This is a genomic window from Clostridium sp. NkU-1, from assembly GCA_001312405.1.
Window position 1 is genome coordinate 1 of sequence record BBDR01000021.1, and the last position, 57,671, is coordinate 57,671.

At 42.5% G+C, this 57,671-nt stretch carries 58 protein-coding genes and 11 pseudogenes (1 of these 69 running past the window's edge); 16 read left to right on the forward strand and 53 right to left on the reverse strand.

The genetic code is table 11. The annotated features are described in order from the left end of the window. Positions 1 to 195, forward strand: a 195-nt coding sequence (locus tag JCM10519_RS32845) for a hypothetical protein (RefSeq protein WP_347845099.1), incomplete at its 5' end; no start/stop codon positions are given. A gap of 81 nt (positions 196 to 276) precedes the next feature. Here JCM10519_RS32845 and JCM10519_RS21715 read toward each other — a convergent pair. After that, positions 277 to 1,845, reverse strand: a complete 1,569-nt coding sequence (locus JCM10519_RS21715; RefSeq protein ID WP_054741799.1) for an SEC-C metal-binding domain-containing protein — start codon at positions 1,843 to 1,845, stop codon at positions 277 to 279. Positions 1,846 to 2,231: 386 nt separating this feature from the next. Between JCM10519_RS21715 and JCM10519_RS21720 the strand changes: the two genes are divergently transcribed. From JCM10519_RS21720 to JCM10519_RS32850, 6 genes and pseudogenes are all read left to right on the forward strand, one after another. Beyond that, positions 2,232 to 3,137: a phosphate ABC transporter substrate-binding protein PstS family protein gene (locus tag JCM10519_RS21720; RefSeq protein WP_054741801.1), complete on the forward strand. Its 906-nt coding sequence runs from the start codon at positions 2,232 to 2,234 to the stop codon at positions 3,135 to 3,137. A 98-nt stretch (positions 3,138 to 3,235) separates the two neighbouring features. Further along, a complete protein-coding gene (gene pstC / locus JCM10519_RS21725; protein WP_054741803.1) occupies positions 3,236 to 4,174 on the forward strand; it encodes a phosphate ABC transporter permease subunit PstC in 939 nt (312 codons plus the stop codon). Beyond that, entirely contained in the window at positions 4,164 to 5,072 is a 909-nt protein-coding gene (gene pstA, locus JCM10519_RS21730; protein ID WP_054741805.1) for a phosphate ABC transporter permease PstA, read from the forward strand. The genes pstC and pstA overlap by 11 nt, the downstream gene beginning before the upstream one ends. Next, positions 5,069 to 5,831 (forward strand): annotated as a pseudogene (pstB, locus tag JCM10519_RS21735) (phosphate ABC transporter ATP-binding protein PstB). Before pstA ends, pstB begins: the two are co-directional and overlap by 4 nt. Positions 5,832 to 5,869: 38 nt before the next feature. Beyond that, the gene (gene phoU, locus JCM10519_RS21740; RefSeq protein WP_347845100.1) at positions 5,870 to 6,370 is read left to right on the forward strand and encodes a phosphate signaling complex protein PhoU; all 501 of its coding nucleotides are present in this window, start codon (positions 5,870 to 5,872) and stop codon (positions 6,368 to 6,370) included. Between the two features lie 58 nt (positions 6,371 to 6,428). Beyond that, a complete protein-coding gene (locus tag JCM10519_RS32850) occupies positions 6,429 to 6,533 on the forward strand; it encodes a PhoU domain-containing protein (protein ID WP_347845136.1) in 105 nt (34 codons plus the stop codon). Between the two features lie 181 nt (positions 6,534 to 6,714). On the opposite strand, the gene nagA is transcribed toward JCM10519_RS32850, so the two are convergent. The 20 genes and pseudogenes from nagA to JCM10519_RS21830 form a co-directional block, all read right to left on the reverse strand. Then, on the reverse strand, positions 6,715 to 7,854 hold the full coding sequence (gene nagA / locus JCM10519_RS21745; RefSeq protein ID WP_054741883.1) for an N-acetylglucosamine-6-phosphate deacetylase: 1,140 nt from the start codon (positions 7,852 to 7,854) through the stop codon (positions 6,715 to 6,717). 285 nt (positions 7,855 to 8,139) lie between these two features. Further along, a complete protein-coding gene (locus tag JCM10519_RS32855) occupies positions 8,140 to 9,465 on the reverse strand; it encodes a HAMP domain-containing sensor histidine kinase (RefSeq protein ID WP_347845101.1) in 1,326 nt (441 codons plus the stop codon). Positions 9,466 to 9,505: 40 nt separating this feature from the next. After that, a complete protein-coding gene (locus JCM10519_RS32860) occupies positions 9,506 to 10,405 on the reverse strand; it encodes a hypothetical protein (RefSeq protein ID WP_347845102.1) in 900 nt (299 codons plus the stop codon). Continuing rightward, positions 10,377 to 11,089, reverse strand: a pseudogene (locus JCM10519_RS21755) (response regulator transcription factor). Before JCM10519_RS21755 ends, JCM10519_RS32860 begins: the two are co-directional and overlap by 29 nt. A 284-nt stretch (positions 11,090 to 11,373) precedes the next feature. Then, positions 11,374 to 12,317: pseudogene (locus tag JCM10519_RS21760) on the reverse strand (HD domain-containing protein). A 48-nt stretch (positions 12,318 to 12,365) separates the two neighbouring features. Next, positions 12,366 to 13,448: a S1C family serine protease gene (locus tag JCM10519_RS21765; RefSeq protein ID WP_347845103.1), complete on the reverse strand. Its 1,083-nt coding sequence runs from the start codon at positions 13,446 to 13,448 to the stop codon at positions 12,366 to 12,368. 10 nt (positions 13,449 to 13,458) lie between these two features. Next, positions 13,459 to 13,674, reverse strand: coding sequence for a hypothetical protein (locus JCM10519_RS32865; protein WP_347845104.1), 216 nt, complete (start codon positions 13,672 to 13,674; stop codon positions 13,459 to 13,461). A gap of 307 nt (positions 13,675 to 13,981) precedes the next feature. Beyond that, positions 13,982 to 14,461: a GNAT family N-acetyltransferase gene (locus tag JCM10519_RS21770; protein WP_054741807.1), complete on the reverse strand. Its 480-nt coding sequence runs from the start codon at positions 14,459 to 14,461 to the stop codon at positions 13,982 to 13,984. Between the two features lie 103 nt (positions 14,462 to 14,564). Further along, positions 14,565 to 14,918 carry a metallopeptidase TldD-related protein gene (locus JCM10519_RS21775; protein ID WP_054741809.1) on the reverse strand — a complete coding sequence of 118 codons (354 nt, stop codon included), beginning with the start codon at positions 14,916 to 14,918 and terminating at the stop codon, positions 14,565 to 14,567. After that, positions 14,854 to 15,636: a metallopeptidase TldD-related protein gene (locus JCM10519_RS21780; RefSeq protein WP_347845105.1), complete on the reverse strand. Its 783-nt coding sequence runs from the start codon at positions 15,634 to 15,636 to the stop codon at positions 14,854 to 14,856. The genes JCM10519_RS21775 and JCM10519_RS21780 overlap by 65 nt, the downstream gene beginning before the upstream one ends. 493 nt (positions 15,637 to 16,129) lie before the next feature. Continuing rightward, entirely contained in the window at positions 16,130 to 16,960 is an 831-nt protein-coding gene (locus JCM10519_RS21785) for a metallopeptidase TldD-related protein (protein WP_054741813.1), read from the reverse strand. Continuing rightward, positions 16,941 to 17,267: a DNA gyrase modulator gene (locus JCM10519_RS21790; RefSeq protein ID WP_054741815.1), complete on the reverse strand. Its 327-nt coding sequence runs from the start codon at positions 17,265 to 17,267 to the stop codon at positions 16,941 to 16,943. Before JCM10519_RS21790 ends, JCM10519_RS21785 begins: the two co-directional genes overlap by 20 nt. A gap of 197 nt (positions 17,268 to 17,464) precedes the next feature. Next, positions 17,465 to 18,145 (reverse strand): CapA family protein, encoded by a 681-nt coding sequence (locus JCM10519_RS21795; protein ID WP_347845106.1) that lies wholly within the window; start codon positions 18,143 to 18,145, stop codon positions 17,465 to 17,467. Next, entirely contained in the window at positions 18,075 to 18,467 is a 393-nt protein-coding gene (locus tag JCM10519_RS21800) for a CapA family protein (RefSeq protein WP_054741818.1), read from the reverse strand. The genes JCM10519_RS21795 and JCM10519_RS21800 overlap by 71 nt, the downstream gene beginning before the upstream one ends. A 99-nt stretch (positions 18,468 to 18,566) precedes the next feature. Continuing rightward, a complete protein-coding gene (locus tag JCM10519_RS21805; RefSeq protein ID WP_347845137.1) occupies positions 18,567 to 19,127 on the reverse strand; it encodes a class I SAM-dependent methyltransferase in 561 nt (186 codons plus the stop codon). Continuing rightward, complete coding sequence (locus JCM10519_RS21810) at positions 19,105 to 19,341, reverse strand: methyltransferase domain-containing protein (RefSeq protein WP_054741822.1); 237 nt, start codon at positions 19,339 to 19,341, stop codon at positions 19,105 to 19,107. The genes JCM10519_RS21805 and JCM10519_RS21810 overlap by 23 nt, the downstream gene beginning before the upstream one ends. A 26-nt stretch (positions 19,342 to 19,367) precedes the next feature. Continuing rightward, the gene (locus JCM10519_RS21815) at positions 19,368 to 19,844 is read right to left on the reverse strand and encodes a hypothetical protein (protein ID WP_347845107.1); all 477 of its coding nucleotides are present in this window, start codon (positions 19,842 to 19,844) and stop codon (positions 19,368 to 19,370) included. Between the two features lie 996 nt (positions 19,845 to 20,840). Beyond that, the gene (locus JCM10519_RS21820; RefSeq protein WP_054741826.1) at positions 20,841 to 21,419 is read right to left on the reverse strand and encodes a hypothetical protein; all 579 of its coding nucleotides are present in this window, start codon (positions 21,417 to 21,419) and stop codon (positions 20,841 to 20,843) included. After that, positions 21,412 to 22,959: a hypothetical protein gene (locus JCM10519_RS21825; RefSeq protein ID WP_054741828.1), complete on the reverse strand. Its 1,548-nt coding sequence runs from the start codon at positions 22,957 to 22,959 to the stop codon at positions 21,412 to 21,414. The genes JCM10519_RS21820 and JCM10519_RS21825 overlap by 8 nt, the downstream gene beginning before the upstream one ends. Positions 22,960 to 22,998: 39 nt before the next feature. Beyond that, positions 22,999 to 24,000 (reverse strand): radical SAM protein, encoded by a 1,002-nt coding sequence (locus tag JCM10519_RS21830; protein ID WP_347845108.1) that lies wholly within the window; start codon positions 23,998 to 24,000, stop codon positions 22,999 to 23,001. Positions 24,001 to 25,088: 1,088 nt separating this feature from the next. Here JCM10519_RS21830 and JCM10519_RS21835 point away from each other — a divergent pair. From JCM10519_RS21835 to JCM10519_RS32880, 5 genes and pseudogenes are all read left to right on the forward strand, one after another. Continuing rightward, positions 25,089 to 27,478, forward strand: a pseudogene (locus JCM10519_RS21835) (endonuclease MutS2). 109 nt (positions 27,479 to 27,587) lie between these two features. After that, a pseudogene (locus JCM10519_RS21840) lies at positions 27,588 to 28,297 on the forward strand (response regulator transcription factor). Continuing rightward, positions 28,298 to 28,948 carry a hypothetical protein gene (locus tag JCM10519_RS32870; RefSeq protein ID WP_347845109.1) on the forward strand — a complete coding sequence of 217 codons (651 nt, stop codon included), beginning with the start codon at positions 28,298 to 28,300 and terminating at the stop codon, positions 28,946 to 28,948. Continuing rightward, a complete protein-coding gene (locus JCM10519_RS32875) occupies positions 28,939 to 29,544 on the forward strand; it encodes a HAMP domain-containing sensor histidine kinase (RefSeq protein WP_347845138.1) in 606 nt (201 codons plus the stop codon). The genes JCM10519_RS32870 and JCM10519_RS32875 overlap by 10 nt, the downstream gene beginning before the upstream one ends. Continuing rightward, entirely contained in the window at positions 29,525 to 29,704 is a 180-nt protein-coding gene (locus JCM10519_RS32880) for a HAMP domain-containing sensor histidine kinase (protein WP_347845139.1), read from the forward strand. The genes JCM10519_RS32875 and JCM10519_RS32880 overlap by 20 nt, the downstream gene beginning before the upstream one ends. A gap of 97 nt (positions 29,705 to 29,801) precedes the next feature. Here JCM10519_RS32880 and JCM10519_RS21850 read toward each other — a convergent pair. The 12 genes and pseudogenes from JCM10519_RS21850 to JCM10519_RS21895 form a co-directional block, all read right to left on the reverse strand. Further along, positions 29,802 to 30,294: pseudogene (locus JCM10519_RS21850) on the reverse strand (tRNA (cytidine(34)-2'-O)-methyltransferase). Between the two features lie 4 nt (positions 30,295 to 30,298). Further along, positions 30,299 to 31,468, reverse strand: coding sequence for an aminotransferase class I/II-fold pyridoxal phosphate-dependent enzyme (locus JCM10519_RS21855; RefSeq protein ID WP_054741832.1), 1,170 nt, complete (start codon positions 31,466 to 31,468; stop codon positions 30,299 to 30,301). Beyond that, a complete protein-coding gene (locus JCM10519_RS21860) occupies positions 31,465 to 31,932 on the reverse strand; it encodes an Lrp/AsnC family transcriptional regulator (protein WP_347845110.1) in 468 nt (155 codons plus the stop codon). Before JCM10519_RS21860 ends, JCM10519_RS21855 begins: the two co-directional genes overlap by 4 nt. A 136-nt stretch (positions 31,933 to 32,068) precedes the next feature. Continuing rightward, positions 32,069 to 32,641: an AIR synthase-related protein gene (locus JCM10519_RS21865; protein WP_054741837.1), complete on the reverse strand. Its 573-nt coding sequence runs from the start codon at positions 32,639 to 32,641 to the stop codon at positions 32,069 to 32,071. An 18-nt stretch (positions 32,642 to 32,659) separates the two neighbouring features. Then, a complete protein-coding gene (locus JCM10519_RS21870; protein ID WP_054741885.1) occupies positions 32,660 to 34,150 on the reverse strand; it encodes a VanW family protein in 1,491 nt (496 codons plus the stop codon). 184 nt (positions 34,151 to 34,334) lie between these two features. Beyond that, on the reverse strand, positions 34,335 to 34,766 hold the full coding sequence (locus tag JCM10519_RS32885; RefSeq protein ID WP_347845111.1) for a hypothetical protein: 432 nt from the start codon (positions 34,764 to 34,766) through the stop codon (positions 34,335 to 34,337). Further along, complete coding sequence (locus tag JCM10519_RS32890; protein WP_347845112.1) at positions 34,729 to 35,043, reverse strand: 3'-5' exonuclease; 315 nt, start codon at positions 35,041 to 35,043, stop codon at positions 34,729 to 34,731. Before JCM10519_RS32890 ends, JCM10519_RS32885 begins: the two co-directional genes overlap by 38 nt. Position 35,044: 1 nt before the next feature. Continuing rightward, a pseudogene (gene nth / locus JCM10519_RS21880) lies at positions 35,045 to 35,721 on the reverse strand (endonuclease III). A gap of 182 nt (positions 35,722 to 35,903) precedes the next feature. Beyond that, positions 35,904 to 37,175, reverse strand: coding sequence for a DUF4080 domain-containing protein (locus JCM10519_RS21885; RefSeq protein ID WP_347845113.1), 1,272 nt, complete (start codon positions 37,173 to 37,175; stop codon positions 35,904 to 35,906). Beyond that, positions 37,118 to 37,480, reverse strand: a complete 363-nt coding sequence (locus JCM10519_RS32895) for a cobalamin B12-binding domain-containing protein (RefSeq protein ID WP_347845114.1) — start codon at positions 37,478 to 37,480, stop codon at positions 37,118 to 37,120. Before JCM10519_RS32895 ends, JCM10519_RS21885 begins: the two co-directional genes overlap by 58 nt. A gap of 1 nt (position 37,481) precedes the next feature. Beyond that, positions 37,482 to 37,975: pseudogene (locus tag JCM10519_RS21890) on the reverse strand (dCMP deaminase family protein). Between the two features lie 106 nt (positions 37,976 to 38,081). Next, positions 38,082 to 39,169: pseudogene (locus JCM10519_RS21895) on the reverse strand (L-threonylcarbamoyladenylate synthase). A gap of 205 nt (positions 39,170 to 39,374) precedes the next feature. Here JCM10519_RS21895 and asnA point away from each other — a divergent pair. Beyond that, positions 39,375 to 40,382 (forward strand): annotated as a pseudogene (gene asnA, locus JCM10519_RS21900) (aspartate--ammonia ligase). 88 nt (positions 40,383 to 40,470) lie between these two features. Here asnA and JCM10519_RS21905 read toward each other — a convergent pair. From JCM10519_RS21905 to JCM10519_RS21960, 15 genes and pseudogenes are all read right to left on the reverse strand, one after another. Next, positions 40,471 to 41,064 carry a methyl-accepting chemotaxis protein gene (locus JCM10519_RS21905; protein WP_054741839.1) on the reverse strand — a complete coding sequence of 198 codons (594 nt, stop codon included), beginning with the start codon at positions 41,062 to 41,064 and terminating at the stop codon, positions 40,471 to 40,473. Positions 41,065 to 41,081: 17 nt separating this feature from the next. Then, positions 41,082 to 41,432: pseudogene (locus JCM10519_RS21910) on the reverse strand (methyl-accepting chemotaxis protein); the annotation flags it as partial. A 681-nt stretch (positions 41,433 to 42,113) separates the two neighbouring features. Further along, a complete protein-coding gene (locus JCM10519_RS21915; RefSeq protein ID WP_054741843.1) occupies positions 42,114 to 42,908 on the reverse strand; it encodes a TSUP family transporter in 795 nt (264 codons plus the stop codon). A gap of 253 nt (positions 42,909 to 43,161) precedes the next feature. Then, on the reverse strand, positions 43,162 to 43,542 hold the full coding sequence (locus tag JCM10519_RS32900) for an N-acetylmuramoyl-L-alanine amidase (RefSeq protein ID WP_347845115.1): 381 nt from the start codon (positions 43,540 to 43,542) through the stop codon (positions 43,162 to 43,164). Then, positions 43,517 to 43,858, reverse strand: a complete 342-nt coding sequence (locus tag JCM10519_RS32905) for an N-acetylmuramoyl-L-alanine amidase (protein WP_347845116.1) — start codon at positions 43,856 to 43,858, stop codon at positions 43,517 to 43,519. Before JCM10519_RS32905 ends, JCM10519_RS32900 begins: the two co-directional genes overlap by 26 nt. Before the next feature lie 79 nt (positions 43,859 to 43,937). Next, positions 43,938 to 44,207 carry a hypothetical protein gene (locus JCM10519_RS32910; protein WP_347845117.1) on the reverse strand — a complete coding sequence of 90 codons (270 nt, stop codon included), beginning with the start codon at positions 44,205 to 44,207 and terminating at the stop codon, positions 43,938 to 43,940. A gap of 35 nt (positions 44,208 to 44,242) precedes the next feature. After that, positions 44,243 to 44,683 carry a metallophosphoesterase family protein gene (locus JCM10519_RS32915; RefSeq protein WP_347845118.1) on the reverse strand — a complete coding sequence of 147 codons (441 nt, stop codon included), beginning with the start codon at positions 44,681 to 44,683 and terminating at the stop codon, positions 44,243 to 44,245. A 38-nt stretch (positions 44,684 to 44,721) separates the two neighbouring features. After that, positions 44,722 to 45,363, reverse strand: coding sequence for a metallophosphoesterase (locus JCM10519_RS32920; RefSeq protein WP_347845119.1), 642 nt, complete (start codon positions 45,361 to 45,363; stop codon positions 44,722 to 44,724). Between the two features lie 33 nt (positions 45,364 to 45,396). Beyond that, positions 45,397 to 47,019: a glycosyl hydrolase family 18 protein gene (locus JCM10519_RS21935; RefSeq protein ID WP_347845120.1), complete on the reverse strand. Its 1,623-nt coding sequence runs from the start codon at positions 47,017 to 47,019 to the stop codon at positions 45,397 to 45,399. Between the two features lie 317 nt (positions 47,020 to 47,336). Further along, a complete protein-coding gene (locus tag JCM10519_RS21940; RefSeq protein WP_054741888.1) occupies positions 47,337 to 47,588 on the reverse strand; it encodes a hypothetical protein in 252 nt (83 codons plus the stop codon). An 85-nt stretch (positions 47,589 to 47,673) separates the two neighbouring features. Then, complete coding sequence (locus JCM10519_RS21945) at positions 47,674 to 48,189, reverse strand: hypothetical protein (protein WP_347845121.1); 516 nt, start codon at positions 48,187 to 48,189, stop codon at positions 47,674 to 47,676. Between the two features lie 109 nt (positions 48,190 to 48,298). Continuing rightward, positions 48,299 to 48,736 carry a hypothetical protein gene (locus JCM10519_RS21950; RefSeq protein WP_054741851.1) on the reverse strand — a complete coding sequence of 146 codons (438 nt, stop codon included), beginning with the start codon at positions 48,734 to 48,736 and terminating at the stop codon, positions 48,299 to 48,301. Further along, complete coding sequence (locus JCM10519_RS21955; protein ID WP_054741853.1) at positions 48,711 to 49,700, reverse strand: protein kinase; 990 nt, start codon at positions 49,698 to 49,700, stop codon at positions 48,711 to 48,713. Before JCM10519_RS21955 ends, JCM10519_RS21950 begins: the two co-directional genes overlap by 26 nt. Positions 49,701 to 49,865: 165 nt before the next feature. Then, positions 49,866 to 50,099 carry a MerR family transcriptional regulator gene (locus JCM10519_RS32925; protein WP_347845140.1) on the reverse strand — a complete coding sequence of 78 codons (234 nt, stop codon included), beginning with the start codon at positions 50,097 to 50,099 and terminating at the stop codon, positions 49,866 to 49,868. A 700-nt stretch (positions 50,100 to 50,799) separates the two neighbouring features. Continuing rightward, a complete protein-coding gene (locus JCM10519_RS21960) occupies positions 50,800 to 51,174 on the reverse strand; it encodes a winged helix-turn-helix transcriptional regulator (protein WP_054741855.1) in 375 nt (124 codons plus the stop codon). Between the two features lie 139 nt (positions 51,175 to 51,313). On the opposite strand from JCM10519_RS21960, the gene JCM10519_RS21965 reads away from it, so the two are divergent. The 3 genes from JCM10519_RS21965 to JCM10519_RS21970 all read left to right on the forward strand — a co-directional run bounded on the left by JCM10519_RS21965 (position 51,314) and on the right by JCM10519_RS21970 (position 53,333). Beyond that, entirely contained in the window at positions 51,314 to 51,658 is a 345-nt protein-coding gene (locus JCM10519_RS21965; protein WP_347845122.1) for a pyridoxamine 5'-phosphate oxidase family protein, read from the forward strand. Between the two features lie 277 nt (positions 51,659 to 51,935). Next, a complete protein-coding gene (locus tag JCM10519_RS32930) occupies positions 51,936 to 52,088 on the forward strand; it encodes a hypothetical protein (RefSeq protein ID WP_347845123.1) in 153 nt (50 codons plus the stop codon). A gap of 507 nt (positions 52,089 to 52,595) precedes the next feature. Continuing rightward, entirely contained in the window at positions 52,596 to 53,333 is a 738-nt protein-coding gene (locus JCM10519_RS21970) for an adaptor protein MecA (protein WP_054741856.1), read from the forward strand. Positions 53,334 to 53,485: 152 nt separating this feature from the next. Here JCM10519_RS21970 and JCM10519_RS21975 read toward each other — a convergent pair whose 3' ends face one another. The 5 genes from JCM10519_RS21975 to sdaAB all read right to left on the reverse strand — a co-directional run. Further along, positions 53,486 to 54,280 (reverse strand): alpha/beta hydrolase, encoded by a 795-nt coding sequence (locus JCM10519_RS21975; RefSeq protein WP_347845124.1) that lies wholly within the window; start codon positions 54,278 to 54,280, stop codon positions 53,486 to 53,488. 34 nt (positions 54,281 to 54,314) lie between these two features. Further along, on the reverse strand, positions 54,315 to 55,703 hold the full coding sequence (locus tag JCM10519_RS21980; RefSeq protein WP_054741858.1) for an MATE family efflux transporter: 1,389 nt from the start codon (positions 55,701 to 55,703) through the stop codon (positions 54,315 to 54,317). An 8-nt stretch (positions 55,704 to 55,711) separates the two neighbouring features. Next, positions 55,712 to 56,020: a MarR family transcriptional regulator gene (locus tag JCM10519_RS21985; protein ID WP_347845125.1), complete on the reverse strand. Its 309-nt coding sequence runs from the start codon at positions 56,018 to 56,020 to the stop codon at positions 55,712 to 55,714. Between the two features lie 292 nt (positions 56,021 to 56,312). Further along, positions 56,313 to 57,191: an L-serine ammonia-lyase, iron-sulfur-dependent, subunit alpha gene (gene sdaAA, locus JCM10519_RS21990; RefSeq protein WP_054741860.1), complete on the reverse strand. Its 879-nt coding sequence runs from the start codon at positions 57,189 to 57,191 to the stop codon at positions 56,313 to 56,315. 9 nt (positions 57,192 to 57,200) lie between these two features. Further along, positions 57,201 to 57,671, reverse strand: the 3' portion of a protein-coding gene (gene sdaAB / locus JCM10519_RS21995; protein WP_054741862.1) for an L-serine ammonia-lyase, iron-sulfur-dependent subunit beta. 198 nt of this gene lie beyond the right edge of the window; 471 of the gene's 669 nt are visible here — the last part of the coding sequence; the start codon falls outside the window, past its right edge; its stop codon occupies positions 57,201 to 57,203.

The following is a 57,671-nucleotide window of genomic DNA, read 5'->3' on the forward strand; positions in this document are numbered from 1 at the left end:
TCAGCAGCAACTTTTATAGGATATCATAACTGGTTGTTTTTGTCAACCATCTTTTTGTTTTTCTTCAAAACTTTTTTTCATCGTTCATCGATGTGTTTTGGAAGAAATGTGCCGCCGTTTTCAGCGGCGAGTTATATCATACCAAAGCATTTGACAAAAGTCAACAATAAATTTGATTTTTTTTATTTTTCTTGAAAAATAAAAATTTAAATATATTTAATACAATTTAAATGGGGTCCGGCCCTTAGAAAAGGGCGGAACCCCAGGTGTGAATATCTAGCTTCTTTTTCCGCAGCATTTCTTATATTTTTTTCCGCTTCCGCAGGTACAAGGATCGTTGGGATAGATTTTCGGAGGGTTTTTGCGCTGGGCAGATACTGTCTCCAGGCCCTTCATTACCATTTCATATGGCTTGTGGCCTCTGTTTAACACCATCCTTGTATGATTCCATACGTCGGTGATAATGCTTGTGAACTTCTCCAAATGTTCTTCTGATCCAAAAATGATTCCGGCAGCCTCGATTCCTTCCACAACTTCCTGAAGCTGTCCTCCCATGCTGATCTCCGCCTGAACCTGGCGCAGCAAATATGGAATCCTTTCATCTGGGACGTTCATTTCGTCCGTCAGGAATTTGCTCAGCCGGCTTAATTCTCCGGTCATTAAAAAGCCCTCATTGTCCGCCATGAAACGGATTTCCATCTGGGTAGGGATATAATAAGGAACTTTTTTTTGCATCTGCAGCAATTCTTCAACGCCCTTTTGCTCTGCCAGCGCCTCATCCACAAGGTTTCCATCAATATACCTGACCCCAGGACGGTATGAATGAAGAAGCTCATGGGCATGTAACAGTTCCTCCAGAGAAAGCTTCTTATCTTCATATTTATTAAAGGTTTCCAGCAGAACCGGCGGCGGAGTAACCGCATACAGGGAATTGGCCGCGCGGAGATAGTCACCGATAGTGCCGAACCGCTCACGTTCTTCCCTAAATTCCGGTGTGTTAACCTCTTCATATGCTTTTATAACTTCTTCAGCAATCATAAAATGATTATCGGCTCCTGCCGTTACATAGCCTCCGGCGTAAAGATAATCCATTTCTCCCGTTTCAAAGGATGGCACCTGGAAATCATCTGCTGCCAATTGCTCAAACAATTTTATTTCTGAATTACGGGCACAAAGGAAATAACGGCTCATTACCTTCTGATCCAGAATATGAGCTATGGTCCGTTCCGCCAGCTCTTCCTTTTTAAATTTAGAAAGCCCGCTCATGCCGTGTCTCTTAGCGATCTCAAGGATGCTGCTTTTATCATAGCAGTCATAAATATCTGCTATATGGACTTCTTCCGATGCTGCATCAGAACCCTGATTCAGAAGTTTATTGACGGCAGACATGTCGTACTCTTTCAGCTCTTTTGAACCAGACTCCAAAATTTCATAGTACCCGGCAATGCCTCCGCAGTTTTCCGGGATACAATCTCCTTTGAATTTTACAACCTGAGCCCAGGTTTCCTTATAATCAGCCACCACATCTTCTACCTGGATGGTTAATTCCCAGTTTTTGTCAAGGCCGTAGGTATATGTAAATTTGCCGGTACCGGATACCAGGCTGTCAATGGTTTCATCACTTAAATGATATTGAAATTTCTGGGACCAATTCTCTTTTCCCGGAACTACCCGAACCCCTTCAGAACGGAATTCAAATTCATACAGGTGCTCATCGGACCAGCAGAATGCTGTCTGAATCATCTGATGCAGCTTTCCAAAGGTTATCCCTTCCGGTACCAGAACCCTTCTCCAAATCGGCGGCTTGCTGCCTTTGATCGTGATTTTCAGTTGATATGCTCCCATGAAAACGCCCTCCTGTCTTGTATCCTTTGTATCCGTTCTTAAATCACGGAATGATTTTTATATTTCTACTATAAAATAAGCGCACGTTACAATTTACCATATTTCTTCCTGTTCTGTCCAGTCCATCCCGCTAATTTTTGCAAAGGAAAGGCTGTTTTTTGTAATTATAACAACTTTTCAGCGCTGAAACAGCTTCTCTTCTTAAAATAGAGGAATTTCGTTTCCCATTCTGCGAATACTAATAAGAAGAAAAAAAGGAAGCCGGCATGCTTTACACAACCTTTACATTTTCTATACTAAATCATGATATCAGAAATATTTCCCTGCTGATATACTCCATGATGTAAGCGAAAGCAATTTTAAAAAGAAAAGAGGAGAAAGTAAATATGAAAAAAAATTTTGTTAAGGCAATTGCATTAGCTGGTATGGCAGTTCTTACAATGGGAACTTTAGCCGGCTGCGGCAGCAAAAATGCTGAAACACAGGCTCCTGATACAAAAGCCGAGGCCGGCACTACAAGCGGGACAACCACAAAAGAAGATACGGCTGCTAATTTAAAAGGCTCTATCAGCATGGTTGGTTCTACCTCTATGGAGAAATTCGCAACCGCTTTAAGTGAAGTGTTTATGGAAAAATATCCGAGCGTTACCGTGCAGGCCGAATTTGTAGGATCCGGCGCAGGAATCGAGGCAGTCAGCAATGGTTCTGCAGATATCGGTAACTCTTCCCGTAATTTAAAAGATGAAGAAAAAGCAAAGGACGTTGTTGAAAACATCGTTGCAATCGACGGAATTGCCGTTGTCTCTGATCCGGCCAATACCGTTGAGAATTTAACAAAAGATCAGCTGATCAACATTTACAACGGCACAACTACTAACTGGAAGGACTTAGGCGGAGCAGATCAGCCGATCGTTGTTATTGGACGTGAGGCCGGTTCCGGTACAAGAACTGCTTTTGAAGAGCTGCTAAAGTTGGAAGATGCCTGTAAATACAGCAATGAGCTGGACAGCACCGGTGCAGTTATGGCAAAGGCCGCTTCCACTCCAGGCTCCATTGGCTATGTTTCTCTGGACGTTCTTGATGACACCGTAAAAACTCTGAAGCTGGAAGACAAAGAACCTACGCCGGAAAACATCAAGGCAGGTTCCTATATCTTAAGCCGTCCCTTTGTTATGGCTACCAAAGGAGAGATATCAGAGCAGAGCGATCTGGTAAAAGCATTGTTTGATTATATCCATTCTGATGAAGGAAAGGATTTAGTAAAAGCCGTTGGTTTAATCCCGGCAAACTAATTGAAAAGAAACTCTTCTAATACTGCATAACGATAATATTTACAGGGGACGCAGCCAGATGATTATGCTACGTCCCCGTTTTTGAAAGGAGCTGTTATATGAGACCAAAGTCTTATTCCATATTTGGTGGTCACGGAAGTAAATCAGGTGTTGAGCATGCTGCAGAGGTTATCTTTACTGTCTGCGGCTTCTTTGCCGTTTTGGCTGTGGCCTCTATCAGTCTGTACATGGTTATAAGTGGTACGCCGGCACTTTTTAAGGTGGGAATTCTGGATATTCTCTTCGGAACCATCTGGAGGCCGGAAGCCGCTTCCCCAAGCTTTGGCATTCTCTATGTTATTCTGACCTCCATCATGGGTACGGCACTGGCGATTCTGATCGGCGTTCCTATCGGCGTTATGACTGCCGTTTTCCTGGCTGAGGTGGCGCCTGTTAAGCTTACCAGGATCGTGCGCCCGGCAGTGGAGCTGTTAGCCGGCATTCCTTCTGTTATTTATGGTTTGCTTGGAATCCTGATTTTAAACCCTTTGATGTATAAACTGGAGTTAAAAATATTTGCAGGCTCTGACACCCACCAGTTTACCGGGGGCGCGAATCTGATTTCCGCTGTTTTGGTGCTGGCCTTAATGATTCTTCCTACAGTTATCAACATCAGTGAAACGGCGCTCCGCGCTGTTCCCCAGCACCTTAGAAGCGCTTCCCTGGCCCTTGGAGCCACTAAGATCCAGACGATTTTCAACGCGGTCCTTCCGGCAGCAAAGTCCGGTATTATTACCGCAATCGTCCTTGGAACAGGCCGTGCCATCGGTGAGGCAATGGCCATCAGCCTGGTGTCCGGAAGCTCAGTAAATATTCCTCTTCCTTTCAACTCAGTCCGTTTCCTTACCACTGCGATCGTATCGGAGATGTCTTATTCCGCCGGGCTTCACAAACAGGTGCTTTTTACCATAGGCCTTGTCCTGTTTGCTTTTATTATGCTCATTAACATTACTCTTAACAACCTGTTAAAGAAAGGAGATGAAAGCCATGACAAATGATATCGCTATTCCTGTTCAAAAGGATTCTGCAGTAATCCACAGCATTTATAACCGGAAAAACCGGATCTCCGATTCTGTCTTAACGGTTCTTATTTACTTATGCGCTTCCATCTCCATTCTGGTCCTGATCGGGATCATGGGCTATGTGTTTGTCCGCGGTGTTCCCCAGATCAGCCTGGAATTTCTGACAACTGTGCCAAGTACGATCAGGGGAACCTTTGGTATCGTGGGAAACATTGTAAACACCTTATATGTGGTGGTCATTACCCTGTTAATCGCCACTCCCCTGGGTGTTGGCGCAGCCATTTACTTAAACGAATATGCAAAGGGCGGAAAAGTGATCCGCATCATCGAGTTCACCACAGAGACCCTGGCAGGTATTCCCTCCATTATCTTCGGCCTATTTGGCTATGTATTTTTCGGCATCACCCTGGGCCTTGGCTATTCCATTCTCACCGGCGCCCTGACCTTATCCATCATGGTTCTTCCTCTTATTACCAGGACCACCCAGGAAGCCTTAAAAACCGTTCCTGAGAGTTACCGCTTTGGTGCCCTGGGCATTGGTGCTACCAAATGGTACATGATCCGGACTATCCTGCTTCCCAGCGCCATGCCAGGCATTGTGACCGGAATCATTCTGGCCATCGGACGTATCGTAGGAGAGTCCGCTGCCCTTCTCTTTACGGCAGGAAGCGGCTATCTTCTTCCCAAGGACTTTTTCGGAAAGATCTTTGAATCAGGCGGCACCCTGACGATTCAGCTTTACTTATGCATGCAGAAGGCCAAATATGATCAAGCCTTTGGAATTGCCGTTGTTCTTCTGGTCATCGTACTGGCAATAAACGGACTTGCAAAATATCTGTCTCATAAATTCAATACGGAGGTCAAGGAATCGTGAATACCAATACAGTAAAAATTTCAACCAACAATCTAAATCTATACTATGGCACGAACCATGCCCTAAAAGATGTAAACTTAAATCTCTATACAAATAAAATTACGGCCTTTATCGGCCCTTCCGGATGTGGAAAATCTACCTACTTAAAAACATTAAACCGAATGAATGACCTGGTTCCAAGCGTAAGAATAGAGGGAGAAGTTCTTTTAGACGGAGAAAACATCTACGATCCACGGGTCGACACCACCCTTTTACGCAAAAAAATCGGCATGGTATTCCAGCAGCCAAATCCGTTTCCAATGAGCATTTACGACAATGTTGCTTACGGCCCAAGAATTCATGGCATAAAGAATAAATCCGAACTTGACGATATCGTGGAAAGAAGCTTAAAAGGGGCGGCTCTTTGGGATGAGGTATCCGACCGTTTAAAGAAATCAGCTCGGCCTATCCGGCGGCCAGCAGCAGCGCCTTTGTATCGCCCGGGCCCTGGCAGTTGAACCTGAGGTACTGCTTATGGATGAACCCACCTCTGCCCTGGACCCAATCTCCACCCTGAAAATCGAAGACCTGATGGATGAATTAAAAGAAAAATACACAGTTGCAATCGTTACCCACAATATGCAGCAGGCAACCCGAATTGCCGATTATACCGCCTTTTTCCTTGTGGGAGAGGTGGTGGAATACGCTTCCACAACCGAGCTTTTCACTGCCCCTGAGGACAAAAGGACCGAAGACTACATCACAGGACGCTTCGGCTGATCCATTTTATTGATAGAACAAATAAGGAGAAGAAAAAAATGACAACAAGAGTTAATTATGAACACGAATTAAGCCTCTTAAACCATGACATAAAAGAAATGGGGCGTATGGTAGAAGACTCTATTGAACAATGCTTTGTAGCATTTGAGGACCAGGATTTTGAGAAGGCAGAGGATATCATTAAAGGAGACCGTACCATCAACGACTTAGAGCGTTCCATCGAGGCCCGCTGCCTCTCCATCATCTTACGCCAGCAGCCTGTTGCAGGAGATTTAAGAGTGGTTTCCAGCGCCTTAAAGGTGGTTACAGACTTAGAACGTATCGGCGACCACGCTTCCGACATCGCCGAGCTCATCCTGCGCATAAAGGGCGAACACGTTTACCATGTAGTCCGCCACATCCCCTCCATGGCCACAGCCGCCCGCGAAATGGTCCGGTGCTCCATCGAAGCCTTTATAAACCAGGATTTAGAAACTGCAAAGCAGATCGAAAAGCAGGATGATGTGGTTGATGAATTATTTGATAAGGTAAAAAAATGATGTAGTTGATTTATTAAAACAATCCACAGAGCATATTGACCAGTGTATTGATTTGTTAATGGTGGCAAAATATTTAGAGCGCATTGGCGACCATGCTGTAAATGTATGTGAGTGGACAGAGTTTTCCAAAACCGGAGCTTTGAAGAATGTCCGGATATTGTAAAGCTACGAGCAGTGCGTTCATAAAAGTGAAAGAACCCATAAGAATGCCAGCATTCTTATGGGTTCTTTTAATTTTATGGACATACGGCGACAGCCGTCAAGCGAGAAGGAGCGCAGCGGATTCGAGCTTGAACACTGCGGACTCCCGGGCAACACAATCAAACCCAACCCCATCTCCCACTCTACAACATCGCCCCACCTCTACAATAAGTCTGGACCACCTCATAATCATCCCGGAGAACCACAAAATCCGCATCATACCCTGCAACCAGTTTCCCCTTCCTATCATCAACCCCCAAACACTTAGCAGGATTAATAGTACAGGAATTCAGCGCCGAATCAAACGGCACCATAGCATCCTCCACCAAAATCTTCAGACCCTTATTCATCTTCAGCGTACTGCCCGAGATGGTATTCGTCCCTTTCAAATAAGCCAGGCCATTTTCCCGAATCTCAATGCTATGCCCACCCAGCTGAAAATCCGTTCCAACAGCGCAATGCTTTGGACAAAGAGAATCCGTAATCATAATCGCATGGTCCCTGCCCTTTATCGTATAATAATTATTAAGCGACGCCAAATGGGAATGGCATCCATCGCAGATAATCTCGCCAAATATATCCCTCACCCTGAAAGCAGTACCTACCAGCCCCGGATTCCGGTGATGATAAGGTGTCATGCCATTATACACATGAGTCATAGAAGTAGCCCCATTTGCGATCCCCATAAGGGCCTGCTCATAGGTTGCAGACGAGTGTCCCATACTCACTACCACACCATTATCCGTACAATACCTTGTCAAATCAAAATTCTTATCATGCTCGGGCGCAAGTGTAATATATTTAATCATGCCCTTTGCCGCTTCCTGATACTCCTTAAACTGCGCGATAGAAGCGGTCGCAATCGCCTCCGGCGGCTGAGCCCCCTTATATTCCATATCCAGATAAGGCCCTTCAAAATGAATTCCAAGGATCTCCGCGCCTTCGTATCCGCTTTCCGCCACAGCTGCCACGTTGGCAACCGCCTTAGTCAGCACATCCGGCATCTGGGTCACTGTGGTCGGTAAGATAGAGGTTACTCCCTCTTCCGGTATCCGCCTCATCCATTCCCGCAGCCCTTCCGGTTCACCGTCATTGGTATCATATCCATAAGCTCCATGGGTATGGATATCAATAAATCCCGGGACAATCCTGTCATCCCCATAATCCTGATCTGCCGCCATCTTACCATACTCATGGACTGCCTTAATCTTTTCATCTTCCACCTGTAGCTGTGCCGGGATGAACTGTCCTGCAATCCAGACCCGTCTGCTCTGTATTATCATAACCGTAACCCTCTCTTTCCTGATTTTCTTCCCATGCGTTTGGGCGTAAAGGGATACTCTCAAAGAATATTTCCCAGTCATAGCACCATCTGCCGGTACACTGTTGTGTTTACCTATAGTATAAACAGTTCCCTCTCCCTTTTCAAGATGATTAAGCACAGATTCCATTCTTTTTCCAGCCATAGACAAATACCCTCAGCAAGCTGCAGGGTATCTAACTCGTTCATCATTCGCCAGATGCAGAAGATCCATAGATTTCTGCGCCTGTCTCCTTCCATGCCAAAATCAATCCTGAGAAATAGGCCACCGGATAATCACCCGGAATAAGTCTGCCTCCACTTCTATCTGAAGCCTGCCGTTTTGCAGCTCCACAAAGCTTTTCGCAATTGCCATTCCAAGACCGGAGCCTTCCGTGTTCCGGGACTGGTCCCCTCTGACAAACCTTTCGGTTATTTCATTCGGATTAAAGGTTAGCTCTGCAGCCGAAACATTCTTTAGAGTGGTGACCACATAGTCTCCGTCCTTCTTCATATCAATATAAGCCCTGGTATAAGGCATTGCATATTTAATAATATTCGTCAGCAAATTATCAAATATCCGGTAGGTCTTCTGGCTGTCCAGAGGAAGAACGATCTTTTCATCCGGCAGATTCCATCTGAAATCAATGGTAGATTCCTCTATTTTGTCACTAAGCTCCAGGCTGACCTCCTTTAGCAGGCTGACAATATCCACATCCTCCAGATTCAGCGTCACATTATTGCTGTTAGCCTTACTGATTTCAAACAGGTCCTCAATAAGTGCCTTCAAACGCATTGATTTCTGTTCCAGTATATCAATATAAGCCTTCCTCTGCTCAGGCGTCGCCTGGTCATCCCTTAAAAGGCTTACATAAGTGATAATGGCTGTTAAGGGAGTTTTCAGATCATGGGACATATTGCTGATCAAATCCGTTTTAAGCTTCTGGCTTTTCACCTCTTCACCCACTGCCACCTTAAACCCGCTTTGTATCTTCTGAATCTCCTTCTTAAACGGCTCAAACACACTTAAGTCCTCTTCTATGGAAACCTCCAGATTTCCCTCTGCGATCTGGTTTGTGGCCCTTAAAAGGATCTGATATTTATCACTTAGATCCCTGTAATATTTTCTCATCACAATAAACAAAATGATAGAATAAATTATCAAAGCGCCGATTCCAAAAAACCACAGGCTGCAGAGAACAGACAGAATAATAAAGTTCACTCCCACGATCCGGAAAATAGTCCGGTCAGACCGTTCCTGAAGATTTATATTCCCCACAAAATTATAAACTTTGCTGCAAAGGTTTCTCACCCATTGCCAAAACCAACCGCACAGGGTCCGTTCATAAATATAACGTTTCAGACCGATATGAATGGCATCCCGCACGCATAAAACCGCCCAGTAGACGATTGCAAAGGGGATAGACCACCACATCAGGTTCCAGAGCTTTATCATAATACCCGCCACCAGGGGCAGAAAATTGGCCCGCATAAGAGCGTCATATAAATCACCCCGGTTTGTCACTGCCACAAGATTTGTAAGCCCTGTTCCAAAAAGTACGGCACCGCATATAACTCCCGCGACGACTTCCAAAGGCGTTCGTAAAATCCTGCTGCACTCCGGAAGATCCGGGTCAAAAAAACGAAAAGAAAAAGGCTGCAATCGCTACGGCGCAGACCAGGCCAATAAATATCCTGGAAACACTGCCTGAGTAATTATAGGCATTCCAGACAGTTTCTCTCTCCTCTTCATATGCAGCGATCTGCTGAGGCCTCATTCCATAAGCAAAGGTTACATTTCTTGGGTTTTTCAGCTTTAAATCCGCCTCATAACGATACTGTTCCCAATAATAATCACTCATGGGGTCCTTGTCCCCTAACATCCCCAGGGTATTCAAAAGCCTGACCGTATTATCTCCGTTTACGGCCCCGGCCTGCATACGCCCCAGATCATCATAACGAAGCTCAGCCTTAAACGTATATTCACCGCTTCCTCCAATGGAGCGGCCTCCTGCATGATCGGCCAAAACCTTGCCGTTTCCATCAAGAATCTGATAATCCACGAAATTTCTTATGCCATTAAAATTCCGGTTCCAGGATTCATATTCCCTGACACAGTTTTGACGCAGCTCCTTTAAATACTCATGCCGCTCCTCCTGGTCAGGCAATTCACTAAATTCCTCCCCGGCAGCAGCAATGGCATCTGCTCCTTCCATGACTTCCGCCTCTCCTTCCGAAGCCGCCGTCCAGTTGTTCATACCATTCTTTAATTCTTCCTCTGCCAGAGGGAAATAGAACTGGAAGGGAGAAATGACACTGCCCTGTTCATACTGGGCCTGTTCCAGATAAAGCACATAATTGCCTAGCACCAGACGCTTAAGGAATGCATCCTGCTCGTAAACAGGCTCCTCATATCTGGCTGATTCATTTTTAAAAAACGGATACAGCCCCACCATGACCGAGGCCGCCGTTAAAATTACGAACAACGCCAGAAGTATGCTGATTCTATGCCTGTTTTTCAATTTTATATCCAACTCCCCACACCACCTTTAAATATTTCGGCTCCTTCGGGTTGATCTCGATCTTTTCCCTGATTTTCCTTACATGAACCATGATCGTATCTGTGTTAATGGCCCGTTCATTCCAGACCCGCTCATAAATCTCTTCCGCGGAGAACACTCTTCCCGGGTTTTTCATAAGAAGAGCCAATATCTTAAATTCAATGGGAGTCAGCTTTACCGGCTTTTCATCAACGGTCACTTCCACCGTATCCTCATTCAGCTCCAGTCCTCCGATAGAATAAACATTGCTTTTTTCCCTCTGCTCCTTTGCTTCCAGCATATCCATATATTTTTATAGCGCCTAAGCTGGGAATTCACCCTTGCCAACAGCTCCATGGGAGTAAATGGCTTTGCAACATAATCATCGGCGCCGATGTTAAGCCCCATGATCTTATCCACTTCCTCAGACTTTGCCGACAGGATGATCACAGGAAAATCATAGGTTTCCCTTAATTTCACGGTCATGGTAATGCCATCCATTCGGGGCATCATCACATCCACAATAGCCAGATGGATCTCTTCCTTCTCTAATATCTTAAGGCCTTCCACACCGTCCGCCGCCTGAAACACCTCGTATCCCTGGCTCCTTAAATATATCACGATCCCCTCTCTGATCTCTTTATCATCCTCTACCAATAAAATGTGGTTTGCTTCCATGTTTTCTCTCCTTTCCCTTTTTCTGTCCATTCTGTCTGGACATAGAGGTATGCCTGTAAGGCGTTCCTCATTTCTGCCCGGTTTTTAGGCAAAAAGGTATCCCCATTTATGATACCACATTTTCTATCTTTTTACTTTAATTAAAGGATACGGGAGCAATCTTAAATGGAAGGGCACAGAAAACGAAAGAAATTCTAAAATTTTCATCTCCTTCTTTATCAGGCATTTCCATAAAAGAAAAGGCGCATCAGGATTTCCAAAATCCTTAATGCGCCTTTCCTATGTTATTCCGATGTCTTCCGTATATTGCTTTCCATCAGCCGGTTATATCCCAGCCAGCCGTTATTGTCTCCTGCACCCTTTAACACCTCGATCATGGTCTCCATCTTGGCATCTGTATTATCTGCAAAATTCAAAGCCAATGCCTCAATCAAAGCCGGTTTTTTGGGAGAACCATATTCCAGCTCCCCATGATGGGCCAGAATGCAGTGCTTCAGCTCAGAAGCCGTCTTTCCGGAAACCTTCAATCGTCCGGATCCTCTCTCCCAGCATTTCCGTTCCAATGATGATATGGCCTAAAAGCTGCCCGTCATCGGTATAGTCGTTCTCCGGAAATGTGGAAAGCTCCCTGGTCTTTCCGACGTCATGGAACATGGCAGCGGTAATGAGCAGATCCCGGTTAATGAACGGGTAGTAGCCGGCGTAATAATCGCACAGCTTTACAACACTTAAGGTATGCTCCAAAAGGCCGCCCACAAAGCCATGGTGAACGCTTTTCGCCGCAGAGTGAAACTGAAATGCTTTAGCAAAAGCAGCATCTTCTACAAAAAAAGCTTTCTGACAGCTTTCTTAAATAAGGGTTCTTAACCGTCCGGATAAAGCCCAGAAGCTCCTCAAACATTAGTCCGATATTCTTAGAGGAAACCGGAAGATAATCGCCGGGGGCAAATTCTCCCTCATCCGCTTTCCGGATCCGTTTGATATTTAACTGGTTGGAATTCTGGAAAACAGTCACATCTGCATCTATGTATACATAATCCAGAGTTTCAAAATTTCCGATTCCCGGTGAACCCAGATCCCAGATCTTGGCATCCACGGTTCCGGTCTTGTCCTGAAGAATCAGGTTTCCATATTCTTTTCCTGATTTCGTCAAAGCAATCTGCTTATTTTTACATAAATACACATCTGACACATGCATTCCTTCACGGAATGAATCTACATACCTCATTGTTTTCCTCCACATTCTTAGCCCCAGGCAACACGGAAGCCAGGAAGATTACCTGGCTCCAATGGTTACCTGATACTGTATCTCTTTATATTCTTCCCTTCCATTGCGGGAAACACTCACAGTAATCACATCTCCTGGATTGGAATCCTCAAGCACTGCCTGAAAGTCCTTCATGGTAACAATGGTTTCATCTCCCATGGTCCTTATAATATCGCCGCACTGGATCCCCGCATTATAGGCAGGACTATCTGCGTTCACATCAACCACATACACCCCAAGAGGCATACCGTTGCCATTCATAACGGCACTTACTTCCTGTCCCTTAATGCCAAAGTATGGGAATGGCACACCATTGCTTATCTTTTCCAGAATGGTCTTATAATCGGATATGGCCATAGCTGCCGTCATATCCTTACTGTCGTCATTTTTATAATCATCCGTTACCCAGCCGATGATCTGGCCTGATGTGTTCATGAGGAACGTGCCGGTTCTGGCATTTCCCTTCACATCAGAATAAAGGATGCGCGTCATACCATCGGTAATCTGCACATTTTTCGTTATATACGATATAAATCCATATCCAGCAGAATGGACCATGCCGGCAGGGCCGCCAATGGCCACAACCAGATCCCCCTGCTTTACGGAATAGGAATTCCCTAACGGGATTGCCTTAATCTCCTCTAACAAAGCTCTTCCAAGATCCGCCGTGGAAACGCTTACGATGGCCATTCCGGAAAGCTTATCGGTCTGCTTAATGGTTCCCTGAACCTCTGACCCGTCAGAAAATGCCACACGGATAGCCTCCGCATCCTCAACTGCTTCATCTGATGTAAGCACCAGAAGCTCCTGGTTTGTAGAAGCAGTGATCACTCCGGAGAACAGGCCGGAATTTTCTACAGGGTTGTTAAACCAGTCTGTCTGGGTCTTTACAGAGTGGACCGTTACAATCCCCTTGTCCACCTTTTGGACAAGAGACCTTAAGTTTCCATACAGGGTATTTAAATCATCTACTGAAAACGGATATTTCTCCATAGCGGACTTTAAAATATCCTCGATCGGTTCTGTCTCAGCCACAGACCCTGTTTCAGCCTCAGAAGGCATAGTTTCAGGATCATCCTTTGGTATGGTCACAGGAACACTTTCACTGGTGGATCCTTTTGCAAAAAAATCTTTCAGCTACAGGTCGGGATATGGCAAATGTAACAGCTGCAACAATTCCGAAAATAACCGCAGTCGCAATAAGGCCCAAAGCCCTTTTTAGCATATCCCTTTTTGACATGGGCTGTCTCACTATCTTTTCATTGATAAACTGACGCGGCTCCGTCTTTCTATCATCTGGCCCGTTATTTTCCGGCATACTTACCCTCCTTTGCAGAAGACCTAAGTACCATTATAAGGTTGTTCCACCCTTAATGCAAGAAAAAAACTACAGAAATAACATATCCATTACATAAATTACCGCAACAACATGGAATTTTCAGTCTGTAGGTAAGCAGACATGTTTCTCTTAATGGAGCGTTTTTAAAATTTATGAAAAAGATACGTTCTGACAATGCTCTTATCATATGCAGTTTAATGCATATATAAAGATGGGGGATGTGCCTCTATTCTTCCCTTTTCCCCCGTTCATATTAACTATATCAGTTGTCAATATATAAAACTTTTTATAAATTTACTTCTAAAAATAACCTTTGTGTTTTCATGCCTTTATGTTTGTAGAATTCCAAAGCATTTTTATTAAAATCCCAAGCCATGAGTTCTAACCTTTTTGCTCCTCTTGCCTCAGCTAATTGTTTTGCATATTGATACAATTTGCTTCCCACTCCGAGACCTTGATATTCATCACTAACGCAAATGCCATCAATATAGGCTATAAAGCTTGATACCATTGCCGGATTATTGGCGGAAATACGGAAAGTTATAATACATATGCCTGCAATCTCATCTCCATTGGATGCCACAAATATAGTTAAATTTTCTTCCTTCAATTTTTCAATATAATCTCCGTAGGTATATAGTTGTGCAATATTCTGATACAAATCAGGCCTATTATTTGCATGAATGTTATGCAATTTACACATTAACTTATCAACCGTTTTATAATCGTTTTTTTGTTGCCTTTCTGACTTGTATATCCATAACAATTATCATAACTCAGTATTTTGACCGAATTTTCCTTTCCTTAAAATCTGTTGTCCAGCTATAAAGTGCAGTTAAACATATTTTCAACGCATAAAAATATATTTATTAACCTTTTCCGCTTATTATAAAATTACTGAATAATATACTTGGACTTCCAAAAAGAGACTTAGAAGGTATTCCAAAATAAATGTCATTTCCAACAGCAAGAATCGATTTAAACAATTCATAAATATTACCAGAAATAACAAATTGCTCAATAGCTGTGTTTCTGTTTTTAATAATTAAAATTCCTTTAGCCGGAAGGCTAAAATCTCCTGACGTTATATTTAACCCTGAATTTAGTCCACTTATTTCCGTAACAACAATTACCTTATCGACCTTTTTTTTTAATTCTTCAAAAGATGTTCTTCCTTTTTTTAATGTATAGATTTGTTGGATAAATACTTGTAGTTGTTCCATCTCCAGTAACATAACCATTTGATGTTGATTTCTTCCCCATCTTTATGCCCATTTTGACATTATATAATAAAGTAATCAATTTACCATTTTTTATAACATATTTTTTTATAGATGGTGTTCCTTCTTCATCATATTTACGATAATTATTATGCATTAATGGATTATCAATAATCGTCAATAGGGGTGATGCAATTATAGTACCTTCTTTGTTTAATAAAATACTCAGGCCATTATAAACTCTTTCGGCTGAAAATATTGGAGCAATCTGTTGAAGCAATTTTGTCATGACATCATTTTTAATAATAATGTTATATATCCCAGACTTCGGAGATTTTGATTCAATTTTTGCCAGTGTTTTATTAATAGCATCTTCAACACATAAATTTATATCTATTTGATCGTTACATGATATGTAAGATAACCCTGAATACTTTCTTCCTTTCTTCTCCATCAAAACATTGATAGATAAATAGCCCGTATTATAAACTTGTCTTAAATTCATCCTATTTGAATTATAAATATTAACTATAATTTTTTTGGTATTATGCAGAATAGAAATAACCTTCAAGTCTGAGATTCCTTTATTAAATATAGCTTTTTCAAGGCTTTTAGCTAAGCTGATTTTACAGACATTATTCATATCTACTAATTCACAATATTTCCTTTTTTTGCTTATAAACACAGTTGCCTTTTGTAACCTTTTCAACCTCTTTAACATATTGAGCATTATCAATTGCATGCATAACCAATATTTCCGGCTTTTCAAAACATTCAGTATACGCACATCCTGTATTAATTTCCCAATTAATAGATAAACTAATACTTCTTTTGATGCGATAATATAATTATCTATCTCTCCATTTAATATATTAAACTGTGTTTTTTTCTTTTTTTAATATGTACTACTTCTACATAGTTACATCCTATTTCTTTAGTATACTCAAAAATTCTTTTAATATAATTATAGTTTTCCACGCTTTTTCTTACCACCAATTAAGATATTACTGACTTTTATTCTAGGTTGCCCTATTCCAACAGGTAGTTTACCTGACTTTGATACACACATGCCTTGTCCCAGTTCTAAATTATTAGCCACCTTTTCAATGTTCATTAATACTTCAGAACTTTTTCCTATTAAGGAAGCTCCTCTAATTGGATAACCTATTTTTCCGTCCTTTATCCAGTAGCTTTCGGTAACAGAGAAGTTAAATTCACCAGTTATTACATTGGCTGATCCACCTCCAACGTTTTTTTACATACAAACCTTCTTTAATATCTTTAAATAATGAATCAGGGTCATCTGTTCCCCCCACAATATATGTATTAGTCATTCTTGATGAAGGAATATATGTATAATTTTGGCGCCTACCATTTCCAGTACTTTTCTGCCCTAATTTTTCAGCCCCTGATTTATCAAATAAATATCTCTGTAATATACCATTCTTTATAATAACGGTATGCTGCGTTGCTGTTCCCTCATCATCAATACATGATGACCCCCAGCCTCCTCTTATTCTTCCATCATCAATGTATGTAACACAATCCGCAGCTATTCTAACACCTATTTTATTACTGAATTCTGAATATCTTTTAACTGCATTATCAGATTCTAAGGGATGTCCACAAGCTTCATGAAAAATAACTCCACCAAAACCACTTTCTATAACTGCAGGGTATGTTCCATATGGACATTCTGATGCGTGCAGCATATTAATTGCTGTCTGAGCAACATCTTTTCCAAAACCTTCACAATCAACATTATTCCAATATGAATATCCAGTACTTCCTCCAAGGGTCTTTATTCCTGTTTGACTATCCTTCTCATTAGATGCAACTACTTTCACAGTACATCGTGTTCTTGGTCTGTTATCATATTGAAAATTTCCTCCACTATCGCATATAAAAACATCTTGTTCAATATCAATATATTCCACACCAGCAAGATTAATTTCATTCGAAAAACCTTTTGCAGACTTATATATATCAGATATAAGTTTGATTCTTTTAGCATTTGTAACATTATCAAATATCTTTTTTTTCAATTATTTTATTATTACTCATTGGTAAACTTATTGGAAAATATCCCAGCGATATCTCTGATGTTAATATTTTTATTAACTGGATTAATTTACTTTTAGAAAGGCTGTTTGTATATGAATATGCTGTTTTACCTTTCGCAATTATTCTTATACCGGCCCCATATATTTCCGAATATATTAAGTTCTTTATATCGCCATTTACTATAGATACTCCATTTTGTGTAGTATGTTCTGAAAATATTTCTACATAATCTGCACCACGAGATAACCCTAGTTCTACTACTTCTTTTGCAATTCTTGCATCAACCATTCTATTTACTCTCACCTTTTTATTGCTCTTTAATATTTATAGAGTCCAAATAAATATGTAATATATTCAAAATAATTTCTCTATGAGTTTCACTTCCTATCATACTTATAAATTTTAATATTTCTTTCTCAGATGCCCCATATTTGCAGAATAGCTTTTTATTCAGTTCTTTATTATCAAGCACTATATTTAATCTTTCAAAAAAATTTTCCGTAACCAAATAATTCTGAAAGATAATTATCACAGACCTTTATACAGTAATTATTCCATTTTTCTATTAATGCTGCATCATCACAAATAACACTGTTTAATTCTTCGATTTCTGTATTAAACTTAATCAGATTTTCATCTTTCATAAGATCAATGCCATTCGAATTACAGTGCTGATCATATGGGATTATCTTATACGATGTTTTATTATAAAAATCTATATCAATTTGTACTAAATATCCCCTAAAAAAATTATTATATTTAATATCATAGTTAAATATGAAATTTCCCTGACCATACGATATAAATCCATCTTTATAGTATTCTGTTCCACTCGTACAATGTGAATGCTGCCATAATATGCAACTTGCCCCTGAATCTATTAAGTTTTTACTTATATTTTTCATCCTTGGACTAGGATATCTGAAGAATTCTCTCCCTCCATGTAAAATTATAATCTTTACATCACATGTTTTCATATCATTGTATATTGTTTTTGCAATTCTGAAACAATCTAAAGAATTTGCTCCTGGTTCATAATCCGAAGCTAATTCATCTTCATTTTCTGCTGCTGATAGTATTCCTATTGTCTTATGATTAATATTTAATATCATAGGCTTTGATGCTTCTAATATATTTTTTTCCAAGACCAACAGTTTCAATCCCATATTCGCTACACGCTTTTAAAGTTGATATTATTCCTTCTTTACCGTAATCCTTAATGTGATTATTAGCTAAAGATAGATATTTTATATTTGCTTTCTTGATTGCATTCAAGCAATGTGGATTCGCAGCAAATTTGAATCCAATTTTTTTTACTGGATTTATATCTTCACACAATGTTGATTCTAAGTTCGCAATAGCAATATCTGCACTTTGGAATAGATGAAGAGAATCACCAAATAATTCATCTACATTACCCCCAATAAATAACTCCCTATCCTTCATGCTTGGACATATATCACTTGCTACAATAATTCTTGTATTCATAGTAACACCTTCTTCGCACTTAATACTACTTTTAACAATAGTTTTTATTTTTCTGCAATTATACATGAGTAGACTACTTTTACTGGTAACGAACCTTCATTATCTGCATATGAGTTCATATTTTCCACGAATTTTTTTCATCAATAAACTTTGCTTATCCTTTTCAACTAAGTTTAACCATTGATAACGAAACATCATGCGAAATAAATAATAATTTATAAAGCTTATACCATCTATAAATTCCATTGTGAAATTTTCTATTTTGATATTAATTACTTTATATGATAATTCCAATAAAACCTTATTATAATAGTCAATATCTTTTCGTTGCATAAATAAAATTTCATTATATTTTTTTTTAACATCTTTAATGTTTAATTCATCCAATGTATTAATAAATATGTCATTTATTATTTTCATTGAACTTGGTAATATAACTGTAAATATAATACGGCCACTTTTTTTAAGTATCCTATAACATTCTTTTAATACCACCTTCTTGTCCTTACATGCACTTATACCATTATTTGATAAAATAAAGTCCAGCCTTTCATCCTCAAACGGTGTCTTTTCAGCAAAGCCATTAACTGTTGTAATATTTGTTAATGACCTTGCCTTTGCTTTTGATTCTAAAAGCTCAAGTGCTTTTTTTCCATGGATCTAAGGCATATATTTTTCCTTTATTTCCTAATCTGGCTGCTATCTCAAGAGAAGGAAATCCTGTCCCACACCCTAAATCAAGTATATTCAGATTTACTCCAACCTTTATTTCATTTAGCAACGTAATGCCAAAATAAGCGCTCCATATTGGCAGATCATCATAGAATGGCGTTATATCATCCCAATTAGATATTTCACGATATATCTTCTCCATTTACGTTCACAACGTCCTTGTCTAATTTAAGATTTTTTAACAATACATATGTAATAAGCATCATTAATAAAACAATGGCTAATAAAAATATTTGATATGTTAATGCAATAGAAGATGATGCATAATACCTGCCAATTTATCTGAAAGTCCAGCAAATAAAGTTCCAATACTTCCAAATAGCCAAATAGCAAATCTTCTAACAGCAAAAATCTGCCTTGTTTAGTAATAGGAACATTAGTCTGCCACCATGCCTGGCTACAAGCATCCATGATTTGATTAGCTATGGTAAAGATTATTACTCCGAATCCGCTGACCCATACAAACCTCTGATAACATATGATCAGCATTCCTAAATATGAGAGGCTAACACCAATCTTGAATGACCTTCCAATTTTATCGCCTACACCTAAAGTGGTTATAAGTACTGCCCCTAATACTCCGCCAATGCCAAATAATGTTTCAATATTACCATAGATTATGGAACCATTACTATACTCCGACAATATGTAAACCGGCAGGATAACGTTAATTGAATTACTTGCAAATATATATATTGCACAAATGATAAGGACATATAACATATTTTTATTATCACCAATAAAAGTTATACTATCTTTAAGCGAATTGCAGCCCTCCTTAAAAGATATTGCCTGATTAACTTCAAGTAACCTATTAGTAAGCCTTGTGAAACAAATTAGAATACATGATACTATTAATGTTAATAAATTTATAATATAAAAAAAAGGTAATGCTAAAAGCAGAGTACAAATAACCTCCTACGACAGGTGCCAGTATTGATGGCAATGCTGTAGCAACCATATAAAGACCATGTGCTCTGGCATATTGATTATCTTTAAGCAACGATGATGTTATAACAGAATACGCAGGAAATCTAAATGATTCTGTTAATCCAACGAGCAGATTAATTATAATAATTAATTGAACAGTTAAAAAAATCCTGCGTATATAAGAAGATAATGCTTAAACATACAATCAATTCTCCAATTTCGCTTACTAAAAGCATAAGCTTTCTATTTAGTTTATCCACTAAATATGAGGCTAATGGTGATAATATAATCCTAGGAACAATAAATGATAATGTAAGTAGAGATAAAGCCATTGATGATGTTGTATTTTCATATACCCAAACTATTAATACAAATTCGCATAGTACTGTTCCAAAAGTCGAAAAAAAATTGGCTCATTAATATTTTTAACCAGTTTTTCATATTTATAAATACACCTTTCCATATCAATAGTTATAAAACTGCTTTATAAACCCTATATATTTTCACTTTTTCGTGCAATAACATTTATAGTAAATATTACTACAAGCTCCATATCTTAACGACTTTTACTGTGCCTTTATACATTTGATTATCACAAGTGTTTTGTTTTCAATGTAGTGTTTGTATTTTTAATAGTCACGTCGTCTACAATATACGGAATTTCATCAGTTATTCGACAATTTTAAAATGGTGGAATATTTAGCACTTAAGTTAAAACTCTATTTGTTTCTTAAACATAGTATTCATATTGATTATATTTAAAACATTTGGCTTTTCAATTAAATCCACCCTATTTTCAAAATTAATCATATCCGATAAGATATACAAAATTTGTTTCTTATAAAATTTAGATACTTCGGTACAATCCTTTTCTCCAACTATATCCAGCGGTAAATATTTTTCATTTAGTTTAGTAAAAGACCCTTTCAAAATAGTTATTATATCTGAGATATGAATAAATATTTTAGTAGTATTAACTTCGTTTTCATTTAATTTCGATTCGAACCTAATTAGATCATTTATTTCTTTTGATATACATATTGCATACTTTCTAATCTTATCGGAATTATCAATTTCATCTATACTCTTTTGAAATACAATTTCGTTTTCTGACAAATTTAATGTCTCTAGCAATTCTGATTTTTCAGATTTATTAAATAACTTATATTTATCATATAAAAGAACAGAAATATTTCTAATTTTTTCTTTCTTTCTCTGAGTTATACATATGACCCCATGATTAAAAAGTCTGTATAGAGACGAAATATAGTCATCATAATTATCAGACAAGAAATATTCGCTTAATTTTTTTTATTGATAAACCATCATCATTTTGCTTTTCCAATAATATATTAATTATACGTTCTTCTATATTATTTATTGAATCCAGTATAACTTTATAATCTCTTTTATTTATATAAAGCAAAATATATCTTGTTATCAAGAAATTAAGTCCAGACCTCAAATATAATTTTTGTGCTTTTATTTCATCTTCTTTCATAGCTGCTTTGAAGTCGGCCATATTACATTTAAGCCATTTACTTTCAGAAGCTTGCCTCATCTTATAAAAATTCTTGTCAAGAATATCAACTTCCCGGTATTGCTCTTTAAGATGTTTTTCACCTAACTCTTTATAATTAGCCATTGATATATTTCGAAGGTCAATCCATTCGTTATCACTTCTTCTTATGCATTTTCCAAAATATGATATATTTTTTTTGGAAGATACATATCCAAATGGATATAAATCTTTAAGTTCTGCATATTTATCTTCCCGCTTATATATCCATTGACTAATTGCCTTCAAAGGATTAACAGCAATTTTCCTACAGAAATAATGTGGTGATGAAACCTGCATAGGACAATCACCTAAGAAGTAATTAATATTATTAATTGCAGCATAAAGTGAAATTATATCTTCAGACAATCCCTTTAAAATATATATGCGATTTGCAAGCGTTTTTGTATCGTCAGTATATGTACCATATATCTTACTCACAAAATCATCTTCAAGAGTTCTGGATCCTGTAGCAGATAAAACTTTAATATTTGCGTATTCCCCATATTCACGAAATCCAGTTAAATATGTACACATATTACAATATCTTGTATTCATATTTCCGGCAGCATCTTTCTTATATAAATCATCGAGCATACCTATGTCAACATTATTTACTTTAAAATCAAAACCATATTCTTTTGCCACATTTTCGGCATTTTTTTGGCGCTCATCGTCATAATGTCCTAGACCAATGTTATTATACACACATTTTACATCTATATTACTCCCATGCTGTTCTCTGTAGTTAGCGAGAAAATAAGCCGCTATTGTTGAATCCCGTTCACCTGAAAGCCCTATATCAACAGTAAATCCACTCAAAGGTTCCTTTTTACTTATATTATTAAATGCAAATTTTTTAACTGCTCTTGTGAAACAATCCTTGCAATACGCTACGATTGATGAATGGTCTGCTTCACCTTTTTCATTAGTCAATAAATTTAATTCATCAATGAAAACTGCATTTTGTTTTTTACAGCATGAGCAGATTTTAACTTTAGCTGTATTGGGCTTTGAAAAAGGTACTACTGAACCCTTATTAACAGCTACAATAATAATATTATCGTCTTTTGTACAATATGAATTTGCATTCCAAAGCCTTGTTCCATTTTTATAAACTAAAAATTTCGAAAAAAAGGTATCCATTGAAACAAATTGTTGTAATTCATTGTTATAACCAATCAATTTTAACCATATCGAATTAAATGAACCGCTATAATCACATTCATTTTCAATATGCAATTTTCCAGGATAATGTATAATAAAATTCATTATTGTAACTCCTTTATAAATTTAATGGATAGTATTCATTTAAATACTTGTAGCAAGTGCATTATAATACGCATCGTTAATGGTCTTTTTTAGTCTGCAATAATCTAAGATTTTCTTTTCTGCCGTCACATACTTGCTTTTCTTTTTCCAAAGCCATTTTACATTTGAGCACTCTGGGAACCAATCACATTCATTATCCTCACAATCATGCTTCGGATAATTCAAATCAATAAAATTCAAAAGATTTCTCATTGCTTCTTTATCTGAAACAACACCAATCATATGCTTGTTTTCAAAATTCAATTCTGATAAATATGTTTTTTTCTTATGATGACATGCATTATAGATTGGTGATATATATGAAAAATAATCAAAATATGTTTTCCCTTTAAAGTCTCTTACCACCCTATATAAGTTATCATATAAAGATTCCAACTGTTCATCTGTAGGGGATTCATAAGCTCCATAATTAATCTCCTGAATTTTAGGAAGCAAACCAATTTCTTCATAAACTATTCTACTTATTTCATAAATATCTTTGAAGTTTTCATTTCTTACTACAGTTACACCAGGAAGCAAACGGAAATCTTCAGAATCATACTTTTTCATTATTTTCATTATTTCGTAAGGATTCATTGCTCCTGGATCAGGATTTAAAGGATTTTCTATAGAAATCATACATGCAGACAATGAACTTCTTCTTGCTTTTTCAATCCAGTTTTCGCTAATTCCATTCCCAGCGGTTAAGAAATATGGTTTAACTCCTGTAATTTTATAACCCATATCAGCTATTTCAAACAATCTGTCTCCTAATACAATTGGATCACCGCCGCTAAATCTATAATCAACATTATGTCCCTCAATATTTTCTTTAAAATAATTAATAAAGTTAAAATAATTGATTAACTGACTATTTGACATATCTCTAGCTGATTTTTTTGTAACGTGTTCAAAGAAATGACAATAGGTACAATGCATATTACATTTTTCGGTAACTATTATACTAAAACTATATTCATTGATTTTATCTCCAGTATCCATAATAATATACTCCATTTCCAACTTATAATTTAAAATTTTTATGTTGAGAAATATTGTAACTGGCACCCTGCGGGATGCCAGTTACAATTCTGTGCTCGATTACTCTACATTAACGTCTGAAGAATAAGCATGCATTTCAGGAGCGTCTTCTTCCAAGTCTTCTGAAAAAGCAGTTAATGCATTTAAAATTTCTTCTGTTTTAGACATAACATTTTCCTCCTTTTCATAATTTTATACTATTAGTCCTATTAATATATATCTTTTCAAATATATAATAAAAGGATAAATAGGACCGCAATGGAATAAATAATACTAAAACTGGAAACATTTAAATAACTGTTCTAAAAACTATACATGACACAAAAACCGTCGCTAGATTAAGAATATTCATAGATAACAGTTTAAGTCCATAAACATATCTATCTTACCGGATAATCCTTTCTGTATTAACGGTAACAAAAGAAAGCACTGCAATGATATGCACATATTAGCAAATAATTTTTACATCCAAATATACTGCTTACCTGTTTTTAATCAAAAACCGCCTACTTTCTTTAAGTAAAAAAAAGTCTACTAAAATTCAGATCTTTTAGCAATATTTTTTCAATTTCTCTCATAAAAAATGCAAAAAGTCTTTTTTTCTATCATGTCAATAAAATACATAGGTGATTTCTCATTTTGTAGTGCTGATTCAGCATAAGGTTTTATGGTGAAACATGATGTCAAAACGCCTTTTTTTAATTTTAATTAGATGCACATGAAAATTACGGTAATTTATTAAAGTTATCATTCTTAATTCTCCTGCTTACCTAATTATTATGTACAAAAATTATATTAGGGACCTGCCACCGAAGATTGTATCTCCTACCTTAATATAACTTTATTCATAAGTATCCTTTCTGAAATGGAAATTGGAATTTTGATTTCATCTTTGAGTAAAGGGGGTGCGGAATTTAAATTTTTAATTCAGGCATTTCATCTTTGTTCTTTATTTGATTGCAGCCATCGGTTACGATATGCTATACTGTAACAGATACCATCATTACCGGACCACAATGCAGAGAAAGCAGAAAAACAAGGAATAATATATGAATCAGAAAGCATTAAAAACTTTAGAATATCATAAAATCATTGCACAGCTTACGGAATACGCTTCCAGTGATTCCGGCAAAGAACTGTGCCGGAACCTGGTCCCGTCAACGGACTTCCATGAGATCGTAAGAGCCCAGAGCGAAACAACCGATGCCGCAACAAGAGTGCGCCAGAAAGGCGGCATCTCTTTTGGAGGCATTAAAGACATCCGGCCTTCCATAAAACGCCTGGACGTGGGAAGCTCCCTGGGAATCGTGGAGATTCTTTCCATCAGCTCCCTTCTTACCGCCTCAGCCCGGGTCAAAGCTTACGGACGCCACGAGGACTCAGAACTGCCGGAAGACTCACTGGAGGAATCTTTCCGGATGCTGGAACCATTAACCCCGGTCAACACGGAAATCAAACGCTGCATCCTCTCCGAAGAGGAGGTCAGCGATGACGCCAGCCCGGGACTTCATCATGTAAGGCGCTCCATGCGTTCCATTAACGATAAGATCCACACCCAGTTAAACTCCATATTAAATTCCAACCGGACCTATCTTCAGGACGCGGTGATCACCATGAGAGATGGACGTTACTGCCTCCCGGTGAAATCCGAGCATAAATCCCAGGTACCGGGCATGGTTCACGACCAGTCCTCCACAGGTTCCACACTCTTTATCGAACCAATGGCCATCGTGAAGCTTAATAATGACTTAAGGGCCCTGGAAATTCAGGAACACAAAGAAATCGAGATGATCCTGGCCGATTTAAGCAACCAGCTGGCTCCTTATCTTGAGGAACTGGAAACAAATTTTGAAATTCTTACCAAACTGGATTTTATCTTTGCAAAAGCTGCCTTATCCAAGCATTATAATGCCAGCGAACCCGTATTTAACACAGACAGGATCATAAACATTAAGGATGGCCGCCATCCCCTTCTTGATCCGGCCACGGTGGTCCCCATCAGCATCCATTTGGGCAGGGACTTTGACCTGTTAATCGTAACCGGACCCAATACCGGAGGTAAAACAGTTTCCTTAAAAACAGTGGCTTATTCACCCTTATGGGGCAGTCCGGACTTCATATACCGGCATTTGACGGTTCCCAGCTTGCAGTATTTGATGAAGTGTTTGCAGATATCGGAGATGAACAGAGCATTGAGCAGAGCTTAAGTACCTTTTCCGCCCATATGACCAACATTGTCCAGATCCTGGGCCAGGCAGACAGCAATTCTCTCTGCCTGTTTGACGAGCTTGGAGCCGGAACCGATCCAACGGAAGGAGCGGCCCTTGCCATCTCTATCCTGTCATTTCTCCACAATATGAAATGCCGCACCATGGCCACCACTCATTACAGTGAGCTAAAGATATTTGCCCTCACAACGCCGGGCGTGGAAAATGCCTGCTGCGAGTTTAACGTAGAAACCCTCAGGCCAACCTACCGCTTATTAATCGGTGTGCCGGGTAAGAGCAACGCCTTTGCCATATCCAAAAAGCTGGGACTTCCTGATTATATCATTGAGGATGCAAAGACCCATCTGGAGGCAAAGGATGAAACCTTTGAGGATCTTTTGACCCATCTGGAAGAGAACCGGGTCACCATTGAAAAGGAACGGATCCAGGTCGCTCCTATAAGCAGGAGGTAGAACAGTTAAAAGCCCGTCTTACCAAGAAGGAAGAACGGTTTGATGAGCGCCGGGATCAGATGATACGGGCAGCCAAAGAGGAAGCCCAGAAAATCCTCCGGGATGCCAAGGATACGGCAGACCAGACCATACGTAACATTAATAAGCTGGCAGCAGATTCAGGTGTTAACAAGGAGCTGGAAGAACAGCGGAGCAGGTTAAGAAGCAAGCTTCAGGATGTGGATTCCTCCCTTTCCCTGAAAAAAGAGAAAAAACAGCCTGGAAAGCGGATCGATCCCAAAAAGCTGAAGCTGGGAGACGGCGTTAAGGTCTTAAGCATGAACTTAAACGGGACCGTCAGTTCTCTTCCCAATGCAAAAGGTGATTTATATGTTCAGATGGGAATTCTCCGTTCACTGGTCAACCTTTCGGATTTAGAGCTGCTCCACGAGGAGTCTGTTTCCACTCCCGCCACAAGCGGTTCCAGGAGATCAGGAAGCGGCAGCAGTTCCACGCGCATATCCAAATCCTTTACCATCTCTCCGGAGATCAACTTGATCGGAATGACCACCGATGAAGCCATTCCCCAGCTGGACAAATATTTAGACGATGCCTACCTGGCACACCTTCCGCAGGTGCGGGTGGTGCATGGACGGGGAACTGGAGCCTTAAAAAAATGCAGTGCACAAGCACTTAAAGAAATTAAAATATGTAAAGGAATTCCGGCTTGGCGCCTTTGGCGAAGGGGATTCCGGCGTAACCATTGTTACATTCAAGTAAAATACCTCACAGCAGGCTGGAAGGTATTTTATGGGCAGCAGCCAAATGGATATGCCTGCATATCGTCTGGCTTACTGCTTCGCGTAAATAATTTAAGAAAGGGGCCATTATGGCAGAAAAACAGCGGATATTGATCGTAGACGATGACAGCAACATCGCAGAATTGATTTCCCTATATTTATTAAAAGAATGCTATGAAACAGAAATCGTTGGCGACGGAGAGGAGGCGCTCCGGATATTCCCGGAGTTCCGTCCCCACCTGGTGCTTTTAGACTTAATGCTTCCCGGCATGGATGGCTACCAGGTCTGCCGGGAGATGCGTTCCTCCTCCCAGGTCCCCATTATCATGCTCTCCGCCAAGGGAGAGGTCTTTGACAAGGTTCTGGGCCTGGAACTGGGCGCTGACGATTATATGATCAAACCCTTTGATTCCAAGGAACTGGTAGCCCGTGTAAAGGCCGTATTAAGGCGTTACCAGACAGCTCCCGTTCCTGCCGTTCTCCATACGGACCACCAGGGAGACTATGTGGAATATCCGGACCTCATTGTCAATCTGACGAATTATTCCGTTATCTACATGGGCCATTCCATCGAGATGCCGCCCAAGGAGCTGGAGCTTCTTTATTTCCTGGCTTCCTCACCAAACCAGGTGTTTACAAGGGAGCAGCTATTGGACCACATCTGGGGCTATGAATACATCGGTGATACCAGAACCGTTGATGTCCATATCAAACGGCTCCGGGAAAAGATCAAGGATCACACAGGCTGGGCCTGACAACTGTTTGGGGAATCGGATACAAATTCGAGGTGAAGCGCTAGATGACACATTCTCTCTATTATAAATTCATCCTGGGCTATCTGCTGTTCGGCCTCCTTGGATTTGTGACCATTGCCACCTTTTCTTCTGAAATCACGGACCAGTATCTCCTTGGCCGCCGTTCCGAAGCCCTGTATGACGAAGCCAATCAGATCGCTTCCTCCTACAGCGGCATGTATCAGGGCAAGGACATGAAGCTGACCTCCTCTTATCCCGAGCTGATTAAAGAAGGCAATTATCTCCATGCACAGATATGGATCGTAGACCGGCAGGGAAAAGTGGTGTCAGACAGCGCACAGTCTGACAAACAGGGACATGTCATTGAAAATTTTGACCCTACCTCCATGGGCAACAAGTCCTACATCATCGGCGATTATTATCATCAGTTCTCCTATGATGTCCTCAGCGTCCACGCTCCCATTACAGGGAACTATAACACCTATGGCTATGTAGTGATCCACCTGCCCTTATCCTATTTGAAAATGGAGCGGGAGGGGATTTTGAACATCGTTATATCACATCAGCAGCGGTGTTTGGCCTTTCCCTTATCATCCTCCTGGTTTTTACTAAAAATGTTTACTTTCCTCTTAAAAAAATCACGGCAGGAGCAAATGAATACGCTCAGGGAAACCTGGAACACCACATTGAGGTGAATACAAGAGATGAAATGGGCTATCTAGCCGCTACCCTTAACTATATGTCCGCAGAGCTGGGTAAGATGGAGGAATATCAGAAAACCTTTATTGCCAACGTTTCCCATGACTTCCGCTCTCCCTTAACCTCCATTAAGGGCTATCTGGAAGCCATCCTTGACGGAACCATACCGCCGGAGATGTATGAGAAATATTTAAACAGGGTCATTTCAGAAACCGACCGGCTGAACAAGCTGACCCAGGGGCTGCTTACCCTTGATTCCCTGGACTGTAAGGGGTATTTAAACCGCACAAGCTTTGACATTAACCGAGTCATCAAGGATACAGCCGCTTCTTTTGAAGGAACATGCAGCGAAAAAAATATCACCTTTGATCTGACCTTTTCTGAAAGCATTCAGATGGTTTATGCGGACCTTGGGAAGATCCAGCAGGTGCTCTATAATCTGATAGACAATGCCATAAAATTCAGCCATGCAGATTCCACCATCTACATACAGGCTTCAGTAAAGTATGAAAAGATCTTTGTATCCATTAAGGATACGGGAATCGGCATCCCAAAGGAAAGCTTAAAAAAAGATCTGGGACAGGTTCTATAAATCAGACTTATCCAGGGGAAAGGATAAGAAGGGCACCGGACTCGGCCTTGCCATTGTCAGAGAGATCATCCAGTCCCACGGTGAAAATATTGATGTGGTCAGCACAGAAGGGGTGGGATCGGAGTTCATCTTCAGCCTGCCAAAGGCGGGAGCGCCATAACACAGGCAATTTTCCTGATAACAATGAAAATGGTCAATAATAAAAATACCGGTACAGTTTTCTCTTGTCTGTCCAGACGAAAACTGTACCGGTATTTTTATTCTTTCCACTGAAGGTGATGAAGCTCCCCCTTTATAGTCATACGTTCAAATCCGTTCTGCTTTAATGCCTCATACAGCACAATAGAAACAGAATTGGATAAATTTAAAGACCTGATATCTCCCCACATAGATCCTGACACATTGGTCCTGATTCTCCAAAAGAATCTCTTCCGGGATCCCGGCGCTCTCCTTTCCAAACATGAGAAAGCAGTCTGGTTCATATTCCACATCAGAATAGACATGAAGTCCCTTTGTGGTAGCCATGTAGATCTTCGCTCCTGGGTTCCGGTCCAGAAAGTCTTGATAGTCGCTGTATACCGTTACATCAAGCTTGTCCCAGTAATCCAGCCCTGCCCGTTTAATCAGTTTGTCATTCAGCTTAAATCCCAGTGGTTCGATCAGATGCAGCTTCGTCCCCGTAGCCACACAGGTCCTGCCGATGTTTCCGGTATTGGCAGGCATCTCCGGTTCCAATAATACAATATTCATACCCCTACGCCTTTCCATCCAGTTTCTTGACAAATCGTTCCATACGGCTCAAGGCTTCCTTAAGGTTCTTCAGAGAGTATGCATAGGAAATACGAAGATATCCTTCTCCGCAGTCTCCAAAGGCCGTCCCCGGCACCACAGCCACCTTTTCTTCCCGAAGGAGCCTGGTAGCAAATTCGTCAGAGGTCATTCCAAACCGTTTGATGGAAGGGAAGGTATAAAATGCCCCATGAGGCTCAAAACACTCCATTCCCATTTCCTTAAAAGCATGGATCAGATAACGGCGTCTTTGGTCATAGGATTCCCTCATCACCTGAACATCCTTATCTCCGTCCCGCAGGGCTGCTACCGCAGCATACTGGCTGGTAGTCGGTGCACACATGATGGCAAACTGATGGATCTTTAACATCTGCTCCAGAATCATTCTTGGAGCTGCGGCATAGCCAAGACGCCATCCTGTCATGGCGTAGGATTTTGAAAAGCCGTTAATGAGCACGGTCCTGTCCTTCATTCCGGGCAATGCGGCAATGGTAACATGATCACTTCCATAGGTAAGCTCCGCATAAATCTCGTCTGATATTACAAACAAATCCTTTTCTATTACGATTTTAGCGATCTCCTCCAGCTCCTCTGCCTTCATTACCGCCCCCGTAGGATTATTGGGGAACGGAAGTACCAGCACCTTTGTCTTTGGAGTGATCTTCTCCAGCAGCTTTTCTTTGGTCAGCTTAAACTGATCCTTTGCCTCCAGATCAATGGTCACCGGAACACCGTTTGCCAGAATGGTACAGGGAACGTAAGAAACGTAGCAGGGCTGGGGAATCAGCACTTCATCTCCTGGACTTAACATGGCACGGAGAGCAATATCAATGGCCTCGCTGCCGCCCACCGTTACCATAACTTCATGGTCCGGATCATATGTAGCAGCGAAACGCCGGCTTAAGTAGCTGCATATTTCATTTTTCAATTCTTTCAGGCCTGCATTGGAGGTGTAAAAGGTACGGCCCTTTTCCAGGGAATAGATACCCTCTTCCCGGATATGCCAGGGCGTATCAAAATCAGGTTCTCCAACACCTAAGGAAATAGCATCCTTCATTTCACTTACAATATCAAAAAACTTACGGATTCCGGAAGGCGGAATCTCTACGATTCGATCTGACAATGGATTTCTCACGGCGTAATCAACATCCTTTCATCGGTTGTCCCTTCAGCAAGAACGGTTCCATGATCTTTGTATTTCTTTAAGACAAAATGGGTGGCCGTACTTAGTACCGATTCCATAGGAGACAGCTTTTCCGATACAAACTGTGCCACCTGCCTCATGGTCTTTCCTTCTATGAAAACCGTAAAGTCAAAGGCACCGGACATGAGATAAACAGCGTTTACCTCACTGTACTGATAAATACGCTCCGCGATCTTGTCAAATCCCATTCCTCTCTGGGGAGTGACCTTAACCTCAATCAGCGCCATAACCTTTTCATCGCTGGTATTATCCCAGTTAATCAGGGTGTGGTAGCCACATATGATATGTTCTTTTTCCATTTCGGCGATCTCATTGGCAATGGCGGTCTCACTTTCACCTAAAAGAATCGCCAGATCCTTTAAATCAATCCTGCTGTTTTTTTCAATAATTGCCAATATTTTTTTCTCTCATATCCTGCCTCCTGATTTCCTTATTATTGTCCATGCTTTTTGGACATAGAGGTATGCCCGCAGGGCGTTCCTTATTATTGTCCATGCCTTCTGGACATAGAGGTATGCCCGCAGGGCGTTCCTACCTATGTGGTAAAACCTTATAAAGCTCATCCTCTGAGGGCCTGTCAAGAAAACCTATGCTTTCCCCATGGTCAATGACCCGTTTAATGCCTCCCGTGACTTTCCCGATCACAGCAGCATGGATTCCCTGCTCCTTTAAGGCGTGCACCAGATCCCCTCCGTTATCCGCGGAAAAAAGGAGACAGCCTGCCCCGAAAAGGCGGTATGGGTTTAAGCCGTAACGCTCGCAAATCTCGATGGTTTCCTGTTTCACCGGAATTTTAAGAAGAGAAAACCGGATTCCTGTCATATAAGCCCCGGATAAATCCCAAAGAGCTTTTAAAACTCCGCCCTCTCCTGCCGGTTCACATTCAGTTGCACCGAATTTTTTCCACTTTTCCAAATCTCCTTCCAGAGCAGTGTTCCCGGATTCCATAATCCGGTCTACATAATCCCTGGAAAACCATTGATACAATTCTTCTTTTTTATTCTTTACGATTTCTACTGTTCCGGAAAGCCCGGCATATCCTGCAATAACAAGATCCTGGCCGGGCCTTATGATTCCGGTATTCTCTCTTTTAATCCGTCTCATGTATATACCTGCCTACGCTCACGGTCCTGCCTCCAATGAAGCATCATCCGTTATCTGGGGACCTTCCGGTACCGGAATCCCAGGCTCTGCCGGGGCTGTTTCCGCAGGTATCGTAACCGGCGGCGTCTCCACCGGAACCCCGGGAGTCTCAGACGGTATGGCAACTGCAGGAGCAGCCGGCCCGACCTTTACGATAGCCTTTGATGAATTATAGGTATCCGTATGAAGAAGCTCACGGCTCTGCTCAACACCATCCACATATACAACTTTCCAAAGCCTGGACTTCATTCCCTTGTGTGCAGACTGGACCTGCTTTCTGCTTCCAGGAGGCATGGCAGGATCCACGACTTCCTTTGGTGCACCCGGGTCCGTCACGCTTAAGGTCTCAGAAACAAACTCAAAGGTCCTGTTTGCAGGCCTGGTCTCCTTTCCGTAGATGGTAAAGGTAAGAGTTTTTCCGGAAGTATAGCCTTCAACATAAATGGGCGTGCTGTAATTGTTGGTAAATTTAATATCCTTATACGTACCGGCAATGGCCGCATCCTCAGAAGGCTTCACATAGCCTACCACCATGGAGTGATTCTGTCTCTGGGCGACCGCCAGCTCTGCTCTGAGCACTGTATTATAAAGGGTGGTAGCAATCTGGCAGACTCCTCCGCCTACGCTGTCTACCACCTGGCCATTCTCATAGGCTGATGCTGTTGCATAGCCGTTTGCCAGGGTAAATGGATGCATGCATTCATAACCAGACAGGGTTTCCCCAGGCATCAACACACGGCCGTTGATCTTGCCCGCGCCTACCTGCAGATTCTTGGATCTGGAAGCGCCGCTGGAGGAGAAGCTGGTGGAAAAGGTTCCAAGCACATCCTTTATGGTGGATAAATCTTCCGTGGTAATTGCAGGCTTTACCTCTGAAACCACTGCTGTAGCTGATACTGGTTCCTCAAGTCCATTGGCCAGAGCTGCATCGAGGGCCTGCTTTGTAGCCGCCACATCCACGGCCCTTCCAATGGCAGAGGGAGTCACAATAAATACTCCCTTGTCACGGACAATGGTGGCATTCTTGGGCTCCATTACCGCCTGTGCACATTTCTCTGCAACAAAAGCCCCCACGCTTCCGTCGTCAAGAGCCGTTTCCAGAGGGATGATCACATGATTCTGCTCAATGTCCTTTTTATTCAAATATCGTTTGATCAGGTTGCCTCCCTGCCAGGAAGATGCGGCCTGGGACACAGCCTCCGGGTTGCTCCAATGGAAGCCCAGCTCTTTTGCAGTGGTTTCCACCGGCTGTCCGTCAACGATCAATGTTATTTTCTGGTTTTCCATTTCATTAACCAGACTCTGTATTTTCTGGCTGGCTTCTTCTTCCGTCATACCTCCCAGATTATATTCTCCCACATATATCCCATCCGGAAGGGTATCAGCCATGGCATACGTGGGAGAAAAAAATCCAATTCCCAACCCTATTACAATCGCTGCCAGGCTTATGGACAAAGTTTTCTTTTTCATATTCATTCCTCATGCTCTGCTGTGCCTGTATGCTGCCAATACACCTCCCTGGCCGCTTATAAAAACTGAAGCATCATAGGAAGCACCATAGCAGCAATCAATAAAATAACTACTAGGATCAAAACTACTGATAAAAATTTTCTGTTGTTTTTATTGTTAAAGTTAATCATGCGTATCACCTCTCTTATATTCTTCCATACTGTGCTATGATTTTATCCGTGATTCTTGATATTTCATTTCTGGACAAATGTTCCGTTTGCACAGATAAAACTATTTTATGATATTTTAATAAATCCTGCAAGTGTTCTTTTTGCCTTTTTGAGGCCGGCTGTTCCTTTTTCACCTTATAAATCAAAGCCTGTGAGTCAAAAGCTTCCGGTGATTCCTTGCCATACCGCTCCGCCAATTCCTGATACAGCTCATGGGCGGCTTTTGCATCCGCAAACGCACGGTGGCTTAAGGTCTGAACAATCCCAAAATATCTGCAGGCTGCCGTTAAATTTTTTTTCTCATCAGGAGGCATAAACCTTCTGGCAAGCTTAAGGGTATCGATTCCCTGACGTTCAAAACCAAAGCCCTCATTGATTGCGGCGCGCTTTAAAAAAACTGTAATCAAATATCACATGATGTCCCAGGACCGGCAAGTCTCCGGCAAATTCCAAAAATCCGCCGATCACCTCTCCGATTCCCGGAGAAGTCTCCAGCTGGCGGTCAGTGATGCCGGTAAGCATGACCACCCGGAACTCCAGCTTCCTGTATGGATTAACAAAGGTTTCGTAGCTCTCTGTTTCCTGTCCTTCCACAACCTTCACCGCTCCGATTTCAATAATTTTATCCTGCTTTGGGTCAAGACCGGTGGTTTCCAAATCTACCGCAACATAGGATGATACCAAATTAAGCCTCCCTCTTCTGACCTGGCTCCACTTGGCTGCTGGGACAAAGCTCTTGCAAAAAGCACTGGCCGCACTTGGGATTTCTCGCAACACAAATGGATCTTCCAAGGGTAATGATCTGGATATTCCATAAAATCCAGTGTTCCTTTGGAAGTACCTTCATCAGTTCATATTCGATTTTCTCCGGGTCCTCTTCCTTTGCAAAACCAAGCTTTTTGGAAATCCGCTTTACATGGGTATCCACTACAATGCTGGCTCATGATAAACATTCCCCAGAATAACATTGGCCGTTTTTCGCCCCACTCCTGCAAGGGAGGTCAGTTCTTCTATTGTCCGCGGAACTTCACCCCCGAATTTCTCTACCAGGTCCTGACAGCAGGATATGATGTTTTTTGCTTTCATATGATAAAAACCAAGAGAATGGATATCTTTCTCCAATTCCTTTAAATCCGCCTGGGCAAATTTCTTTGGGGAATCATATTTCTTAAACAGACCCGGTGTCACCATGTTCACCCTGGCATCGGTGCACTGGGCACTTAAAATGACCGCTATTAAAAGCTGCCATGGATTTTCATGGTTTAAATAGCATACATATGACCTTCCATATTCCCGGTCAAGGGCCTCAAGCACCTTTAATACCCGGTTCTTAAGTTCTGCTTTTGTCTCTCTCTTTGCCATTACTTCCTCCACATGCCGATTTCATAAGCCGCTGCATTATGAGACAGGGCATCCCGCTTTTTGTAATCAAAAAGAACTGCCCTTCCGTCCCGGAACACCTCCACATGAGCCATCTTTATAAGCTGTCTGGCCTCGTAACCTGTGTATCCTTCCTTTAAATACCGGAAGCCGCCGCCTCTGATTCAAAAAAAGGCCCTCACCTGGTCCTTAAAAGGCTCCTGGTCTGCCGCAAAGAAGGGCCTGCTCTTTAAATTCTCTCTCAGGTAAAGATCATACACCAGAAGATCCCGGTACATGGAACGCTTTTCCGGCACCAGACCGCAAATGAATTCTTCCAGTATCTCATACCGGGCCATGCGGTTATGGTTGATCTTTAAGTACCCCCGTTTATCATAATATTCAGCCAATGCTTCAAACATATCAAAAGGTGTTTCAAATTCCTTATGAAGTTCATTTAAGGTCGTCCGGAACTGTCCGCTGTTTCCGTAAACCTCCAGCATTTCCTCCAAAGCCTTCAGTTTTAAAATCCCGCCGTAGTCAAGCCATCTGGTTGACAATACCTCATAAGGCGCCTTCTGTTTAAACTCCACTCCATATTCCCCGGCTTTTTCCCACAGATAGGAGCCTTTCAGCACCTTTAAGAATCCAAGCTGAAGCTGCTCCGGCTTCATCTCATATACCTCATTAAAGGAATTACGGAAGCTTTGGTAATCTTCTCCCGGCAGTCCGGCGATCAGGTCCAGATGCTGATGGATATTTCCAAAGCTGTTGATTTTGGCAACCCTTTCTTTTAAACGCTTCAAATCCATGGTCCTGTTGATTTCCGTAATGGTTGACCGGTTGGTGCTCTGGACTCCGATCTCAAGCTGAATCAGTCCCGGCCTCATGCGGGACATAAGCTCCAGTTCCTCTTCGTTTAAAAGATCTGCGGAAATCTCAAAATGAAAATTAGTCACCCCGTTATCATGTTCTATGATATGGCGCCAGATATCCGTGGTATGCTTTCTGCTGCAGTTAAAGGTCCGGTCCACAAACTTCACCTGGGGAACCCGGTTTTCAAGGAAAACATCCAGCTCCTTTAAAACCAGGGAACTATCCCGCAGCCTCACAGACTTATCCAGGGAAGAGAGGCAGTAACTGCAGGAAAAAGGACAGCCCCGGCTGCTTTCATAATAAATGATGCGATTCTCAAAATTCTTTAAATCATTATATAGGAAGGGAATGGAATTCATATCCACCACTGTTTTTCGCGGATTTAAGACCACATTTCCTTCCTCCGCCCTTACAGCAGTCCCTTCTATGGATTCAAAGGATGGGTTCCTGCCATTAAGGCTTTCCCTGCTTCGTTCCAGATAGCACCGCACCACTTCAGAAAAGGTTTCCTCTCCTTCTCCCATCATGATCCCATAGACCGACCGTTCCCGGCAAAGGATTTCAGAGGCATCATAAGACACCTCGGACCTCCCAGCCAGATCTCCACATGAGGGAGAACCTTCGGAAGGTCCCGGACAAGCTCTAATACGTAGGAAATATTCCAGATATAGCAGGAAAATCCCACTGCATCCGGTTTCCTTAAGAAAATATCCTTCAGGATTTCATCGGGCTGATTGTTAATGGTGTATTCCTGGGTTTCGATCTGAAACCTTCCATCCTCCAATTCCGCTTCTCTTACATGAGCTTCTGTATAAGCCTTTAAACTGTAAATAGCAGGATTGGAATGGATATATTTGGCGTTAAGCGCAACCAATAGAAATTTCATCTCAAACCTCGATCTCTATCTTTCTTCCGGTAGGCTGATACTGGTAATACCGTACCCCTGCCGCATTGAGCATCCGCTTGGAGGCATTGACTGCGGGGTGCCGTCATACTTGTCCGAACCATATACAATGGTTTTAATTCCGGCCTGTATGATAGCTTTGGCACATTCATTGCAGGGAAACAGGGTTACATAAAGCTTGCTGCCTTCCAGGCTTCCCCCTCTGTAATTAAGGATAGCATTTAATTCACTGTGAGTGGAATAGAAATATTTGGCATTATAAGGATCAGCCTGCTCATTTTCCCTGTCCCATGGAAATTCATCATCAGAGCAGCCCATGGGAAATCCATTGTAGCCCATGGATAAAATCTTATTATCCTGACTCACAATACAGGCTCCTACCTGGGTGCTGGGATCCTTGGAACGCCTTGCGGAGAGAGCCGCTACTCCCATAAAGTATTCATCCCATGTAATATAATCTTCTCTTTTTCCCGCCATTTGTTTTCCTCCTTCTTGCCCATGCTTTTTGGGGCATACAGGGATACCCAAAGGGTATTTCCTCCTCTTAATCGGGAAAGCGGATATTTCCAATCCGCTTCGCTCTTTACTCATGAACACAGTCTGCATTCCTGCCTGCATTTAAAATATGGTATCCTGCCGCCTTGGTCAGCCTGTTCATAATAGCCTGTCCCAGATGGTCTCTGGAGAAGCTTTCGGAAAAAATAAAATCCGCTTCCAGGTCATCGAATTCTCTCAGCACTCCATAAAGGTTATGGGCAATGGTCTCCTCCCTGGCACGCAATCCCATGCTTCGTACCATTCCCTCAGGATACTTCTCTTTCGTTTCTTCGGTACAGATGATTCCCACCCGAAATCCCTTAGAAAGCTTTTCTTCTGCCAGCCGGTTTATGGTCCGTATTACGTTCTCTGTTTCTCCCTCCACCAAAGTCAGCTCCGCCTTGGGGGCATAATGCTTGTATTTCATTCCAGGGGCCTTGGGCCTCACATCCGCTTTCATAGGACCAGAGACTATGGCAGGGTCAAGAGGAACCTCCTTACCAAGAACAGCAAAAGCCATTTCCTGGGTAATGCTCCCGGCCTTAAAATCACAGGTTCGCCTCCTGATACATCGATGATCGTGGATTCCACACCAATCCCCACGGCTCCTCCGTCTACGATCATATCAATCTTTCCGTTCATATCCTGCCATACATGGTCAGCCGTAGTAGGACTGGGCCGTCCGGAGGTGTTGGCACTTGGCGCGGCCACCGGCACTCCTGCCAGACGTATGAGGGCATTAGCCACCGGGTCGGCAGGCATGCGCACTGCCACCGTGTCAAGCCCTCCGGTGGTTCCATAGGGAACCAGTTCGCTTTTAGGGAAAATCAGGGTCAAAGGCCCAGGCCAGAACGCTTCCATCAAACGCTTTCCTGCCTCAGGTATGACAGAAACCAGGGGAGGCAGATCATCAAAATCCGCTATATGGGCGATCAGCGGATTGTCCGATGGCCTTCCCTTTGCCGCATATATTTTTCCTGCTGCCTCTTCGTTTAAGGCATTGGCCCCCAGCCCGTACACGGTTTCCGTAGGAAACGCCACCAGGCCGCCATTTCTTAATATTTCCGCAGGTTTCTTTAACAGTTCTTCCTCCGGTTGTTCTTTATCTTCTATTATAATTCGTTCTGTCTTCATATCATTCTGCTCTTTTCTTCCAGGGCGCTGACCTTTCAGACACGCCCCAACTTCCATTAATCATATCACAGGGCAAGTTTCCATGCAACTTTTTTTGCTTGCTGTCAAAGGCTTTCCTTTCTGTTCCTTAAGATAAAACAATAGTTGCACGTTTTTCATATTAATGATACCATAATAAAAACATTTTATTTGGGAGGAATACTACATGGAACTCATCATACCGGAAAACTATGCCCCTAAGCTCTCTGTCAGGGAGACACAGGAGGCCATTAAATACATTAGGGATACGTTTCAAAAAGAACTGGGTAAGGAAATGAATCTGGAACGAATCTCAGCCCCTCTGTTTGTAGAGCACAGCAGCGGCTTAAATGATGATTTAAACGGCGTGGAGCGCCCTGTGCGGTTTGACATCGCCGGCATTCCTGACGAAGCCATTGAAGTCGTACACTCCCTTGCCAAATGGAAACGTATGGCCCTTCATGAATACGGCTTTCTGCCCGGCGAAGGCCTTTATACCAATATGAACGCCATCCGGAGAGACGAAGATTTAGACAACCTCCACTCCTGTTACGTGGACCAGTGGGACTGGGAAAAGGTCATCACAAAGGAGGAGCGCAGCGAAGAAACCTTAAAGGAAACCGTCCGCAATATTTTTAAGATCATCAAGCACATGCAGCATGAGGTCTGGTATAAATACCCACAGGCCGTAAAGCACCTTCCGGAAGACATCACCTTTATCACTTCCCAGGAGCTGGAGGACCGATATCCGGACAAGACCCCAAAGGAAAGGGAAAACCTGATCACAAAGGAGCACGGCTGCGTCTTTCTTATGAAGATCGGGGACAAGCTTGGAAGCGGAAAGCCCCATGACGGAAGAGCTCCTGACTACGATGACTGGCAGTTAAACGGGGACATCCTGTTCTGGTTTGAGAATTTAAACTGCGCCCTGGAAATCTCCAGCATGGGAATCCGGGTGGATGAAGAATCCCTGGCAAAACAGCTTAAAAAAGGCTGGCTGCGAAGACCGGAAAAGCCTGCCTTACCATAAAATGCTTTTAAATGGAGAACTGCCCTATACCATTGGCGGCGGCATCGGACAATCCCGCCTCTGCATGCTTTTACTGGACAGAGCCATGTGGGAGAAGTCCAGGCAAGCATCTGGCCAAAGGAAATGCGGGAGGAATGCAGGAAGCATAACATCATTCTTCTGTAGGCTCAATGGACCTTATCTTAAAAGAATAAATTAATAGAGGGTGTTGCAATAATAGCAGTTATCGCTATTGAGCAGCACCCTCTTCTCTTTAGCAGGGCGTTTTCAGCCTGAAGGTCTGTACCATTTCCTTCAGCGTTTCAGCCTGCTTGTACAGCTGGGTAGTTGCGGCGGTGCTTTCTTCGGACGCTGCCGAATTTGCCTGCACCACAGCGGATACCTGGCTGATCTCGTCGTTTATACGGGCTATGCCGGAAGCTTGCTCTGACGATGCGCCGGCGATCTTTTCCGCCAATTCAGCGACCTGCTCTATCCCTCCCACTATTTTGTTAAAAGCATCTGCAGTGGTCTTTGCAATATTCATTCCATGCTCAGCCTTCTGTATAGAGCTTTCTATCATATCTGTGGTTTCCTTTGCGGCTTTTGCCGAACGGGCCGCAAGGCTCCGCACCTCATCTGCCACAACCGCAAAGCCCTTTCCGTACTCGCCCGCCCTTGCGGCCTCTACCGAGGCATTTAATGACAGTAAATTTGTCTGGAAAGCAATGTCCTCAATCGCCTTTATTACCTTTGAGATATTTGAAGCGGACACATTGATTTCATCCATGGCTCTGAGCATTTCCTCCATGTGCCTGTTGCCGTCCATGGCTCCGCGACTGACGTCATTGGCACTAGTTCTGGCCATTGCCGCATTATCTGCGCTTAAGCTGATCTGGTTTTTTTTACCTCCGTTACGGCCGCAGCTAATTCCTGAAGGGAGCCTGCCTGATGGCCTGCCCCTTCCGAAAGACGTATGCTTGCTTCCGATATCTGACCGGCTCCGCTCAGAACCTGCCCCGACGTATCGCATATTTGAGACAAGATGCAGTTGTTTTTCTCTACGATGCTGCTTAACGCGATGCCAAGCACATCCTTTTCCGAATTTATCTTCACTTGGACGGTTAAGTCCCCGCGTGCTATTGCCTCGGCGGTCTGAGCCTGGTCTCTGGTGTTTTCCACCATGGCCTTAAAGGATTTCATCAATTCTCCCACCTCATCCTTTGTGAGGACCGGACGTTTGCGCTTGCGTCTCCCACGGACAGCTGCCTCGCAATATTGTTAAGTATTTTAAGAGGTCGCACAATGCTGCTGTTTAAGACCCTGCATATTATTACGCTTACAACAGCGGATATGATGGTCAGCAGAAGAATTGCTGCCGAAAAAAAGTGTAAAGGTTTTAGATGAAACGCTGCCTGCGGAATAGGATCCGTAAATGGTGAAAAAGCTTATCAAAAAAAATTAGAACGGTTATAATGTTTACTATGCCGAATCCTATTGCCATCCTTTTGCTAAGGGCAATTGAATTCTGTTTTTCCTGTTTTTCCATTTGAACTGCACCCCTTGTTTTTATTTATATAGTTATAGTGTATATCGACAGGTTTCGGTATAATTTTAGCAAAATAAAGATTTTGTTTATCTGCAAAGGGAGAAGTGGATCATCAATCAATTTTACTTAAATGAATACCGCATAAAAAGCAGTTGGAAAAGTAATACTACCCCTCCAACTGCCAGTGCCATCGTTATAAACATGAATCCCGAAACTCTTTATGCATCTCATGCCATTTGAACATTCAAATCCTTATAATACACAGCCTTAAACGGCAGGTAAATACAGCGTCTTTCCAAGGTAGATAAATAGGCCCTTGACCATCTCAAGAGTCTTTCTTCCCCCATGTCCTTTCTTCATCTGATCGTTTACATAAATTGATAAATATTATAGAGATTGATCCCAATAATAACTACCATCAAAAACAGGAAAAGCCTGTCCACCACCTTCTCGTCTATCCTTTTATTGATCACCCGGCCGCTCATCCCGCCTAAGATCCCTCCTATCACCATGAGAACTAAAAGCCAGACGGAGAATTCCGGTACTGTTCCTGTTACAAGGGAATTCATAAGCCCTGTGATCTGGGAAAACAGGATGATGTAAAGGGAATTCTGGGCGGCTGCCTTGGTATCCATGGAAAAAAAGAAAAACAGCACCACCAGATTAATGGGGCCTCCTCCAATTCCCAAAAACGAAGAAAGTATTCCAAGCACCAGTCCAATCAGCACGCAAATCACCGGATTAGTCACATGATGGGTATGGATCCTGTCCTTTTTTATGGTATAGATCAGCGTTCCAAGAGTAATCACCAGGAGACAGGCTGCCTGAACGGCTCCCACCATGTCCTTGTCTGCAAATAAGGAAGAAACCGCCTGGAACATAGACTTTCCCACAACTCCGCCTATTGCCGCCCCTATGGCAAGAGGTGTTCCCGTCTTCATATCCACCAGGGACTCTCCGCTCATTTTCCCTTTAATCACAGAATAACAAGTCATTGCAAGCACAGTGCAGCCTGACAGAAAGCTTATTGCAGCTACGCTTAATACTCCAAATGCATCCAGGGTGGGCTTTATAATAACACCTCCGCCTATTCCACAAATGGCGCCTGCAATGGATGCGCCAAAGCTGATCAGTAAAAACAATCCATATAAATAACCACTCATTTTTCAAGATCCTTCCTCGCCGGTATTAGCGGCATTCTCTTCCATGTACATATGTCTTAAGGACATTGTATTTTTCGTCAAGTACCACCAGCCCCATTTCCGGAGCGGGTTTTGCATCAGAAAACCACCGGTTTTTCTATGTACAGCGTTTATCATATCACACTTCATATAAAACAGGCAAATAAAAAGAGGCTGCTGCTCCATAGATGATTCTTCATCTATTTTGCAACAGCCCATTAACTCCTGTATTCTCTTATCTTCCATTCAAATACTCCATGACCCCCATGTGGATCGTCCAGGCCAGCCGGTCCTGGTAATCCGGGGAATTTAAAAGAGCAGATTCCTTCCAATTGGTTAAAAAGCCGCATTCCACGATTACGATCGGGGTCTTCACATGCAAAAGCAGGTAGTAATTATCATTAGGCTTTGCCAGTCTGGTATTCTTCTCTCCCAGCACATAATCAAACCGGCTCTGTAAAATCTCAGCCAGTTCCTTTCCCTTATCGGATCTTTTATAGTAAAATACCTGTCCTCCGAAAACGTCCTCCTGATGATAGCTGTTCTGGTGGATACTGACCGTAAGTGCCGGGCTTACATCATTGATGATCTCACAGCGCTTGCTCATGTCCGCCATCTTTTTTTCTGCTGTCCTTTTCCGAATACAGTCCGTTGTCATCTTCTCTGGTCAGAATCACTTTCACGTCAGAGGCTTCCAGATATTTCTTTAACCGGTTCGCTATCTGCAAATTTATATCCTTTTCCAGGGTTCCGTCAATGCCTATCTTTCCCGGATCATTTCCTCCGTGCCCCGCATCTATAACGACCACAGGTTTTTCTTTTCCGGCTTTTGCATTGACTCCTGCCGCCATCTTTCCAGCCTGACTTGATATCACATATACCAGCACCAGCAAAACCAGCGCCATAAAAGGTTCCCACTTCTTAAATTTCACATTTTCTACCTGATTCATCTTCTTAATGAATTATATCTTTCAGTGAAATAAAAAAGAACTGCTCCCTGCGACTTTCCTGTCATTCTGAGTTCAATACATTATAGTCCTTTGTCCCATCGGCAGTAATCCATTCCAGATATTGAGCCAAAATGCTGGGATACCCTTCTTCCTCCCACATCTTGTAACCGGCCTTGGCTTTGGCCTTATCCCTGATGTCTGTAACCTTTCCTGCATAGCAGGCGGCATTAAGCTCTGCATAAACCTTTGCCATCTGCTCCTTCTGGGATTTGGTCAGCCCTTTTAGGGTATCAAGCCTTTCAAATTCATCCTGAGCCTGGTTGTAAAACACCTTGCTTAAAAATCTTTTTCCAAACTCATTAAAATTTAAAAGATTTTATCCGTACTTCCCGTCTTTTTGGCCCAATCCTTCATATCCAGAGACTTTGTATGATAACGGAAGCTTCCGTCATCTCCATAATATAAAATCCCATACTGGCAGGGCGGCGTGGACAAGGAGCTTGTCACGATCTCATAGATCCCGGAATCGCTGCGGGATCTCATATAGTGCTGCACATGAAGGTGTCCGCTTAAAAACAAGGGAACCTCCCAGCTTTCCAGCTGGTCAATAAGCTGTTCACTGTGTTCAATGGTACAGTCCTGTAAGTATACTTCACTTTCATCAAGAAGATTATGGTGGCCCACGGGAATCACATTCATTCCCAAATTCCAGGCCTCCTCCATCTGATCCTCGATCCAGTCATATGTATCATCCCGTATCATTCCCCCAACCAGATTTTTCGGTTCGTACTGGCATGTATCAAGCATTAAAGCCCTGGTATAATCATTTACCTGATATACGTAGCTTAAGGATGCAGGATCCCGCTGACCGCCTCATTGTATCCAAAATCCTGATAAATCTCTTCAAATTCATCCGGGGTTATATTTTCCGCTCCCAAAAAGGTATCTCCCACAAACTGAGCGGCCTTGGAATTATTGATATCATGGTTTCCCGGAATAACGATCACAGGAATTCCGGCATCTTCGATCTCTCCAAGCTTTCCGGCAAGTTCTTCGTGGCTCTCCTTTTCTCCTTCATAGGTCAAGTCCCCGCTTAAGATCACCAGGTCAGGCCGTTCCTTCTTCACCTCTTCCACAAAAGCATCCGTGATCTCCCAAATATATTGCATCACCTTGCCGTCACCATGGTCCACACTGTATTGAAAGCCCTTCTGAAAATCCGTTAAATCCCTGGCCAAATAATGGATATCCGTGGCAACAATGATCTTGCAGCCGTTGTCAAAGGCTTCCTCAGAAGGCTGTGCAGCCGGGTTCTCCGAAGTCTGGGGGAATTCTTCTATGGTGGGCGGTTCTGTTCTTGTTGTCTCTGTTTCTGGCGGCGAAGTGCTCTCTGCACTGGTGCTTTCCGGCACTGTTCCTTTCAAAGAACACCCTGCCAGCATACATACCGCGCCCAATAATGCCGCCAATACGATCCTGTTTCTCATATCTGACCTTCCTGTCTATTCCACGTCATTTGTTTATTTTTTATTAAGCCGGATTTCATCCCATAAATCTGACGGTTCAAATCCCAGCTTCCAGCAGGCCACACCTGCCAGGCCATACTGCTTTATCAGATTCATCTTAAGGCCTATGGAGCGCTCTTCTTCCAGCCACAGCTTTTTAAGCCCTTCCTCTGTCTGCAATTCTCCGTAATACTGGCCAAGCTCCTCCTGCCAGTATAATTCCACCTGATTTTCGCTGACCCATTCCTTTGCACGGGCAATACCCATGGCGGAAGAGGCAGTCTTTCCGTCTGGTCCCTCGGTCCACACCCTTGTATAGAGAGGAATCCCATTGATCACCTTTTCCTTTGGCACCTGGGCCAGAGTATCCTTGATGCCGTTTTCCACATAATTAATGGAAGCCACAGAACCGGCATCCCCGCCTGCATAATGTTCGTCATATCCCATTATAATTACGTAGTCCGCCACGATTCCCTGCTCTTTCCGGTTATAAAACTGATTGCCGGGAGCGGGAACATAATTATCTACGGACAAGACGATTCCCTTCTTGCGGCAAGGGATGGAAAGCTCCCGTATGAACTGAATATAATGGGCTCCTGCTTCTTCCTTGATCCCTTCAAAGTCCAGGTTAATCCCGTCAAGGCCGTATCTGTCCACCTCCGACATTAGGGCTTCAATCAGCTTCCGTCTGGTGGAGGTCTTTGACATCAGGATCTCCGTATTCACATCCGGGCTGAAATTATTGACGAGGGCCCAGACCTTCAGTCCCTTGTCATGTGCTTTCTTTACATAATCCTCCTGGGCCAGGGACCGGAAATTTCCTTTATTATCCGAAAGCTCAAACCAGGTAGGGGAAATGACATTGACTCCCTTTGTATTGGCGATTAAATTGTCAAAAGAACCATTTCCATCAAGGTTGGTCATCTGATGCCAGGCAAGGCAAACCGGTTCATCCATGGAAACATTGGTATAAACCGGCTTTACAAAGGTGCTTACAGGAACCTCGCTGGTCACATCTCCCAGCCGCTTGCGTTCCACATAGCCTACAAATCCGTCTTCCGTCCGTACCTTGTCCCACCTTTTCATGGATTCCAGTACAGTAACCTGGCTTCCGGGAGAAACCCACGTTACAATGGGGCTTTTCAGTCCGCCTTTCACCCTCACATTGCCCTTTTCAGAAACCAGCGCCTTTTGCCGGGCCTCCCAGCTGTTATTTATAAAAATCCGTTTATACTGAATGCCGTCATAGGCCGTTACGCGGATATCCGTATAATTAGCCACCAGGCCAACAGATAAATAAACTCCCTTTTTATCAACCCATATCAGGGGCTTCCCTGAATCCCCGACAGTGGAATGATCCGCATAGACAATGGAGTCCGGCAGGGCATACACAAGAAGATTTTCATTGCTGTCCCAGTAAAACCGCTCATTCAGCATATCATTCACCCACTCAATGGGGAGATAGGTTTGTCCCTGCAGGTAAAGGCCCTTTGCCTCCTGCAGATCCTCGTTGAGATAAAGGGCCACTTCATCTCCTTTTACTCCCAGCAGTTCGGCTATATCTGCCTGTTCCTTTGACGGAATATACCGTTCCAGAAACTGCTCCCCGAAAAACCCGGCGGCCACAATTAAAATCAATCCTAGCGCCGCAAAAACCGGCACTGCTTTTTTTCTTCATCTGCTTTCCTCCTGCTAATGGATCATATTATCTTTTGCCTGTACTATCCTTATAGATATATCATGAGCCTGCAGTTCATGATCGACATTCAGACTTCGCGCCGATGAGCCAGCTCATCTTCGCTCTCTTTCGCTCATTATATCACAATTCTTATTTTTTGAAATTTACATTTTCATTACATTACAAATCCCCTGATCCCGCCCTGACGCACTTAAACGGCCTTCTTAAGGCTAAAGATGGCATCCCACTATGCGTCCCTTTTGGTACTCACTAAAATCTACCGGTTGTAAACCCGGTCAAATCTTATTTCCCGCAGCTTACCAGTCTTTCCGTCAGGAATGTAATCGGCCATATAAAAACTATTGTCCTCTCTTATCTCAAATATTTTATTCCAGTCTTCTTCCGGCAGTTCTTTCCCATCTATAAGGATGGGGATTCCCTGATCGCGGTATTTTTTTAAGCCCTGCCAGATACTGACCTCTATCTGTCTGCCTGTTTCTTTCCCTGTCATCTTCTTTTTTTCATCCACATATCCCCTTACATTTCTCTTATGTGCTGCATGGCAGGGGGAGGACCACAAGGGTTATGCCGTGACACAATTCCTCCCCCAGCATCTATAAAAGCCGCTGATAAAATCCTATGATTTCACCTGTGACAGCAAACACGTCTACTGAAACTGGAATTCGAGAGATGGGTATATTAAGCCTCTTTTCCGCATTCCTTCTGGCTTCCTCGCTACCGAACGACACGAGCGTCTTCCAGCTCTTTTCCGCTTTTTTCCCCTTTCTCTCAAACTCCAGAAACGCTTCCAGCTGCCACTCGCTTAAGCTCCCGAGAACAAATTGTCTGTCGCATCTTAAAAATTCTTCCAGGCTGCCTTCCTTTACGGTTCCGTAATCCACAATCACTGTCTGGTAACCGGATTTTTTACACAATAAAAGCGTATCAATCCCCGCTCTTTCATAATAATCCGCTTCCAGCACCTGAAAACATCCGGCCTGTGCCTTTTCCTTTTCGCACAGCTTTCTTAAATTCCTGAAATCCCCATGGCTGTTCCATTCCAATACTGCGCACCGCTTTCTAAGGACTCCTCCCAGGTATCCTGCTGTCATAACCGTAAAATGGGTCACTCCCACTCCTCTGCCGGTTCCAATGATTCCAATGGTCTCCTGGCTGACGGGCTTTTTACCGGAGCGTATAAGCTTCCATACCTTTTTTACCGTTTCCTTTATAAAGAGTTCACCCTTTCCCAGGGATACGGCCTTTGCCTGGAATCATCCGGGAAATCCACTCCCTGATCCATCCTTCAAATAAGCCTCCCCTTCTTTTCTTCCTGCTTTTTATATCTAAAATTTCTTCCAGAAGAGTCTTATAAAAATCTCCCGTTTCCGCATTCGCCTTAAAAGGATTCGGATAATAAGGGGCTTTTAAGCATCGGGAAGGAACCGTCCCGTCAGGCAGCCTTATCCTGGTTCCTCTGGTCACATGATTATAAACGATCCCATAGGAACTATGGCCTTTTACCACATATTCTGCGGAGAAAAAGGCACTGTTTCTGCTCCAGCTGCTGCCGTCGCATACCAGTATCACCGCATCGGGGCTTCCCATCAGCGCCTGATCAACACTTTTTCCATAATCCAGAATACGGATCTTATAAGGCGGCTCCTTTAACTTCACCCCCGGGCCGTAATAAGGTCTCCAAATAAAGCCCTGATACCTCATCAGCCAAAAAGATCCCTCTTTGCGGCGCATAGTCACCAAGCCCGGTGCCCATGCCGGAGTCATTCTTTTCTACAAATAAATTGGGGTATCCATGATTTCTAAGATAAACAGACAGGCCGATTCCAATATGAGTCGTTCCGGCCCCTGATTTGCTCCCTGCAAGAGCAATTGTAAGAGATGATGATTGTAGACGGTCTTTTGCAGCCGTTCCCATGTTTTTAAGCTGTCCCAGCCTCTCCCTCAGCTCCTGTGCTGATGAAAACCGTTCTTCTTTTTCCTTTTTTATGCACCGTTTCAGGACGGCAGCCAGATCGGTATCCATTGATGAAGCCGGTTTATAGGGCAGTTTGGGAAATTCTCCTGTAAATAGATAATGAATGATAGCACCAATGGCATAAATATCCGTTCTTTCATCCAGTACTCCATTCTTTGAATACTGCTCCGGCGCCGCACATCCTACGGTTCCATACCGCTCTCCGGGCATATTTGCATCCTCCACGGACGCAGCAAGTCCAAAATCGATCAATTTAACAGTGTCATGGCACAATAATAAGTTCTTCGGCTGTAAATCCAAATGTAATATGGGGTTTGGTCCTGCGAGATGCAGGTAACTGATGATGCCGGCTAACTGGATTCCATATGATATGGCCAGTTCCCGCGATAGATGGCCCTGCTCTTTTACAAGGTCAAATAAAGATTCTCCTTCCAGATACTCTTCGATTAAATAACTATAAAATTCGTCTTCTTCTACGTCAAAAATAATGGGGATTCCAGGATGGCGCAATTCCTTAAGAACAAATGCTTCCCGCCTTAGAAGTTCAAATTTCAGAAAGCTTTTAGGTACCCGCTTGATCGCCCGATACTCCTCAAGCCCAAGATGAACCGCCAGAAATACTGTCCCTGCCCGGCCGGTTCCCAAGATGCCGCATAGCTGATACTTGCCAAACAGAACGGTGCTTACTTAAACCACCTCCCTTTGTCTGTCCAATATCATCTCTTGGAGTATATTTTAATATATTCCGTTTATTTTTTCAACTATTTTTTATGAAAACCTGAAATTTATAATTATAATAATTAATGAAAGTCAATGCCAGCATAATCCTTTTTCTCTTAAATGCTTAATTTCATTCAGTAATTTTACTGTTAACTCACGATTGTAATACTTCGTCAATTTTATATCTTTCTGTTCGCATGGAATGATACCTAATTCAGAATAAAATTTAATGGTACTGTACCTCATACCGGTCAGTCGTACCAGCTCCCCTATTGTTACAAACTCCGCAGCCTTAATTACTTCATCACTTCTTTGCCTTGATATCGTATCTTATTATAATAGCATTGAATATTCTTGCTTCTACGCTGTAGAAATCCGATTGCCATTCCTTTTACTGCACTTGCAGAAATAGTAGTATTATTTTAGTATCAAAAAGACTATATATTAGAATAATGTCAAAATGATATCATTTTCTCTTGCATATATAATAATTCTATATTAGAATTATATTAAAGGAACAACCGCCCCCTACAAGGGGTTGGCCATGAAGAAGATAGAAACTCCACCCTTTCACTCGCCAAAGTATACAAGGGTGGTTTTTCTACGCCCGTTCCCAGGACTTTATAGAAAAACGCTACTTACAATTAATAAAAATAAAGGTAAGTAATGCTAAAATGAAGGTACCAAAGGCCATAAGGTCCTTAAAGTCATATTTCATCCGCACCACCTCCCATCTATGTAATGATGGAAGCCAACGCCCTTGTAGTGACACGATTGTTCCATATCAATATGGTAACATATCCCTTTTCAACACACAATTAATTTTCCCGGTAGTAATCTATAATAGTTTTGCTGCCTTTTACCACCATTTGATACGGGAGGAATTTAACGCCTCCAACAGCATCCCAGCTGATTCCATGACTCCTACCACCGCTTAAACCTTATTTTATGCTAAAAATAAACAACAGCCAGAACAAGGGGCATGGTTCGTCAAAGCCATGCCCCTTGTTTCTATCTTTTCTTTTTAACAGTTATCAGCTTTATCTTTCAAAACACCCTTTCCTTCCATGTGAGCAATGTATGAATCTCCCCATTTTTCCAAGCTGTCCAATACCGGCTTAAATTGACGGCCCAGTTCGCTCAACGAGTATTCCACTTTAGGCGGGATTGTATTGTAAACGGTACGGGCGATCAAGCCATGTTCTTCCAAATTGCGCAGCTGTTTTGTAAGAGTAGCCTGGGTAATGGGAGCTAATTCACGCTCCAATTCCTTAAACCGTAATGTCCGCTCACTTAAATAGTGAAGAATCAGCAATGCCCATTTCCCACTCAATACCTTTTGAGAGGTAAAATAGGGGCAGATACCGAACAGATCCTTTTTTTCACTTTCATCTTTCACGATATATCCTCCATTACTATCTAATTAGATACTTACTATACTAAAAAAATCGTACTTGTAATTTAATCTGTGCACACTATAATTATAGCATAAAGCATGGCAAAATACAATTTGCCAATTAGAGAATGGAGGATCAATCATGATTGATTATGCAGCTGTTTTAAAGGAAAACCCCAACGGAGTCCTGGCAACACAGGATGGCAGCAAGGTAAAGACCCGGGTGTTCCAGTATCTGTTTACAGACGGCAACAAGGTATATTTCTGCACCAGTAACAAAAAGCCTGTCTACGGCCAGATCAAGGCCAGCCCTTATGTTTCTTTCTGCACCTATCCCGCCAACTTTACGCCGGTGGTATCTGTTAATGGTAAGGCAGTCTTTGTCAACGATGTTTCCTTAAAAACCCGTGCACTGGACGAGAATCCCGGCATAAAAGGCATATACAAAACACCAGAAAATCCTGTTTTTGAGCTTTTTTTACATTGATGTAGAGGAAGTGGAAACTTTCAGCTTTACAGAAGGCCCCAAGACTTATACCATTTAACCCCAGGCATGAATGTACCATCTTCAGGATGATTTCGAATGCTGTTTTTCTTCGAAAAAGGATAAACAAGATTTCATGCACACCAGTACGCCAATTTCGCAGCGTTTTACATCAGGCCACAATGTTTGCATACCGGATAAAATCCCTTTGACCAACCGTATTTTTCTGCTATAATTTAATCAAACTCAAAGGTAATACACGAATTTATGGGGTGTAAACATGATTGAGGATTATATTATAACCAAATTGAATATAGATTCCATAAAGGAATATGGTGTACTGGACTTGATCTGGCAGGCTTTTCTAGAATTTGAAGCCCCGGATTATTCAGATGAAAGCATTCAGGAGTTCAAAAAAATTTATAAATATTAATTCTATTGAACAAAGGATCTCTAAAAATGAAATGCTTTTCTGGGGCTTTTTTCTCCGGTGAGACCATTGCAGGAGTAATCGCAGCCAGACAGAACAGAAGTCTCTTATTGGATCATCATCCAAAGCCCTGTGCAAACTTTTATTCACAGCAAAAGATCACCGCTATATCTGACTTATACAAAGCACAATTTTTACTTTGATAAAAAAAATTATAAAAAAATAAGAACAAATCTAAAACTCTCTTTATATGCAAGTTTTGGGATTTGTTCCTATCAAAGATTCCGTAGAAATTACACATAATAATATAAAACCATCATCACATCAAAAAATAAAACCGGGAAATTCCAATAATCATATAGGATTCCCGGTTATTAGCATACAAACCTTAAAATTATATAAATTTTTTTCACATAGTAATTGCTTTTTCGCTATATTATATAGTATAGTTATGTTGAGGAAGTATGTAAATATTCATTCACCATTTTAAAAAGAACAGGAAGTGATCCTATGAAGATAGAACGTATTAACGAAAATCAAATTCGCTGTACGCTTACCAGCTTTGATTTAAGCGTCAGAAACTTAAATTTAGGCGAGCTTGCCTATGGCAGTGAAAAAGCCCGCAACCTGTTCCGCGAGATGATTCAAAAAGCCTCTAACGAAGTGGGATTCGAAGCAGAAGACATTCCTCTCATGGTAGAAGCAATTCCATTGTCCAACGAAAGCGTAATGTTAGTAATCACCAAAATCGACGACCCGGAAGAATTAGATACAAGGTTTGCAAAATTTTCTCCAGCAGCCGACGAAGACTTGGATTCCATGCCAGGAGACCTGGCAAGCGAGCTTTTGGAAGGCGCCGACGGACTGTTGAACCTATTAGGTATTGACAAGAAAGAAGAACCGGAGGCAGAAGAGCCAAAAGAGAAATCAAGTGCTTCCTCTATACGAATCTATTGTTTTCAGAGCCTGGATCAGATATCTGATGCTGCAAGGACCATCGGACAGGTTTACGATGGCGAGAATACATTATATAAAAAACCTGATACCAGACAGTATTATCTGGTGATCAGGAATACCCCTGACAAATCTTTAAATTTCAGCCGTGTCTGCAACCTGCTTGCAGAATATGGCTCCAAGATTCATCAGGACTACGCCTCTGAAGCGTACTACAGGGAACATTACGAGGTGTTGATTGAAGCCACGCCCTTCAGTCACTGGCCAAACTTTAATCCGTTCCTTTGTTCATAGTACTTCATCACAAACCAAAAATGAGGTTCGGCCCTTAAAAGGACCGAACCTCATTTTAAAATCCCAAAGCTCCTTCCAGAAAAAATGCAAAAATCAATTCAAAAGTGGCATCGGTTTCCCTGCACGGAATCAAAATCCAGTCATGAACCATTTTAGCCCCTTTTTTTATAAATGATTTCCGTTCCCTGCAATTTTCCCGCCTTTTCCGCCAAAAGCTCGCAGTCCGGCGTAAGAATCTCTTCTGTCCCGGAAAATACCAGAATCTGTCCCAGATGATCCCAGTTCCCATAAAGGGGAGAAACAAAGGGATGATCCGGTTCCAAAGGACCGCAGTAGCGGGCACCGGCCTCTTTCAGCCCTTCCACAGGAAGGATGGGATCTGTTTTTTTCATTATTTTTATCTTTGGATTATTAAGGGCAATATCCAGCCACGGGGATACTACTGCAGTTCTCACCGGCATAGGAAGGTTCCCCATGTCCCGCAGCTCCTGTAAAAACGAAAGAGCCAGACCGCCGCCGGAAAAATCCCCAAACAGAAAGAACTCATCTTCCGGATACTCCGACGCAAGCCAGCTGTAAACCCTGACCAGATACCGGTGGACATCTAAGGCTGTATACTCCGGAGCCAGCGGGCAGGAAGGTATGGTCACCTTTACCTGCCTTTCTATGGCAAATTGCTCCGCCATTTCCCTGTAACAGTCTGACGGCTCCAGGGTATAGGCCCCTCCCGGCAGCATGAGGATATGGGCAGCCTTTGCATAGCTGCCATTTATGGTGACTCCGGGAAAACCATCCACGTTCCAGGCTTTTACCCTCACCCTTTTTGTAAACCGTTCCTGGGCCAGTGCCATCCTGCCTCTGGCAGGCTGCTCCAGCTCAAGAGCCATCTTTTTATCCGCTTTTTTAAGCCCGGCAAAAATCCTCGTCATCTCCGTTTTCATGCTCATGGCTTCCATCTCTCCTTTCCCTGTATTCCATGTGTTACGATTCCTTGCATAATCTGTTTAATTTTTTCAATTCATACAGAACAAACTGGCTGACAATGACCATTGAAGTAATATCTGCCACAGGTCCTGCATACAGAATTCCTTCCAGGCCAAAAGAAAGAGGAAGGATAAGAATCAGCGGGATCAATAACAAAAGCTGGCGCAGCATGGATAAAACAGAAGCCTTTAAGGGTTGTCCTGTTGACTGGAAATAGCTGGTGGTCACAACCTGGAAACCGGCAGTAAAGATTCCCAGCATATATACCTTCAGGCAGCGGATGGCAAACTGGGTGAACTGCACATCCTCCGTCCCAAACAGGCTTATAATCTGCCCAGCGAATAGCTGGCAGGCCAGCCAGCCCGTGAAGGCAACTGTGGTCGCTGCCGCTGCCGCCAAAAGAAAGGTCTTCCGCACACGCTTTGGCTGATTTGCTCCCTTATTAAACCCAAGAATGGGCTGGGAGCCGATACCGATCCCGATACAGATGGAAATAAGGATCATTCCTACCTTATTTACAACACCCATGGCGCTTAATGCCACATCACCGCCGATGGCTGTCTTATTTCCATAATACACCAGAGAATTGTTCATGACAACCTGCAAAATGGTAGACGCCACCTGGGTGATGCCGCTTGATATCCCTAAAGGCAGTGCCAGCCTGCAGATACCCCCGTTAATACGTAAGCCATTTTTATGAAGGCGCATGTGTTTTCCTCTGTACACAAAATACAGCACAAGCACAACTGTGGAAATGATCTGTGAAGTAATGGTGGCAATGGCCGCTCCGGTCACGCCCCAATGAAATACGAAAATATAAATCGGATCCAGAATGGTATTTAAAGCAGCACCGACTAAAATAGCAAACATGGATAAGGCCGGATTCCCGTCTGTCCTTGCCATATTGCTTAACACCACGGAAAGCATGTTAAAGGGTGTTCCCAGCAATAAGATGGAAGTATACTGCCTGGCATATTCCATGGTATTGGCAGTTGCCCCAAAAATCCTTAGCATAGGCGTCATAAGCGGGAATCCTACAGCCATAACTGCTATACTGGCTGCCAGGGTCACAAGGAAAACGGTCCCAAGAGTCTTGTCCGCCTCTTCCTCATTCTTTTCCCCCAGCTTAATGGCCGCATAGGCGCTTCCGCCTGCTCCCAAGAGGGTCGATATGGCTAAAATGATGGTGACAATGGGAAATGCTATGGTAGTCGCCGCATTTCCCAGATACCCGACGCCTTGTCCGATAAAAATCTGGTCAACAATGTTGTAAACCGAATTTACCAGCATGGAAACAATCGCCGGAAGTGCAAACTGCAGCAGCAAATGTCCCACGGGCATATATCCCAGGGGATTTTCCCCCTGTTTTATCCTGTTTTGTTCCATAAAATATTCTATTCCTTTCCTTTCTGTTCCACAATGTGATTATGGGCATTACAAGCCATGCGGATGAGCATTTGCTCCGCCATATCACGTTCCTCTTTGGTAAAACCCTTTAATATAATTTCCGCCCATTCATTTACGCTCTCCAAGGTCTTCTTTACAACAAAAGCCGCCTTGTCCGTAACGTAAATCCTCCGGATACGTTTATCCTCCTGCGCCATTTCCGTCACAACATATCCCTCTTCCTCCAGCTTCTTAACAGCGCGGGTAGCGGTCGCCTTATCGTAATGACCAAAGGAAGCCAGCTCGTGCAGGTTCATACCCGGATTTTAAAAATCTGCAATAAAAAAAACTGTTGTCCACAGCCTATCTGATAAGAAGATAATTGATTTGCAAAATACATATTGTTCAGTCTCTGGATAATCGAAATATATTTCCCGATTTCCTTATGTTCTTTCATATTTTCCACCTCCAAGCCTTAAGGATGGCATTTTATCTTTTTTTAGATGATAAACAGCATATCACAATGTAGTTGCATTCGCAACTATTTTTTTATGAAATAAAAAGCGATACCGGTTTGGCAGAACCGGTACCGCTTATCACGATAACTTTTTACTTTGTTTTAAAAATCTCGCAGGTCTTTTTGCAGGCAGCCTCTGTAACCGCGCAGCCGCCAAGTGATGTTTCCCTTAATTCAAATGGGATGGAACGCCCCACCATCATCATGGTGTCCACCATCTGATCAAACGGTATGAACTGTTCTACTCCTGATAATGCCATTTCTGCGCACACCAGTGCATTGGCAGCGCCTAAAACATTACGGTTCTGGCAGGGGTATTCCACCAAACCGGCTACAGGGTCGCAGACCAGCCCTAAGAGGTTTACGATTGCAGAGGAAGCCGCATCCATGCACTGCTTCGGTGTTCCGCCCATGATCTCAGTTGCAGCTGCCGCTGCCATTGCGGCAGCTGCTCCAACCTCAGCCTGACAGCCAGCCTGCGCTCCGGCCACGGTAGCATTCCTCATAATCAGATAACCAACTGCACTTGCTGTAAAAAGGCCATCTATGATCTGTTCATCGTCCAAAGAAAACTCTTCTTCCAGAGCAAGCAGCAGCCCAGGCAGCACCCCGGAGCTTCCGGCTGTTGGCGCCGCCACAATAAGGCCCATGGAAGCATTCACTTCCAAAACAGCCAGAGAATAGGTAATCGCCTTGGATAACATGCTTCCGCATATGGATTTTCCTGATCTCCTTCTGTTCCGTACCTTTGCAGCTTCTCCCCCGATCAATCCGCCGATGGAAGCCACTGGTTGATCTAACGGCTTGTGGCAGGCTTCCTTCATAATACGGTAAGCTTCTTTCATCCGGCTTATAGTTTCCTCCGGATCGGCGCCGAACTCACTGGCTTCCCGCTCCCGCATCACTTCTGAAATCCGGCAGTGATTTTCTTCACATAATTTCAATAATTCACTTCCTGATATAAAATCCATAAAAGCCTCCTAAACCTGAATAAGCATAACATCTTCTACTTTCGGATGTTCCCGCAGCTTTTCCAGCAATTCCTGGGGAATTTCCTCATCAGATTCCACCACAGAGTAAGCGGTTGCCCCTTTCTGTTCCCGGAACAGGCGCATGAAAGCGATGTTTACATTGCGCTCACTTAAGCTGGTAGCGATATAGGCCACCATACCGGGATAGTCTAAATGCCGTATGACCAGCGTGGAATATTCTCCGGTAAAGTCTACATCAATGCCGTTGATCCTGACAATTTTAACTTTACCGCCTCCTAAGGAAACGCCGCGGACCGACATGGTCCCGCCCTCTTCTCCGGACACATGGATCTCTACTGTGTTTGGATGAACTTCTGTTTCCTTTTCATCTACACGGAAGGAATACTTTATCCCGCATTCATCAGCCAGTTGGAAGGAATTTTTAATTCTAAGATCATACGTCTCAAACCCCTGGATTCC

Bases quoted from the DNA above. Each gene is read 5' to 3' on its own strand.
- JCM10519_RS21715 (WP_054741799.1), bottom strand. From the start codon at position 1,845: ATGGGAGCATATCAACTGAAAATCACGATCAAAGGCAGCAAGCCGCCG.
- JCM10519_RS21720 (WP_054741801.1), top strand. From the start codon at position 2,232: ATGAAAAAAAATTTTGTTAAGGCAATTGCATTAGCTGGTATGGCAGTT.
- pstC (WP_054741803.1), top strand. From the start codon at position 3,236: ATGAGACCAAAGTCTTATTCCATATTTGGTGGTCACGGAAGTAAATCA.
- pstA (WP_054741805.1), top strand. From the start codon at position 4,164: ATGACAAATGATATCGCTATTCCTGTTCAAAAGGATTCTGCAGTAATC.
- phoU (WP_347845100.1), top strand. From the start codon at position 5,870: ATGACAACAAGAGTTAATTATGAACACGAATTAAGCCTCTTAAACCAT.
- JCM10519_RS32850 (WP_347845136.1), top strand. From the start codon at position 6,429: ATGGTGGCAAAATATTTAGAGCGCATTGGCGACCATGCTGTAAATGTA.
- nagA (WP_054741883.1), bottom strand. From the start codon at position 7,854: ATGATAATACAGAGCAGACGGGTCTGGATTGCAGGACAGTTCATCCCG.
- JCM10519_RS32865 (WP_347845104.1), bottom strand. From the start codon at position 13,674: ATGCCGGAAAATAACGGGCCAGATGATAGAAAGACGGAGCCGCGTCAG.
- JCM10519_RS21775 (WP_054741809.1), bottom strand. From the start codon at position 14,918: ATGGAACAACTACAAGTATTTATCCAACAAATCTATACATTAAAAAAA.
- JCM10519_RS21780 (WP_347845105.1), bottom strand. From the start codon at position 15,636: ATGTTAAAGAGGTTGAAAAGGTTACAAAAGGCAACTGTGTTTATAAGC.
- JCM10519_RS21790 (WP_054741815.1), bottom strand. From the start codon at position 17,267: ATGGTTGATGCAAGAATTGCAAAAGAAGTAGTAGAACTAGGGTTATCT.
- JCM10519_RS21795 (WP_347845106.1), bottom strand. From the start codon at position 18,145: ATGGGATTGAAACTGTTGGTCTTGGAAAAAAATATATTAGAAGCATCA.
- JCM10519_RS21800 (WP_054741818.1), bottom strand. From the start codon at position 18,467: ATGAATACAAGAATTATTGTAGCAAGTGATATATGTCCAAGCATGAAG.
- JCM10519_RS21810 (WP_054741822.1), bottom strand. From the start codon at position 19,341: ATGGAGAAGATATATCGTGAAATATCTAATTGGGATGATATAACGCCA.
- JCM10519_RS21825 (WP_054741828.1), bottom strand. From the start codon at position 22,959: ATGAATTTTATTATACATTATCCTGGAAAATTGCATATTGAAAATGAA.
- JCM10519_RS21830 (WP_347845108.1), bottom strand. From the start codon at position 24,000: ATGGATACTGGAGATAAAATCAATGAATATAGTTTTAGTATAATAGTT.
- JCM10519_RS32870 (WP_347845109.1), top strand. From the start codon at position 28,298: ATGACACATTCTCTCTATTATAAATTCATCCTGGGCTATCTGCTGTTC.
- JCM10519_RS21865 (WP_054741837.1), bottom strand. From the start codon at position 32,641: ATGAGACGGATTAAAAGAGAGAATACCGGAATCATAAGGCCCGGCCAG.
- JCM10519_RS21870 (WP_054741885.1), bottom strand. From the start codon at position 34,150: ATGAAAAAGAAAACTTTGTCCATAAGCCTGGCAGCGATTGTAATAGGG.
- JCM10519_RS32895 (WP_347845114.1), bottom strand. From the start codon at position 37,480: ATGAAATTTCTATTGGTTGCGCTTAACGCCAAATATATCCATTCCAAT.
- JCM10519_RS21905 (WP_054741839.1), bottom strand. From the start codon at position 41,064: ATGGCCAGAACTAGTGCCAATGACGTCAGTCGCGGAGCCATGGACGGC.
- JCM10519_RS21915 (WP_054741843.1), bottom strand. From the start codon at position 42,908: ATGAGTGGTTATTTATATGGATTGTTTTTACTGATCAGCTTTGGCGCA.
- JCM10519_RS32900 (WP_347845115.1), bottom strand. From the start codon at position 43,542: ATGGCGGACATGAGCAAGCGCTGTGAGATCATCAATGATGTAAGCCCG.
- JCM10519_RS32915 (WP_347845118.1), bottom strand. From the start codon at position 44,683: ATGCTTGATACATGCCAGTACGAACCGAAAAATCTGGTTGGGGGAATG.
- JCM10519_RS32920 (WP_347845119.1), bottom strand. From the start codon at position 45,363: ATGAGAAACAGGATCGTATTGGCGGCATTATTGGGCGCGGTATGTATG.
- JCM10519_RS21965 (WP_347845122.1), top strand. From the start codon at position 51,314: ATGATTGATTATGCAGCTGTTTTAAAGGAAAACCCCAACGGAGTCCTG.
- JCM10519_RS32930 (WP_347845123.1), top strand. From the start codon at position 51,936: ATGATTGAGGATTATATTATAACCAAATTGAATATAGATTCCATAAAG.
- JCM10519_RS21970 (WP_054741856.1), top strand. From the start codon at position 52,596: ATGAAGATAGAACGTATTAACGAAAATCAAATTCGCTGTACGCTTACC.
- JCM10519_RS21975 (WP_347845124.1), bottom strand. From the start codon at position 54,280: ATGAGCATGAAAACGGAGATGACGAGGATTTTTGCCGGGCTTAAAAAA.
- JCM10519_RS21980 (WP_054741858.1), bottom strand. From the start codon at position 55,703: ATGGAACAAAACAGGATAAAACAGGGGGAAAATCCCCTGGGATATATG.
- JCM10519_RS21985 (WP_347845125.1), bottom strand. From the start codon at position 56,020: ATGAACCTGCACGAGCTGGCTTCCTTTGGTCATTACGATAAGGCGACC.
- sdaAA (WP_054741860.1), bottom strand. From the start codon at position 57,191: ATGGATTTTATATCAGGAAGTGAATTATTGAAATTATGTGAAGAAAAT.